The sequence below is a fragment of the Sphaerisporangium sp. NPDC049457 genome (genome assembly GCF_055586705.1).
The window spans coordinates 114,815-171,632 of record NZ_JBVJHR010000011.1; the positions used below are offsets into that span (position 1 = coordinate 114,815).

The following is a 56,818-nucleotide window of genomic DNA, read 5'->3' on the forward strand; positions in this document are numbered from 1 at the left end:
GCCGGTTCGGTGTCGATGCCGGCGCGGTCGTCGCGCATGGTCTGTTCCGTGTGCTGCAGGTGGGTGCCGGTGAACACCGGATGCCGGAACTTGGTGACGGAAGACCAAGTGGGCGTGCGGGAGGAGAACACAGTGCCCGCCGGTTGTGATGTCTCCGTATTCGGCCGATAACCAAGGGTAAGATCATGGTGTGCGGCTCAGGTACAACTTCCGGCTCTATCCGACGCCGGGCCAGTGTCAGGCGCTGGCCCGCGCGTTCGGGTGTGCGCGGGTGGTGTTCAACGACGGGCTGCGCGCACGGCAAGACGCACGCCAGAACGGCCGGCCGTACATTTCGGATGGGGAGTTGTCCAAGCGGGTCATCACGCAGGCGAAGAAGACCCCGCAACGCTGCTGGCTGGCAGAGGTCTCCGCGGTGGTGTTACAGCAGGCGCTGGCGGATCTGAACACCGCCTACCGTAACTTCTTCGCCTGCCTGACGGGCAAACGCAAGGGGGCGAAACTCGCCCCGCCGCGCTTTCGGTCACGTAAGGACAACCGGCAGGCGATCCGCTTCACCAAAAACGCCCGGTTCTGCGTCACCTCCGGCGGGAAGCTGCGCTTACCGAAGATCGGTGACGTTGCGGTCCGCTGGTCACGCGACCTGCCGGGCGAGCCGTCCAGTGTCACGGTGGTCAAGGACGCGGCCGGCAGGTACTTCGCCTCGTTCGTCGTGGAGACCTGCGATGTCCCCCTTGCGGAGACGGCCGCCGAGGTGGGGATCGATTTGGGACTGTCTCACTTCGCGGTCGCCTCCGACGGCCGCAAGGTGGGCAACCCGCGTTTCCTGCGCAGGGCCGAGCGACGCCTGCGCACGGCACAGCGGGAACTTTCCCGTAAGGACAAAGGCTCAGCGAACCGCGACAAGGCCAGGGCCAAGGTCGCCAAGGCACACGCCGCGGCGGCCGACGCGCGCCGCGACTGGGCACACAAGCTCTCCACCCAGATCATTCGCGATAACCAAGCGGTGTACGTGGAGAACCTTGCCGTGTCCGGCCTCGGCCGTACCCGCCTTGCCAAGTCCGTTCACGATGCGGGCTGGTCGCAGTTCGTGAGCATGCTGGAGTACAAGGCGGCCCGGTACGGCCGCCACTTCGCCAAGATCGACCGGTGGTTCCCCTCCTCCAAGCTCTGCTCCCAGTGCGGGGCCCTCGCCCAGTCGATGCCGTTGAACCTGCGACAGTGGACCTGCCCGTGCGGGGCGGTCCTCGACCGGGACATCAACGCCGCGATCAACATCCTGGCCGCCGGACGGGCGGACAGGCTAAACGCCTGTGGAGCGCAGGTAAGACCAGGGCCCGCCCCGGCACAGCGCGGCGAAACAGGAAGCCACAGAGGCGCCGCATGACGCGGCACGGACTGAATCCCGGCCTTCAAGCCGGCGAGCGCGTCAATGGTCGAGGACGACGACCTGGCGCAGCACCTCGCCGGACTTCAGGGCCGCGACGGCGTCGTTGAGGTCGGCGAGCCTGATGCGCGAGCTGATCATGCTCTCCAGGTCGAGCTTGCCGGCCTTCCACAGCTCGGCGAAGAACGGGAAGTCGCGGCGCACGTCACTGCCCCCGTACAGCGAGCTGAGCAGGTTCTTGCCCTCGAACAGCAGGTTGAACGCCGAGAGCGGCACCAGGTCGTCCATGGCGCCGGCCCCGACCACGATGACGTCGCCGCCCCGGCGGGTGGCCTGCCAGGCCGACATGATGGACGCCGACTTGCCGACGACCTCGAAGCCGTAGTCGAACCCGCGCCCGCCGGTCAGCTCGCCGATGGCGCCCATGAGCTCGTCAGGGGTGCAGGCGTGCGTCGCGCCGACCTTCTTGGCCAGCGCGTGCTTGGACTCCAGCGGGTCCACCGCCAGGATCGTCGCCGCCCCGGACAGGCGGGCCCCCTGGATGACCGACAGGCCCACGCCGCCGCAGCCGACCACGGCCACCGTCGAGCCGGGACGGACCTTCGCCGTGTTGATCGCCGCGCCGACGCCGGTGGTGATGCCGCAGCCGATCAGCGCCGCGACCTCGTACGGCACCTCGGGGTCCACCTTGATCGCGCCCTGCCATGGGACCACGATCTCCTCGGCCCAGGTGCCGCAGCCCGCCATGCCGAACGCGGGGCTCTCGCCGCCGTAGCGGAACCTCGCCAGCGTGAAGCTCTCCATGACGTAGGTCATGCAGAGGAAGGGCTGGCCGACCAGGCAGTTCGAGCAGGCGCCGCAGGCGGGCGTCCAGTTGATGATGACGTGGTCGCCGGGCTTGACGCTGGTGACGTGGTCCCCGACCTCCACCACCTCGCCCGCGCCCTCGTGCCCCGGGATCACCGGCAGGGGCATGGGCAGCACGCCGGTCAGCACCGACAGGTCGGAGTGGCAGACGCCGGTCGCCTTGATCTTCACCCGCACGTCCGTCGGGCCCACCGGAGTGAGGGTGAAGTCGTCGCGGATGTCGAGTTTGTCGTCGCCGACGGCGTGCAGCAGGGCGGCTCGCATGGGGGACCTCCTTGGGGTGCGGGCCTACTCCCCTTCGAGGGAGAGCGCGGCCTTGGGGCAGGATCGGACCGCGTGGCGCACGCGGTCGAGCATCTCCGGCGGGGGCTCGGGGAGCAGGACGTGCAGGTTGTCGTCGTCGTCCACTTCGAAGACCTCGGGGGCCAGTCCCATGCAGACCGCGTTGGCCTCGCAGACGTCGTAGTCGACCTTGATTTTCATCGGACCCTCCTCGCATAAGGACGCTTCAGAGCGAGATTAGGCCGTAGCGGGCGCCGAGAGCTTGCGGTGGTCCCAGGAAACGACGCGTGTCGGCTCGACGGTGTAGGCGACCCGTTTGCGGCCCGTCTGCTCGACGTACCCGCGAAGCTCGGGCGTCACGTCGGCGTCGGCCAGTCCGGTCATGCGCTTGGTGATGTCCATGCCGATGCCGAGGACGGCGTCCGGCTCGGCGATCAGGCGCGCGGTGCCGTACAGCAGGACGCCCCGCAGCTCGGCGTAGTCGTCGCCGGCCTCGACCAGGCAGCTCACCCGGGGGTCGCGTGCGATGTTGCGCGTCTTCTGCGCCTTGCCGTACGTCCAGAACGCCAGCCGGCCCTCGGACAGCGCGTAGAACATCGTCACCATGTGCGGCGTCCCGTCCGGGTTGATCGTGCCGAGCTGGAACTTCCGCGACTCCCGCAGGAACGCGTCCACCTCGTCACCGGACATCACTATGCGAGCACGCTGGTTCACCCAGGAAGTAGAACACGTTCCATTGGAGCCGACAAGAGGTCTACGGAACATTGTTCCGATCGCCCGGCGGGCGCGCTACACCTCGCCCAGCGACACCTCGCCCAGCGACACCTCGCCCAGCGACACCTCGTCCAGCGGCAGCGACCGCAGGAAGTCCTCGGCGTCGAAGATCTCCCCGGCGGTGACGACGCCGGTGGCCCGGCCGCGGCCGGTCAGGACGCGCTCGGCGGCCTCCACCACGATCGGCGCGGTGATCGCGTAGATGTCGCGGCCGCGCGCCGCCGCCCGCCGCTCCTCCTCCCCGCGCCGGACGACGACCTCGACCAGGAAGACCTGGTCGGACCGTCCGTCGGCGTCGGCCGCCCGCGGGCCCTCGGTGTCGGGATCGGCGAGGTCCTTCAGCGGGGCGGTGTTCAGGAAGGCGTCGACGCGCGCGACGTCCAGATGCCGGGAGATGGTGATCACGTCGGTGGTGGAGAACTGCCCCACGACGTCCTGGAGACCGAACGGCTCGGCGAAGGTCCAGGTCCCCTTCGGCTGCGGCTCGTCGCCGGGGACGACCGACAGGTGGTGGTCGGCGAAGACCACCCGCCGCCCGGCGCGGCGCCGGCCGGCCAGCAGGGTCCCACGGGTCGGGTGCCAGCTGTCGAGGGCCACCGCGATCGCGATCTCGTCGGCCGCCGGCCAGTCGCCCATCGCGGCCGTGGCGAGCAGGTCGCCCAGCGCGCCGTAGAACGCCATCACCGGCGCCACCACGATGCCGGCCTCCTTCACCCGAGGGTCATCCTGGTAGGCGTCGAAGGTGCTGATCGCGACCAGGGTCTCGCCGGTGACGTCCAGGTAGTGGATCCCGGCGCGCAGCGCGGCGTCGACCAGAGGAGGCGTGGTCTCGCCGAACGGCCCGGCACAGTTGATCACCGCGTCCGCGCCGGCGAGCGCGCGGTCGAGCGAGGCGGGGTCGTCGACCGAGGCGACCCTCCACTCCACGCCGGGGTGAGCGGCGGCGGCCGCTTCCAGCTTCGCCGCGTCCCGGCCGGACAGCACCGGCGTCCAGCCGCGCCGCAGCAGCTCCGCGGTCACGAACCGGGCGGTGTGCCCGTAAGCGCCGAACACCGCGATCGTCGGCTTCGCGGTTCCGAGGTCGGATCGGTCGTTGGTCTGGGTCATCGTGCGTCCTTCGGTCGTTCGGGGAGTGGTCACGATCATGCTGGGCGGCGCCGCCGGGAACTAGCGTCCATTACGTCAACCTGCGCTAGATTCGCGTCATGTGCGCCCATCGTGTCGTCATGACCGTTACGGACGGCATGCCGATCTTCGAAGCGGCCGTTGTGTGTCAGATCTTCGGCGTCGACCGGCCGCACCTTGCCGATCCGTGGTACGAGTTCTCCGCGGTACCGGTCGGGGACGCGCCGGCGCGGCTGAGCCCCGGGTTCACCCTCGCCCCGGCCGGCCAGGGGTGGGATCTCGGCGCGACGGACACCCTCGTCGTCCCGGCCTGCACCAATGTGCACGACGACCCTCCGGCGGAGCTGGTGGAGGTCGTCAGGGACGCCTACCGGCGCGGCCTGCGGATCCTGTCCATCTGTTCCGGCGCCTTCGTCCTGGCCGCCGCCGGGGTGCTCGACGGGCGCCGGGCCACCACCCACTGGCTGCACGCGGAGGAACTGAGCCGCCGCTACCCCGCCGTCCGGGTCGACCCGTCCGTGCTCTACATAGAGGACGCCAACGTGATCACCTCCGCCGGGACGGTGGCCGGCATCGACGCCTGCCTGCACGTGGTCCGGGTCGACCACGGCGCCGCGGTGGCCGCCGAGCTGGCCCGCCGCCTCGTCACCCCGCCGCACCGGGACGGCGGGCAGGCCCAATACCACCGCCCGGCCTCGCCCGTGGTCCGCGACGACTGGCTGGCCGCCCTGCTGCACTGGGCTGACGAGCACCTGCACCTGCCGCTGTCCACCGCCGACCTGGCCGCCCAGGCCAACGTCAGCGTGCGCACCGTCGAGCGCCGCTTCGCCGAGACGCTCGGGATGTCGCCGCTGCGCTGGCTGCTGCGGCAGCGGGTGCGCAGGGCCCAGCAGTACCTGGAGACCAGCGACCGGCCGATCGGCTGGATCGCCGACACCTGCGGGTTCGGCGGTCCGGCCGGCCTGCGTGCGCACTTCGCCGCCATCGTCGGGATGTCTCCCACCGCCTACCGGCGGACGTTCCACGGACGGGCCGGCACGCGGCGGATCGCGAGCTGACCGTGGCGCGCGGCCGGTTCCGGCCCGCGCTCGTGCGCGCGCCCGCGTGGCCCGCCGCGGGAACGGCGGGCCGGCGTGGCGGGGGCTATGCCGAGGCGAGGGGCTGGGCGGTTCCCGTGCGGGAGGCCCGCTCGATCGTGTCGACGAGCCGGTGCCGCCTCAGGGCGTGATCGAAGCACGGAATATTGTTCTAGGCCGATCGGCGCATATCGGGGGCACCTTTCGGGCGGTATTGGTGTTGATAGATAAGGTGCTCCAGCATTGGCCGCACACAGAGGAAGAATCATGACTCACGTGTCCATGCCGGCGGACCTGCGTCACGCGGCCGAGCGCGCGAAGGGCTTCATGCCCCCGAACGAGGGCCGTGCCCTGTTCGAGACCGCGTGCGTGTACGGATCCCTCGGCCCCATCTGCGAGATCGGCACCTACTGCGGGAAGTCGGCGATCTATCTCGGCGCCGGCGCCCGCCAGGCCGGGTCGGTCGTCTTCACCGTGGACCACCACCGCGGCTCGGAGGAGATCCAGCCCGGCTGGGCCCATCACGATCCCACTCTCATGGACCCGCGCTTCGGCAAGATGGACTCCCTGCCCTTCTTCCGCGCCGCCATCGCGTCGGCCGGGCTGGAGGAGGAGGTCATCGCCGTCGTCGGACGCTCCGAGACGGTCGCGCGCTACTGGAACACTCCGCTGGCGATGCTCTTCATCGACGGAGGCCACTCGGAGGGGCCGGTGACGAGCGACTACGAGGGCTGGTCGCCGCACGTCATGGTGGGCGGGGCACTGGTCTTCCACGACATCTATCCCGACCCCGCCGACGGCGGCCAAGCCCCGTTCCGCGTCTTCGGCCGCGCCCTGGCCACCGGCGACTTCAAGGAGGTCGCGGCCGAGGGCTCCCTGCGCGTGCTCCAGCGCATCGCCGCACCCGCGTGAGGCTCTCCCCGGGCTCTCGGCGCGCCGGGTCGCGCGTCCGGGCTCAGGCCTCGGGCGAACCGGCCGAGCCGGGCGAGTCGGCGGGGGCGGTGCCGGTGTAGGCGGCGAGAGTGTTCTGGGCGGCGGTGCGGGCCTTGGCCTCGTCCGTGCCGGACGCCACGTCGGCGTCGGCCCAGCGGTCGCTGCTGAGCGTCATGAACAGTCTGCCCTCGTCGGAGGCGGTCCAGGCCGCGGCCTCCTCGGGGGCGACGCCCTGCCCGCCGGCCATGTGGAGGGCCAGGCCGATGAGGCCCATGTCCCAGCCGATGCCGACCGCGCCGGGGCCGAACTGCTCCCAGTGGTCGTCGGCGTGGGCGATGTGCTCCAGCTCGAAGCGGGCGCGGCCGTCGGGCTCGGGGGTCAGGCGGACCTCGACCCAACTGATGTTGCCGCCGAACTCCCAGGTGGCGGCGAAGCCCTTCGGCGGGTCGCAGCGCTCGACGACGCCGCCCGCGTTGCCCTCGAACTGGTAGCGGCCGTGCAGGCGCAGCTCGCCGGAGACCGGCAGGAACCACCGGCCGATGCGCTCGGGGTCGGTGCAGGCGTCCCACAGGTCTTCGACGGTGGTGTCGTAGGTCTGGCTGACGGTCACGGTGCGGGCCTCGCCGGCCTCCAGCACGCGGGAGCCGACCTGCCGCCGCACGGCGTTGATCTGCTGGTTGACATCGATCATGGCAATTCCCCTTGCCTGAGTTGTTCGCCGGAGTCGCGGAGCCGGCGTTCGCGCTTGCCGCGGGCCAGCTCTGTCGCCAGCGCGTCCAGACGCGGAGTCCAGTAGCGCCGGAAGCGGTCGAGCCACGCGTCGATGTCGCGCAGCGGCTCCAGGTTGACCGAGTAGAGGCGGCGGGCGCCCTCGGGCCGTACCGTCGCGAACCCGCCGTCGCGCAGGACCCGCAGATGCTGCGAGACCGCCGGCTGCGAGATGCCGAACTCCTCCTGGATGACCGCGCACACCGCACCGGAGGTCTTCTCGCCGTCGGCGAGAAGCTCCAGGATCCTGCGGCGCACCGGATCGCCGAGCACATCGAACGCATGCACGAGAAAGGTTTATCAGCTTCCGCTTATATAAGGCAACTCTTCGGCGTTCGCCGCCTCTATTTCCGGCTGGAGGCGGGGGAGCAGCCGCAGGCGTCGGGGTCGATGACCGGGACGGCGAAGCGGCCGGCCTGGCGGAACAGCGAGGACGCCGGCGTGGCGCCGGACAGGGCGTCGGCGGCCAGGACGACCGCGGCGGCGGTGTAGGCCGACCGCTCGTGCGGGAACCACGCCTCGTTGACGAACTGCCAGCCGGTCCAGTACGAGCCGTCCTGGTGCCGCAGGTGCTGCATGTCGCGGTACACCGCGAGGGCACGCTCGCGGTCGCCCGCCGCGTCCAGCGCGAGCACCAGCTCGCAGGACTCCGCGCCGGTCACCCACGGCTGGTCGGACACGCACCGGGCGCCGAGCCCGGGGACGACGAAGGTGTCCCACTCCTCTTCGAGGCGCAGCCGCGCGTCGGCGCCGCGGACCGCGCCGCCGAGGATGGGGTAGTACCAGTCCATCGAGAAGCGGCTCTTGTCGGCGAACGCCTCCGGGTGGGCGGCGAGCACGTGCCCGAGCCGGTCGGCGGCGAGCTCCCAGTCGGGCTGCGGCTCGCCCAGGTGCTCGCCGAGCAGCACGCCGCAGCGGAGCCCCTGGTAGATCGACGAGCACCCGGTCAGCAGCGCGTACGGCGCGGGGACGCCGGCGGCCGAGCGCTCCCAGACGATCTCCCCGCGCGCCGTCTGCAGGCCGACGACGAAGTCCAGCGCCCTCCTGACGACCGGCCACATGGCGCGGGCGAACCCCTCGTCCCCGGTGACCAGCAGCTCGTGCCGGACGCCCACGGCGACGTACGCCGCGTGGTTGCTCTCGCCGTTCTCCTCGGCGGCGCGGCCGCGCACCATCTTCATCGGCCAGGAGCCGTCGGCGCGCTGGTGGCGCGCCAGCCAGTCGTAGCCCTTCCTGGCCTCGGCCCTGAGCCCGGCGGCGGTCATGGCCATCAGGCATTCGACGTGGTTCCACGCGTCGACGTGCCCCTCGGGCCAGGGCACGCCGCCGTCGGGTTCCTGGACGGCGGCGATGCTGCGCGCGGTCGCGAGGACCTGGTCCGCCGTGATGATCCCCGGTACCGCCGGGACGGCGCCCGTCGTGACCGCTTCGGTCATGCGGGCTTCCGGACGTAGACCACCACACTCTTGCCGATCAGGGGGTTGAGCACGGCCTCGGCGATCCGGGTGAGCGCCGGGCGCTTCATGATGTCCCACACGAGCAGCTCGTGGTAGGCCTTGGCCAGCGGATGGTCGTCGTCGTTGACGCCGACCGCGCACTTGATCCACCAGTACGGCGAGTGCAGGCCGTGGGCGTGGTGGTGCGGGCCCACGGCGAAGCCCGTCGCCTTGAGCTTGGCGGTGAGCTCCGCCAGCGTGTAGATGCGGACGTGGCCGCCGGGGGCGGTGTGGTAGTCCTCCGACAGCGCCCAGCAGACGCGCTCGGGCAGGAAGCTCGGCACGGTGACCGCCGCCAGGCCGCCCGGCTTGAGCACCCGGTGGATCTCGCGCATGGCCGTCATGTCGTCCGGGATGTGCTCCAGCACCTCGGCCGCGATCACCCGGTCGAACGAGGCGTCGGGGAACGGCATGGCGAGGGCGTCGCCGGTCACGGTCTCGGCGGTGCCCTCCGCGGGCACCTCGCCGGCCTTGTCCATGGCGGCGAACATGCTCGCCACGCCTTCCAGCTCGGCGGCGTCCTGGTCGAACGCCACCACCTCGGCGCCGCGCCGCAGCACCTCGAAGGCGTGGCGCCCGCCGCCGCAGCCGAGGTCCAGCACGCGGACCCCCGGTCCGACCGGAAGCTTCCCGAAGTCGACGGTCAGCACTTACCGCTCCCCTTTCCTGCGGGCCTCGATGGCCTCGTGGTAGGCCTCAACCGTCCGCTTGGCGACGACGTGCCAGGTGTAGCGCTCCATCACCCGGTCGTATCCGGCCCGGCCGACCCGCTCGCGCTCCTCGGGGGAGTCGTGCAGGCGGCGCAGGACGGCGGCCAGCTCCTCGGGGTCGCCGGGGGCGACCTGGACGGCGGCGTCGCCGACGACCTCGGGCAGCGCGCCCGTACGGCTGGCGACGAGGGGGGTGGCGCAGGCCATGTGCTCGACCGCCGGCAGCGAGAAGCCCTCGTAGAGCGAGGGCACCACCGAGATCTCGGAGGTGGCGATCAGCTCGCCGAGCTCCTCGTCGGAGATGCCGTGCACGAACCGCACCCGGTCGCCGAGCGCGAGCTCCTGGACGAGCTTCTCGGTGGGGCCGCCGGGCGTCGGCCTGCTGACCACCGTCAGGTTGACGTCGCGTTCCGTGGCGAGCTTGGCGACGGCGCGCAGCAAGGTCGCCACGCCCTTCATCGGCGAGTCGGCGCTGGCCACGGCGACGATGGAGCCCTTGCGCCTGGGCAGGTGCGGGCGGGGGTGGAAGTAGCGGGTGTCGACGCCGAGCGGGATGAGCCGCATGCTGCTCTGCGGCACGTTGAAGTCGCGGTGGATGTCGGCCAGGCTCGACTCGCTGACCGTGAGGATCGGCTTCAGGCGGGGCGCGACGATGCTCTGCATGCGGACGAACCCGTACCAGCGGCGCATCGACAGCTGCTTGCGCAGCGGCGCGGCCTCCAGCTCGATGCGCCGGTCCACGCTGATCGGGTGGTGGATCGTCCCGACGACCGGGAACAGCTTCTGGATGCCCAGCACGCCGTAGCCGAGCGTCTGGTTGTCCTGCACGACGTCGAAGTCGCCCTTCCGCTTCTTCAGCTCGCGCAGCGCGCGCAGGCTGAAGGTCAGCGGCTCGGGGAAGCCGGCCGTCCACATCGTGGCCACTTCGAGCACGTCGATCCAGTCGCGGTACTCGTTCAGGGCGGGGGTGCGGAAGGGGTCCTCGTCGCGGTAGAGGTCCAGGCTGGGCACCTCGGTGAGCACGACGCCCTCGTCCAGCTCCGGGTAGGGCGGGCCGGAGAAGACCTCGACGTAGTGGCCGAGCGCGACCAGTTCGCGGCTGAGGTGGCGCAGGTAGACGCCCTGGCCGCCGCAGGTGGGTTTGCTCCGGTACGACAGGAGGGCGACCCGCAGCCTGCCCGGTTCCCGCTCCCGCTGGTCGTCTGGAACCTCCACGGACACCCCTTTCGAGAGCGGTGCTCGGCGGTCGCCGCCGCCTGACACACGGCAAAGCCGATCTTAGCCGCGAAGCCTACCATCTAGGGGTGAAGCCGTACCTAAGGTGGAATTGTGCCTCAAATCACTCTCACACCTCACGAGCTGGGGCGTTAGGTTTACCGAACGCCACTCGGTAGAACGTGTTCTACGGGAGGGCCGGCCAAACGCGTCCGCATCCCATAGCGCTTGACGCACCCCTTGGCGGTACATTCGCGTCTTACAGCTCACAGTTCGGGCGAAGCCGTACAAGCGGCCAAGCCCGGAGATCAAGGAGGACCCGTTGGCCAGGCGTGCGCTGATCACTGGCATCACCGGGCAGGACGGCTCCTACCTCGCCGAGCACCTGCTCGACCAGGGATACGACGTCTGGGGCCTGGTGCGCGGCCAGGCCAACCCGAGGGTCTCGCGCGTCCGCCGGCTGCTGCAGGACGTCCAGCTCGTCCGGGGCGACCTGCTCGACCAGGGGTCGTTGATCAGCGCCGTGGAGCGGGTCCAGCCCGACGAGGTGTACAACCTGGGCGCCATCTCGTTCGTGCCGATGTCCTGGGAGCAGGCGGAGCTCACGGCCGAGGTCACCGGCATGGGAGTGCTGCGCATGCTGGAGGCGATCAGGGTGTGCTCGGGCGTCACCTCCGCCCGCGCGGCCGGCTCCGGCCAGATCAGGTTCTACCAGGCGTCGTCGTCGGAGATGTTCGGCCAGGTGCGCGAGACCCCGCAGAACGAGCGCACCCCGTTCCACCCGCGCTCGCCGTACGGGGTCGCCAAGGCGTACGGGCACTTCCTCACCCAGAACTACCGCGAGTCCTACGGCATGTTCGCCGTCTCCGGCATCCTGTTCAACCACGAGTCGCCGCGCCGCGGCGCGGAGTTCGTCACGCGCAAGGTCACGCTGGGCGCCGCGCGCATCAAACTCGGCCTGGCGTCCGAGCTGCGGCTCGGCAACCTCGAAGCCCGCCGCGACTGGGGCTACGCGGGGGACTACGTCCAGGCCATGCGGATGATGCTCCAGGCCGCGGCCCCCGAGGACTACGTCATCGGCACCGGCCGCACCCACTCGGTGCGCGAGCTGGTGATCGCCGCGTTCGAGGCGGTGCAGCTCGACTGGGAGCGGTACGTGATCGCCGACCAGACGCTGCACCGGCCCGCCGAGGTCGACCTGCTGTGCGCCGACCCCAAGAAGGCCCGCGTCCAGCTCGGCTGGGAGCCCGCGGTGGCCTTCGAGGAACTGGTCGCCATGATGGTCGAGTCAGACGTCCGGCTGCTGTCCGAGGGCGCCGACCCCGAGCAGGACTCCTCCTGGCCCTGACCGGGCCGGCCGGCCGGGTGGACGGGACGGTCCCGATACCGCCCGGCGCGCGGTCCCGGGTGGATCAGCCGATCCACGCTCCGGTGGTGAAGTTGCCGACGTTGATCGCCATGACGGGCAGCATGATGGCCATGATCAGCCAGAACAGCCAGGGCCTTCGCAGTCCGGCGTAGCCGAGCGCCAGCCATAGCGGGAACCACGTCAGCGACGCGCGGCCGATCGACAGGTAGAACGACGACAGGGTCATGAACGACAGCACCTGCGGGAGCATGTACGCCAGCTCGGGCCAGCGGCGGCGGGCCGCCAGCCAGACCGCCAGCCCGAGCAGCACCGCCGCCGCGATGATCTCCTCGTAGTACGAGGTGGTCAGCGAGGGGATGTCGTCGGACATGTTCCAGGTGTTGAGGAACGCCTCCCACGGCCAGACGGTGTGCCGGCCCCAGTACTGCGCCTGGACGCTGTTGTAGGCCAGCAGGTCGCCGGTGCGCGACCAGTGGTACAGGGTGTACAGCCCCACCGGGATCGCGGGGAGGGCCAGCCAGAGCCATTGGCGCCGGTTCTCCGGCGACCTGCGGCCGTTCTCGGCGACCAGGTACATGACCACCAGGCCGAGCGCGAGGAACAGCCCGGAGATGCGGACCGAGGCGGCGGCCGCCGCGCACAGGGCGGCGTCGTCCCAGCGCCCCTTGCGGGCCAGCAGCCACGCCGGGAACGCCAGCGCCAGGAACAGCGACTCGGAGTAGCCGGTGTAGAGGAAGGCGGCGAAGGGACTGAGGAACAGGGCGGCCACCGCGAACGTGCCGCTGCCCTTGACCGTGTGCTCGGCCAGCCTCGACAGCGCCACGGCGGCGACCGCGCTGGCCACCAGGGAGATCAGCACCGTGGCCAGGCGCCCGTCGTGCAGGATCGGCTGGAGCAGCCGCACCAGCAGCGCCATGCCGGGGAAGAACGCGGGCAGCTTGGCGCTGTCCTCCATGCCCGGCGGGCCGTCGTACCCCCACTCGGCGATGGCGATGAAGTTCTCGGCGTCCCAGCGGGTGAGCCGGTTGAGGAACGGGTCGGTGGTGCGGCCCGGCCCGGCCAGGTAGGTGTAGATCAGGAACCCCACGTGCGAGCACAGCCAGATCAGCAGTGCCCGACGGTCGGTGGCCTCGGTCACGAAGCGCGGCGGCCACCATCGTCGCCGTGCCTGCCCGGCGTCCTCGCCTTCCTCGCCCTTCTCGGCCTGCTCGCCGGTCTCGGCGCCGGTGTCCGCCCGCGCGTCGTCGGCCGTCCGCGCCTCGGAGCCGGTCTCGGACTCGGCCTCGGTGGCCGGCCGTGCCTCGGTCTCGATGGCCGTCCGGGTCGGCGCCTCGTCGGTCGCCTGCGTCCCGGCCTCGTCGGCCGGTCGCGCCTCGACCTCTGTGGCGGTCCGTGTCTGGGCCATGTCGGTCGTCTCGGACGCTGGTGCGGCACCGTTCGAAGACGCGGGCTCGGAGGCGGGCGTGACCGTGGTCGCGGCGGGCTCGCGTGGTGGGGTTCGTTCCATCACCAGGACACCCTGGTATATCAGGCAATTTCCTGACAAGCGATTGCAGGCCGCCGTAAGAGGCGTCACAAGGAACGAATCGCCTGAGCTGCGGCGACGCGGACTCGCCGTGACGGCCGTCGCCCGCCGCCGGAGCGCCCCGCGAAACTTTCACGGACCGCACGGGGGTGCCGGCACATGCGCGAACGCCCGCCTCCTCCGGCTGGGCGCGGGAGGAGGCGGGCGTTCGGACCGGTGCGGCCGAGGCCGCGCGGCGGTCAGGTCTGTACGGGTCAGACCTGTACGGGGAGGTTCTTGATGCCGTTGATGAAGTAGGACCTCAGGCGCTTGGCGTCGCCCGCCGGACGAAGATCGGGCATGCGCCGCGCGAGCACCTCGAACAGCACGCGCAGCTCCAGCTTGGCCAGGTGGTTGCCCAGGCAGAAGTGCGCGCCCCCGCCGCCGAAGCCGATGTGCGGGTTGGGGTCGCGGCCGACGTCGAAGCTCGTGGGCAGGTCGAAGACGTCCTCGTCCCGGTTGGCCGAGGAGTAGAACACCACGACCTTGTCGCCTTCCTTGATCTGCTTGCCGCGCAGCGTGGTGTCGCGGGTCGCCGTGCGCCGGAAGAGGTTGACCGGCGACACCCACCGGACGATCTCGTCGGCGGCGGTGCGGGCCAGGGACGGGTCGCGGACGAGCCGCTCCCACTGCTCGGGGTTCTCGAAGAGCGCGAGCATGCCGCCGGAGGCCGCGTTGCGGGTGGTCTCGTTGCCCGCGACGACGAGGAGCAAGACGAACAGGTCGAACTCGTCCTCGGTGAGCGCCTCGCCGTCGTCGCCCGGCTGCAGCAGCTTGGTGACGATGTCGTCGCGCGGCTCCTCGCGGCGCTTGGCCGCGAGCTGGTTGGCGTAGGCGTAGACCTCCATCGCGGCCGCCTGCCCCTCGTCGGGGGCGCCGGCGTAGTCGGGGTCGTCGCTGCCGATCATGCGGTTGGACCACTGGAAGAGCTTGTCGCGGTCTTCGACCGGCGCGCCGAGCAGCTCGCAGATCACGTACAGGGGGAGGGGCGCGGCCACATCGGTGACGAAGTCGACCTCGCCCTTGGCCGCCGCCTCGTCCACCAGGCCGTGGCAGATGTCGCGGATGTGGTCCTCAAGGACGCCGATCTGACGCGGCGTGAAGCCCCGGTTGACCAGCGAGCGCCTGCGGGTGTGCTCCGGCGGGTCCTGGTTGAGCATCATCATCCGCTGGAGCTGGAGCTGCTCCTCGGCCATCTCGTTGAACAGGGCCAGTTTCCTGCTGGAGGAGAAGATCTCGGAGTGGCGCGAGACGTGGACGACGTCCTCGTGCTTGGTGACGGCCCAGAACCCCGGCCAACCCGGTTGCTGGTCGCCCTCGTGCCAGAAGACCGGATCGTTGGCGCGCAACCACCTCAGCTGCTCGTGCGGAACGCCGGAGCGCACGTAGTGATCCTGGTCGACGAGGTTGATTTCCATATGACCGCCCGGGGGAGTGGATCAAGCGCTTGGTCGGGGATGTTTCTGAAACGTGTTCTATTACGGTAGCCGGGGCCCGTCAAGGCGGCGGCCTCACGTGTCAATACCCCCGCCGCCTCCCGGGCCACCGTATCCGGGGGCCAGGTTACGAGAAGGTGAAAGGCCTGTTGCGGTGACGGCATAGCCATCCGATGAATGGCCGGGAAGGCCGACGGACCTCTTGACGTGCGGGCATCTCCGCGTAGTGTTTCTTCTCAACACATCGGATGAATTGGGGGATGCGCGTGGAGCTGTTGCGAGTCGGGCGGCCGGGAAGGGAACGGTCCGCCGTACGGGACGACGCCGGACGCCCGCGTGACGTGCGGGGCCTGGCGGGCCGCCGGCGCCGGACGGCGGGCCGGGCATGAGCGACCTTCCGATGATCACCGCGCTGGAGACCCACGACATCCGGTTCCCGACCTCCCGGGAGCTGGACGGCTCCGACGCGATGAACCCCGACCCCGACTACTCGGCCGCCTACGTGATCCTGAGGACCGACGGCGACGTCGACGGGCACGGCTTCGCGTTCACCATCGGCCGCGGCAACGACGTGCAGACCGCCGCCATCGCGGCGCTGCGGCCGTTCGTCGTGGGCAGGCGCCCCGACGACCTCGGCGCCCTGTACAAGGAGATGGCGCACGACTCCCAGCTGCGCTGGCTGGGCCCGGAGAAGGGCGTCATGCACATGGCGATCTCCGCGGTCGTCAACGCGCTGTGGGACCTCAGGGCCAAGATCGAGGGCAAGCCGCTCTGGCGGCTGCTGGGCGAGATGTCCCCCGAGGAGATCGTCTCGCTGGTCGACTTCCGCTACATCAGCGACGCGCTCACCCCCGCCGAAGCGCTGGACATCCTGCGCCGCGCCGAGCCCGGCCGCGCAGAGCGCGCCGCCGGCCTGCGGGCCGACGGCTACCCCGCCTACACCACCTCCCCCGGCTGGCTCGGCTACGACGACGACAAGCTGCGCCGCCTGTGCCGGGAGGCGATCGCCGCGGGCTTCACCCAGATCAAGCTCAAGGTCGGCGCCGACCTCGACGACGACCTGCGGCGCATGCGCATCGCCCGCGAGGTGTGCGGCCCCGGCTTCCGCATCGCCGTCGACGCCAACCAGCGCTGGGACGTCGGTGACGCCATCACCTGGGTGGACGCGCTCAAGCGGTACGACCCGTACTGGATCGAGGAGCCGACGAGCCCCGACGACGTGCTCGGCCACGCGACCATCGCCCGCGCCGTCGCGCCGATCAAGGTGGCCACCGGCGAGCACGTGCAGAACCGCGTGGTCTTCAAGCAGATGCTCCAGGCCGGTTCGATGTCGGTCGTGCAACTCGACTCCGCCCGCGTCGGCGGCGTGAACGAGAACATCGCGATCCTGCTGCTGGCCGCCAAGTTCGGCGTGCCGGTCTGCCCGCACGCGGGAGGCGTCGGCCTGTGCGAGCTGGTGCAGCACCTGGCCATGTTCGACTACGTGGCGGTCAGCGGCAGCCTGCGCGATCGCGTGATCGAGTACGTCGACCACCTGCACGAGCACTTCGTCGACCCCGTCGTGGTCCGGAACGGCCGCTACCAGGCGCCCGTCGCGCCCGGGTTCAGCGCCGCCATGCGCCCGGAGTCGATCGACGCCTACGCCTTCCCCGGCGGGCGCGTCTGGGCGGAGCCCGACGTCAAGGAAGATCTCGGATGATCGAGGCCCGCGGGCCGGCCGCCCTGGTCGCCGGCGGCGGCCCGCGCGGCCGGTCGTGCGCGCCGTCCGGGCCCTGTGGACGGTGTTCATGATCGGTGGGATGCTGGCGAGCCGCGGAGGGGGGCATCCCCCTCGCGCTGACGCTCGTCCAGGTCACTTAGTGGAAAGGCGCAAGACTGATGCAGCGGCTCGCCATGCGCACCCGGCTGTTGCCGGGGGCCGAAGACACCTATGACAAGGAGCACGCCTCCATCCCGGCCGACCTGGAGGCCGAGATGCGCGAGGCCGGCGTGCACTCGTGGAAGATCTGGCGCGACGGTCTCGACCTGTTCCACTACATCGAGGTCGAGGACTACGCGATCCTGCAGGAGAAGATGCGCCACAGCGCGGCCAACCAGGCATGGCAGGTCCAGATGAACCGCCTGCTGGACGGCGGCGGCTTCGACCCGTCGTCCCTGGGCATGCGACTGGTCTGGGAGATGTAGCTCGCCCGTCGGCGGCCCACGTCACGACGACGGCGACCGGACCGGTCAACGCGCGGGCACGTCACCGGCGTCCCAGGGTTCCGCCGGTCCGATCTCGCCGGTGCCGGCGTGGACCCGCACGAGCCTGTCGACCCCGCGCAGGAAGGTCTCGCAGATCAGCGCCGGGTCGAACAGGCAGCCGGCGGCCATGGCGCCGTCGCGCAGCATCACGAAATGGCGGGCGGCGGGTTCGGCGCCCGCCTCCTGGACCTTGGCCAGCAGGTCCGTGACGGTGTCCAGGAACCATTGGCGGTGGGCGAGCACCGCCTTGCGCACCGGGGACTCGGGGTCGGGATACTCGGCGGCGGCGTTGAGGAACGCGCATCCCCGGAAGCCGGGGGATTGGATGCCCTGGGCGATGGACTCGCCGACGGCCCGGACGGCGGCGGCGGGGGACGGGAGTCCGGCGGTGGCGGCCTCGTCCGCCTGGCCCCGCATCATCCGGTCGACCTCGTTCAGGTAGGCGAGGACCAGGTCTTCCTTGCCTGGGAAGTGCCGGTAGAGGGTGGCCCGCGTCACCTGGGCCTCCGCGACGATGCGATCGATGCCGACCGCATGAATGCCCTCCGCGTAGAAGAGCCGGGTGGCCGTGTTGAGCAGCCGGGTTCGCGCTTCGGACGGCCGGCCTTCGGATTGGCTGCGCATGCCGCCATCCTAGTAGGTAGAACGTTCGGTCTTGACAGCTTGCGGGACATGTTGCCATGCTATCTGGGGGATAGAACGTTCTGTCTCTTAAAGGGCTCGTCCTTCAGCACCTGGTCAGCAGGCATACCAGGCGGACGCGCCGAACCGCTCTCCGTCACTCATCCACGCAAGGATCACCATGAGCACTGGCACCATCGCCGCTTCGCCCGCTGTCTTCCAGACCGCGTCCGCGCTGCGGCGGCTGTACTTCGTCCGGTTCGCGTTCGCCATCGTCTGGGCCCTCGCGATGTTCACCACCGCCTCGGAACTCGGCCCGTTCGCGGTCGCCCTGCTCGTGCTCTACCCGCTGTTCGACGTGGCCGCCGCCGTCATCGACGCCCGCGCGTCGCGCGCCACCGGGTCACCCGCCCTGCTGTACGCGAATATCGCGGTCAGCCTGGTCACCGCCATCGGCGTGGCCGTCGCCTCCGCGTCCGGCATCCCGGCGGTGCTGCGCGTGTGGGGCGCCTGGGCGGTCGTGGCCGGGGTGATCCAGCTGGTCGTGGGCGTCACCCGCCGCAAGATGGGCGGCCAGTGGCCGATGATCATCAGCGGCGGCATCTCGGTGCTCGCCGGCGCGTCGTTCATCATCGGCGCCTCGGCGGAGCACCCGACGCTTGCCAACGCGGCCGGCTACGCCATCCCCGGCGGCATCTTCTTCCTCATCTCGGCCTTCCGTCTCGGCCGCGCCGCGAAGGGAAACTGAATTCACCGCATCCGATGGCCCGCCGGCGTCCGAGTCGCCGTGGCGCACCCCCCGGATAGGAGAACCCGGCCCTTCTCATGGCAATTTATGGCACCATGCTGAATCGCGGCCGGTGAACGGTTTGCATCGCTCGGACGTGCTGCAACGCGGCGGACAATTAACGTGGCTTGCTCATTCTTAGCTACATATTGGCTCGTCTGGCTATGACGTCGGGTATATCCGCAAATGTTGGCGAAAGGTCGTTCGAACCGGGTAAGGGAGAGGCACATGATGGTGGTGCGCGCGGGAGTCATGGCGATGGTCGTGCCGTTGACGATGCTGGGCCAGGGCGCCCTGGCCGCCGGGCCGCAGGCCGAGCCGCTGGGCCGCGTCCCAGAGCCGGTCCTCGCGCTCGGCCGGTTCGCCGGCTATGGCCCCGGCCAGACGGCCGTCACCTACGACCCCAAGCTCGTCCCCTCCGGCGCGGCGGCGGCCGTCGCCTACGTCCCCACCGCCGACGGGCGCGCGAGCGTGCAACTGAGAGCGCAGGGCCTCCTGCCGAACCGCAGGTACGGCGCGCACGTGCACACCAACGCCTGCGGGCCCAAGGGCGAGGACGCCGGGCCGCACTTCCAGTACACGCAGGACCCGAAGACGCCGTCCACCGACCCCAAGTACGCCAACCCCCGCAACGAGATCTGGCTCGACTTCACCACCGACGGCCAGGGCAACGGGTTCTCCCACGCCGATCTGGAGCGCGGGTTCGCCGAGCGGCGCCCGCACTCGGTGATCATCCATGCCGATCACACCCACACCGGCGCCGGGCACGCCGGCCAGGCCGGCCCCCGGCTCGCCTGCGTCAACGTCGAGTTCTGAACCGCGCCGCCGGCCTTCGACGTGCCGGGTGACGTGGACGTCGCGGCCCTGCCGGCCCCGCCGCCGCAGAGGTGCGGCCGCCCGCCGCGTCAGCCGGCCTCGGCGCCGCGCAGGGCCGCGCCCGGCGGAGCGCCGTCGGCGTCCGAGGTGGCCGCGGGAGCGGCGGCGGCGCCCCGCGCCGGCACGCGCAGGGCCAGTGTCGTCAGGCCGATCAGCACGATCGCGCCGCCGAGCAGTTCGCCCGCGCTGGGGCGCTCGCCCAGCCACGCGCCGGCCGCCGCCATGCCGACGAGCGGCACCAGCAGGGTGAACGGCGCCACCGCCGACGCGGGGTAGCGGCGCAGCAGCGCGTTCCAGATGCCGAAGCCCACGAACGTCGCGAGCAGCACCACGTACGCCAGCGCCGCGACCGAGCCCGCATGGAACGAGGTGAACGCGCCGCGGATGCGGTCCGGCCCCTCGAACACGCCCGAGAGCGCGAGCAGAGGCAGGGGCGGCACCAGGCTCGACCACACCAGCAGCCCGAGCCCGGCGGGCGCCTCGGCCCGCCGGACGCACACGTTGGCCAGGCCCCAGGAGGCCGCGGCCCCGAGCGCGAGCAGCAGCGGCCACAACGGCGCCTGTGCGCCCCGGCCGATCGCGATCACGGCGATGCCGGCGGAGGCGACCAGGATGCCGGTGAGGCGGCGCCGGCCCGGCCGCTCGCCGAGGGCCGCCGCGGCGAAGACCACCGTGAAGATCACCTGCGCCTGCAGCACGAGCGAGCTGAGCCCGGCGGGCAGCCCGAGGTACATGGCGGTGAACAGCAGCCCGAACTGCCCGGCCCACTGGAACAGCCCCACCACGACGATCCAGCGGACCGGGATGGCCGGGCGCGGGATGAGGAAGACCGCGGGAACGGCCACCAGGGCGAAACGCACGGCCGCGAACAGCAGCGGGGGGAAGTGCTCAAGCCCGAGGTCGATGGCGACGAAGTTGACTCCCCAGACGACGGTGACGGCGATGGCGAGGAACGAGTGAAAGGGACGCACGCCTGGAGTTTCGAGGCAGCGGAGCGTTCAGTCCATCTATTTCTTCTTAACCGAACGCTGTAGCGTCTCTACACTTTCCTGATGTTCCGGAGCGCCGGTCGTCAACCGAGGGCTTTGAGCAGTTCCCGCGACAGAGGCCCGGCGGACGCGGGGTTCTGCCCGGTGTAGAGCCGGAAACCGGTCGGACGGGGCCTCAGACCCTCGGTTCCGCCTCCTCGGGCTCCGGCGAGGGCAGCGCCGGGGCGGCCGTGTACCGCCTGAGGGCCGGCACGGTGGCGGCGATCACCGCGGCCCCCGCGACGGTGGCCAGACCGCCGCCGACCGCGCTCACCGCCGGTGACAGCAGAGAGCCCACCGCGCCCGCGCGGAAGTTGCCGAGCTGCGGGCAGCCGACGCCGACCAGGTACTCGGCCGCGCCGACCCGCCCCCGGTAGCGGTCGGGCGTGGCCACCTGCACGACGGCGGTGCGGAACACCACGCTGAGCACGTCGGCGGCGCCGGCCACGAACAGCAGCGCGAGCGCGAGCCACAGGCTCTGGGCCAGGCCGAACCCGGCGACGCCCGCGCCCCAGACCGCCCCGGCGGCCAGGATGGCCCGTCCCTGCCGCGACACCCGCCCGACCCACCCCGACAACGCCGTCCCGGCGAGGCCGCCGACCGCGACGGCCGAGGTCAGCAGGCCGAGGGTCTCGGCCGAGCCGCCGAAGCGCTCGGCGTTGATCACCGGGAACAGCGCGAAGGGCATCCCGAGGACGGTGGCGTTCATGTCGGCGAGAAAGGCACCGCCGATCACCCGGTCGCGCCGGATGAACCGCAGCCCCTCGCCGATCGCCCGCAGGCCGGGCCGCGCGCCGCCGCCCTCCGGCGGCATCGCGGGCAGGCGCGCGATTCCGTACAGGGCGACCGCGAAGCTCGCCGCGTCGACGAGGTAGCACGTCCGCAGCCCCCAGGCGGCGGCGATCAGCCCCGCCAGGGCGGGGCCGACCGTCGCGCTGAAGTGGAAGGCGAACATGTTGAGCGACGCGCCGGCCGGAACCTGGTCGGCCGGCAGCAGCCGGGCGAGGAAGGTGCCGCGCGCCGGGCCGTTGACCGCGCCGAGCACGGACTGCACCGCGACCAGGCAGTACAACGGCCACACCCGCGTGAGGCCGGCGAAGGCCTGGACGGCGAACAGCGCCGACACCAGCGCCAGACAGCCGCTGGTCACCAGCACGAGCTTGCGCCGGTCGAACGCGTCGATGATCGCCCCGCCGGCCAGTCCGAGCACGATCGCCGGGACGGCGCTCGCCAGGCCCACCGCGCCGACGGCCACCGCAGAGCCGGTGAGCGTGTAGACCTGCAGGACCACCGCGAAGCTCGTCATCTGCCCCCCGACCGCGGACAGCATCGTCCCCGCCCACAGCCGGCGGAACGCGGGCGAGCGCCGCAGGGGCCGCACGTCCATGAACACCCGATTGCCCGCCATCTCCCCGTCCCCCTTCGGACACCGCGGCCCCCGGCGGGGCCTGACAGAGTGAGCCGGAGATTCTAACGACGCCCGGACGGCCCGGTGAAGCGTCTTCCGTGTGCCGCGGACCTCGCCGCAGCCGTCTCGCAGGGCTTGGCTGTGCCGTGGACCTCGCCTCAGCCGTCTCGCAGGGCACCTCGGCTGTGGTGTGGGCCTTGCCTCAGCCGGTTCGCAGGGCTTCGGCGAACGCCGCCGCGGGCGGCGGGAGGAGCCGGCCGTGCACGATCTCGGTCCGGTGGACGAGCCGCGGCGCGGCGAGCGGCACGGCATGCGGCACGGCATGTGGTACGGCGGCTCCGGGGCAGATGGCCCCCTGGCGGCAGGCGCCGTCGGGCAGCGCCGTCTCGGGGAGGATCGTCAGCCCGTGGCCGGCGGCGACGAGCGCGAGGAGGGTGGCCGCGTCGGTCCCCTCATAGTGCAAGGAGGCCCGGGGGCCGTCCGCCTCGGCCGCCGCGCGCAGGTCCGCGAGCGGCGCGGCCACCTCCGGCGCGTCTATCCACCGGGCGTCCACCAGGTCGTGCAGCCGCAGGGCGCGCCGCTCCGCCAGAGGGTGGCCGGCGGGCAGGAGCACCCGCAGCGGACCCTCGGCGACGGCGGCGGCGGCGAGCGGTCCGAGGTCGGGCAGCCTGATCGGGTCGCTCGGCGCGACCACGCCGTCCACGAGCGCCAGATGGAGTTCGCCGCTCGCGACGGCGCCGACCACGGTTTCACGGCCCGCGACGCGCAGGGTGACCGTCAGCGTGGGAGCGGTTCGCCGCAGGCGGGCCAGCGCGCCGGCGACCAGCCGTGGCACGGCCAGCGGGGTCGCGCCGACCATGAGGTGCTCCGGAGATCCGCCCGCGACCATGGCGACATCGGCCCGCGCGGCGTCCAGGCGCACCAGGATGGGGACGGCGTGCTCCAGCAGCCGCGTCCCGGCGTCGGTGAGGCTCACCGGCCGCCGATGCAGCAGCGCCGTGCCGAGGTCGCTCTCCAGCGCCGCCACGTGCTGGGAGACCGCCGACTGGGTGTACCCGAGCGTGCGGGCCGCCGCGGAGAACGACGCGCACTTGGCCACCGTGACGAACGTGCGCAGCAGATGGGGGTCCATCCCATAAGTGTTCCTGATGAAGGCATGGCCGATCATCGTTGGCGCGTGACCGGGGCGTCCGGTCACGATGTCCCCATGACGCGAACTCGGGGCCGTACGACGGCCGATCCGCCCGCTCTCGGTCCCTGCGGCGCCCGCGTCGCGCTGGTCGGCGACCGTTCGCCGCACGTGCGCGCTCACACGCGCATCCCCGGGCTGCTGGACGCCCTGCGCGAGCGGCACCACCTGACCGTCGACGCGTACTGGGTCCCGACCGGCGACGCGGAGGAGGACGGCGTCCTGGACGGGTTCGACGGCGTCTGGCTGCTGCCGGGCAGCCCGTACCGCAGCGAGGCCGGCGCGATCGCGGCCGTGCGCGCGGCGCGGGAGGCGCGGGTGCCCTTCCTCGGCACCTGCGGCGGCTTCCAGCACGCCATGCTGGAGTTCGCCCGCGACGTGTGCGGCGTGCCCGGCGCCGGTCACGCCGAGAACCTCCAAGGTGAGGCTCTGCGGGAGGCGACGCTGGACACGATGCTCATCGTGCCGCTGGCGTGTTCGCTGAAGGGCCATGAGGCCGCGGTGCGGGTGACGGCCGGCTCGCTCGCCGAGCGGCTGCTGCGGACGCGGCGGGTGGTCGAGCGCTATTACTGCTCGTACGGCCTCGACGAGCGCCATGTCGACCTGCTGCGCGAGCACGGCATGATCTTCTCAGGGCACGACGACGAGGGGCAGCCGCGCATCGCCGAACTTCCCGGCCATCCGTTCTTCTTCTGCACGCTGTTCCAGCCGGAGCTGGCGGGCGACGGCACGCGTCCCCACCCCGTCATCCGCGCCTTCGCCGCCGCCGCGACCGCGCATGCCGCCGCCGTCGCGACGTAGTCGGGCGCCGCCTGCGGCCGTGCGGCGAGCCGTCCGAGGTCGGGGGAGGGCGACGATCAGAGCGCGCGCCGGAGCCATTCCTCGACGCCGGCGACGTGGACGGTGGCCCAGGCGCGGGCGACGTCGGGCTGACGGGCCGCGATCGCGTCGTAGATCGCGGTGTGCTGCTCTCTGGTCTTGGCCGTGGCGCCCTCCTGGGTGAGGCCGCGCCAGACGCGGGCCCGCGTGGTCGGCCCGGACAGGCTCTCGATCAGCGAGCAGAGCACGGTGTTGCCCGAGCCCTTGGCGATGAGCTGGTGGAACTCCAGGTCGTTGGCGACGAGTTGCTCGATGTTCGGATCGTCGGGCATGGCTTCCAGGATCGACCGCAGCTCCTCGATCTGATCGTCCTTCATGGCGAGCGCCGCCATGCCGGTGGCGGCGGGTTCGAGGATGCGTCGCACCTGGAAGAACTCGAGCACGGTGTCGTCGCGGTGGAAGTCGACCACGAACGACAGCGCGTCGAGCAGGAGGTGGGGTTCGAGGCTGGTGACATAGGTGCCGTCGCCCTGCCGCACGTCCAGCACGTTGATCAGGGCCAGGGCGCGGACGGCCTCGCGGAGCGAGTTGCGGGACAGGCCGAGGCGTTCGGCCAGGTCGGCCTCTTTGGGCAGCCTCGCACCGGGCCCCAGCTCGCCTGAGACGATCATGCCCTTGATCTTGTCGATCGCAGCGTCCGTGACCGCCACGAAGTCACCACCTCGGATTGCGCTTCCCCAGACATCGGATGTCTATGAGTGTATGGGGTCAATGTGACGTAGTGGTGAACCGCACGGGATCGCCGGGAGCGCCAGGTTCACGGCGGACGGCGCCCTGGACCTCCAGGCTCCGAAGGTGGGCCGCCGCCTCGCTCGCCGCCAGCCCCCGCTGCATCGGCGCCAGCTCCGCCCAGGGCCTGTTCCAAGTCATCCGCTCGGCGACCTGCCAGATCGTCAGCGGCTCGGCCGCGGACGCCGCCATCAGCTCGCGCAGCCCCAGGAGCTTGTCCTCGTGGTGGGCGCGGATCTCGGCCGCGCGGGCGGCGACGCCGGAGAACGCCTGCTCGTGCGCGGGCAGCGCCTCCGCGTCGCCCAGGCCGGCCACGCGGGTGAGGGACGCGAGGAAGTCCCCCAGCGGGTCGATGTCCTGGCGATCGTATGGATAGATGCCGATGTGAGGGGTTATATCGGGAAGGACGTGGTCGCCGGTGAACAGGCGGCCGGCGTCCTCCAGGTGCAGGCACACGTGCCCGGGAGTGTGGCCGGGCGTCCACACGGTGCGCAGCGCGCGTCCGGGCAGGTCCACCAGGTCGCCGTCCCGCAGTTCGCGATCGGGCTGGGCGGGCGGGTCGGGACGTTCGAACCGCCGGACGGCGTCCGCGTCCACCCCCGCGCCCGCCCTGCGCATCATCTCCGCCTGGAAGTCGCCGTGGGAGCCGTCGGGCAGGCCGCGGATCAGCCGCACCAGGGCGGCGTCCGCCTCGTGCATGGCGATCCAGGCCCCCGACTCCTCGCGCACGCGCCCGGCGAGCCCGGCGTGGTCGGGGTGGTAGTGGGTGACGACCACCCCGCGCACCTCGCGGACGTCCACGCCGGCCGTCGCGAGCCCGTCGCGCAGCGCCGTCCAGGCGTCCTCGTGGTTCCAGCCCGCGTCGATCAGCACCGGCCCGCCGGAGGACTCCAGGGCGTACACCAGCGTGTACCCGAGCGGGCTGCCGGGGATCGGCACCGGCACGCTCCACACCCCGCCCCCCATGTCGGTGGGCCGCTGGGCGCTGAAGGGCCTCCGGCGCGTCCTCACACGCGCTCGAGAATGGTCGCGGTCGCCAGGGCGCCGCCCGCGCACATCGACACCAGGGCGGTCGCGTTGTCCGACCTCTCCAGTTCGTGCAGGGCGGTGGTGATCAGACGGGCGCCCGTCGCGCCCACCGGGTGGCCGAGCGCGATCGCCCCGCCGTTCACGTTGACGCGCTCCATGTCGGGTTCGTGCACCGCCGCCCACGACAGCACCACCGCCGCGAACGCCTCGTTCACCTCGAACCTGTGGACGTCGTTCATCGACATGCCGGACATGGCGAGGACCTTGGCGGTCGCGTCCACCGGCCCGTCCAGGTGGTAGTACGGCTCGGAGCCGACCAGCGCCTGGGCCAGGATGCGGGCGCGCGGCCGTACGCCGTGCCGGGCCGCGGCCTCCTCGCTCATCAGCAGCACCGCCGCCGCGCCGTCGGAGATCTGCGACGAGGTGCCCGCGGTGTGCAGGGCGTCCGGGCCGAGTACCGGCCGCAGGCGGGCGAGCCCTTCGACGGTCGTCTCGCGCAGTCCCTGGTCGGTGGAGACGGCGCCGGTCTCGCCGGTCGGAGTCCCGTCGTCGCCGAGGACGGGCGCAGTCACGGGCAGGATCTCGCGCTCGAACCTTCCGTCGGCCCAGGCCTTGGCCGCGAGCCGCTGGGAGCGGGCGCCGAAGTGGTCGAGCCGCTCGCGGGTGAGCCCGCGGCGCCGCGCGATGCGCTCGGCGGCGGTGAACTGGTCGGGCAGATCGATGGACCAGTCGCCGGGGCGCGGGTCGGCGGGCAGCACGTTGCTGCCGAGCGGCTGGCGGCTCATGGACTCGACGCCGCAGGCGACGCCCGCGTCGATCACCCCGGCCTGGATGAGGGCGGCGACCAGGTGCACGGCCTGCTGGGAGGAGCCGCACTGGGCGTCCACCGTCGTCACCCCGGTCTGGTACGGCAGGCCCGCGTAGAGCCAGGCGTGCCGGCCGATGTGCCCGCCCTGCTCTCCCGCCTGGGTCACGCAGCCCGCGAAGACCTGGCCGATCGCCGAGGGGTCCACGCCGGACCTCTCCACGACCCCCTTCAGGGCCGCCGCGAGCAGCGCCTGGGGTTTGACCCCCGCCAACCGGCCGTTGCGCTTGCCGATCGGGGTGCGCACGGCTTCGACGATCACGGGCCTGCTCATGCGGCCTCCTCACCGTTAGAACATCGTTCCAGTCGCGACTGTAACCGGTTCTAATTTGGCGCGGAAGCCCTCATGGGCCAAGGGGGCCCGGCGGGGCGGCGGCTGTGGTCAGGAGCCGAAGTCGGAGAACAGGCGCTCGGCCGCGATCTCGATGCGGCGCTGGATCTGCTCGTAGGTGCGCCGGCCGCGCAGCATCTCGAGGAGCTCGGTCACCCACACGCCGGCCAGCGAGCCCGCCAGGGCGAACTGCTCCTCGCTCGCCGTCTGGAGGGTGAGGCCGTTGCCCGAGACGCGCAGCAGCAGCCCGGCCATGCGGTCGCCGAACGGCACCTCGACCTGGGCCATGATGAGTGAGCGGATCAGCGCGTCGGCCAGCTCTGGCTCGCGCATCAGGCCGCGGGTGGCCCGCATGAGCACGTCGACCGCCCGGCCGGCCGCCGCCTCGGCGCTCGGCGGACGCCGTTCGATGCTGGTCTCCAGCAGGTCGATCTCTTCGCCGACGACCGCGACGACGAGATCCATCTTGGAGGGGAAGTAGCGGTAGAGGGTGCCGAGCGCCACCCCGGCGCGTTCGGCGACGGTTCTCATCTGCATCGCCTCGACGCCGCCGCGCGAGGCGAGGGCCGCCGCGGCCTGGACGATGCGCTTGCGACGCTGGTGCTGGCTGCGGGTGCGAACGCCGGAGGAGGCCCGGCCCGCCGGAGGCGGGATCGCCGCGGGGTCGCCGCCGTCGGGGACGGCGGCCGTTCCGGCATGCGAGGTGCGCATAAGAACACGTTACCGGATTATCCGCAGGTAGGGCTTGTTACTCGCCGGTCACAAGGAATGCCGTTCTTGCATGACCTTTGTGTTGCGCGCGGATGTCGGGCAAGGGTCTCGCGTAATGGCTCTGGACAGAGATTAGAATCTGTTCTAATTTGCGGCTGACCGGACTCCACGGGCTCGACCGGGCCGCACGGAAGGCGTCGTGATGGATTTCGACCTCGACGAGACGCAGGCGGAGCTGAAAGAGCTGGCCGCGGGCCTGTTCGGCCGCGAGGCGGGGCATGACCGCCTCGCCGCCCACGACAGGAGCGGCGACCCCTACGACGCCGCGCTGTGGCGTTCGGTGGCACAGGCGGGCCTGATCGGGGCCTGCCTGCCCGAGGAGGCCGGCGGCGCGGGGCTGGGCGCCGTGGCGATGGCCGTGATCGCGCGCGAGGCGGGGGCCCGGGTGGTCCCGGCCCCCCTGCAGGACGGCCTGGTCGCGTCCATGGTGATCGGCCGGTACGGCTCGGCCGCGCAGCGCGAGCGGGCGGCACGCCTGGCCGAGGGCGAGATCGTGCTGACCGCCGCCCTCCTGGAGCCGGGCCGCGACCTCGGGGCCCCGCCGCTCACCGAGGCCCGGCCGGACGGCGACGGATGGGCGCTCTCCGGGCGCAAGGCCATGGTGTCCTACGCGGCCGAGTCCGCCGCGATCGTCGTCCCCGCCGCGACGCCGCAGGGCGCCGGGCTCTTCCTCGTCGATCCTGCGGCCGCCGGCCTGCGGCCCGTGCCCACGGCCACCGGAGAACCGGCCGCGGCCCTGGAGCTGGACGGCACCCCGGCCGAGCCGCTCGGCGAGCCCGACGGAGCGGCCTTCGCCCTCCTTCGCCGGCTCGCGCTGGTGGCGCTCACCGCGAGCGCCTCCGGCGTGCTCGCGGGCGCGCTGGCGCTGACCACGGAGCACATCAAGACCCGCAAGCAGTTCGGCCGCGCGCTCGCCGAGTTCCAGGCGGTGACCATGCAGATCGCGGACGTCTACATCGCCGGGCGGGCGCTGGACGTGGCCGTCCGGTCCGGCGCCTGGCGGGTGGACCAGGGGCTGGACGAGGAGGCCGACCTGGACCTCGCCGTCGCCGCGCACACCGTCGCCGACACCGCGCTCGCCGCCCTTTACACCTGCCAGCACCTGCACGGCGGGCTCGGCCTGGACGTCACCTACCCGCTGCACCGCCACTTCGCCTGGGGCAAGCACCGGGCGCACCTGCTCGGCGGCGTGGAGGCCCGGCTCGACACGATGGGAGCCCTCGTCCGATGCTGATCGACCTGACGCCCGGGCAGAAGCGGCTCCGCGACGAGCTGCGCGAGTACTTCGCCGCCTGCCTGACCGACGAGGACCGCCGCAAGATCGCCGAGGACCCGTTCGGCGAGGCGTACATGGAGCACTGCCGCAGGCTCGGCCGCGACGGCAAGCTCGGGCTCGGCTGGCCCGAGGAGTACGGCGGGGGCGGCTACGGGCCGCTGGAGCAGCAGATCTTCGCCAACGAGATCGCCCGCGCCGAGGTGCCGTACCCGATCATCACCGTGCAGACCGTGGGCCCGACCCTGATGCAGTACGGCACGACCGAGCAGAAGGAGTTCTTCCTGCCCCGCATCCTCGCCGGGGACTGCCACTTCGCCATCGGCTACAGCGAGCCGGGCGCGGGGACCGACCTGGCCTCCCTGCGCACGACGGCGGTCAGGGACGGCGACCACTACGTCGTCAACGGGCAGAAGATCTTCACCTCCGGTGCGCACTACGCCGGGTACATCTGGCTGGCCGCCCGCACCGACCCCGAGGCCAAGAAGCACCGCGGCATCTCGATGCTGATCGTGGACACCCGTGACCCCGGGTACTCCTGGACGCCGATCGTCACCATGGACGGGCGTCACCACACCAACTCGACGTACTACTCCGACGTCCAGGTGCCGGCCGACATGCTGGTGGGCGAGGAGAACAAGGGCTGGGACCTCATCGTCAACCAGCTCAACCACGAGCGGGTCACCCTCGGCCCGGCCGGCAACCTCGCCCGCGTGTACGACCGGTTCGCCGCCTGGGCGCGGCGCACCGGCGCGATCGAGGAGCCCGCGGTGCGCCGGGCCCTCGGGCGCGTCTACGCCTACTTCCGCACCAACGAGCTGCTCAACTGGCAGGTCGCCGCGAACATGGGCCTCGGCTGGCTCGGCGCGCCCGACGCCTCGGCCACCAAGATCTACGGCTCTGAGCGCATGCAGGACGTCGGCAGGATCGTGGGGGAGACGCTGGCGCGGTTCGGCGACCTGTCCGATCCTGAGACCGCCGCGTTCGTCCAGCAGCTCGACCGGTCGGTGAAGGGGGCGATCGTGCTCACCTTCGGCGGCGGGGTGAACGAGGTCCAGCGCGAGCTGATCGCCATGCTGGGCCTCGGCCTGCCGCGGCCGCCACGGTGAGCGCGCGGCGCGGCGTCCCGGCGCGGTGACCGGCGGCCGGCCACGGTGGGCGCGTGAACGAGTCCGGCACGGTGGAGACGCTCGACACGGTTCAGGGAGAGACATGGCGACGGACGCGCTGAGCGGCGATCGCGTTATCGGAGGGCAGAGATGACGACGACGGCGGCGCCGGACCTTCACGAGCGGCTGACCGCCCTGGCGGAACGGCAGATCGCGGTGGGCGAGGTGCGCGGCGTCCCGGCCGCGGACCCCGTCAACCTGCCGATGATCCGCCACTGGGCCGCCGCGATGGGGGACGCCAACCCCGTCTACACCGACGAGGAGTTCGCCGCCGCGAGCGTGCACGGGCAGATCGTCGCGCCGCCGGCGATGGCGCAGGTGTGGACGATGCCCGGGGTCGGCCCGCGCGAGAGCGCGGCCACGCCGGTGGACGACGTGCTGCGGACGCTCGACGAGGGCGGCTTCACCGGGGTGGTGGCCACCAACTGCGAGCAGACCTACCACCGGTACGTGCGGCTGGGGGAGCGGCTGGTCCCCGCCACGCGGCTGACCGGGCTGACCGGGCCGAAGACCACGGCGCTCGGCACCGGATATTTCGTGACCTGGCAGATGGTCTGGTATTCCGACCAAGAGCCGGTGGCGGAAATGATGTTCCGGGTACTGAAGTTTCGTCCGCGGGAGGAGAAAGCCGCGCCCGAGGAGCGCAGTGCGTATCCTCTGCGACCGGCCGTCAACCGGGACACGGCGTTCTTCTGGGAGGGTGTCAGGGAAGGCGAGCTGCGGATCCAGAAATGCGGAGACTGCGGCGAGCTGCGGCACCCGCCCGGGCCCGTCTGCCCGTCGTGCCGGTCGGCGAACAGGGTGTACACCGTGGCGAGCGGGCTCGGCGAGGTCTACAGCTTCGTCGTGCACCACGACCCGCCGGTTCCGGGCATCGAGCGGCCGTTCGTGGTGGCCGTGATCGCGTTACCGGAGGGCATCCGCATTGTCGGAAATGTCGTGGAATGCCCGCCGGAAGCGGTGGGTGTCGGTATGCCGGTGCGAGTGACATACCGCGAAATGGACGACAAGCTGACGTTGCCGATGTGGGTACCCCGGGAGTCGTGATGCGCACACTGACGGAAGACGACATCGAGCGCGGAACCGCGCTCCCGCCGCTGCGCATCGAGCTGACGCCGACCACGGTCATCGCGACGGCCCTGTCCACCATGGACTTCACGCCGGTCCACCATGACGTCGAAGGGGCACAGGCCCAGGGCTCCAAGGACATCTTCCTGAACATCCTGACCACCATGGGGCTGGTCGAGCGCTACGTGACCGACTGGGCCGGGCCGGAGGCCCTGATCAAGGGCATCAACGTCAGGCTCGGCGTGCCCGCGTACGCCGGGGACACGCTCACCTTCAGCGGGACGGTCACCTCCCGCGAGGGCGGCGAGGTGACCGTCGAGGTCCGCGGCGCCGTGAGCCTGGGCGACCACGCCATCGGCACGGTCCGCTTCTGCCTGCCCCGCTGAGGCCGGCGCCACCAGAAAGGGTCACCACGTGCACTCCCTCTCCGGCCGCACGGCCGTCGCGGGCATCGGCGCCACCGAGTTCTCCAAGGAGTCCGGCCGCACGGAACTCCAGCTCGCCGCCGAGGCCGTCTTCGCCGCCCTGGACGACGCCGGGCTCTCCCCGTCCGACGTGGACGGCTTGGTGACCTTCACCCAGGACGCCAACCAGGAGATCGCCGTCGCCCGCGAGGTGGGCATCGGCGACCTGTCCTTCTTCTCCCGCGTCGAGTACGGAGGAGGCGCTGCGTGCGGCACCGTGCTCCAGGCCGCCATGGCCGTCATGACCGGCGTCGCCTCCACGGTGGTCTGCTACCGGGCCTTCAACGAGCGGTCCGGCCGCCGGTTCGGCCAGCCGAACGCCGGCCTCGGCGGCGAGCCGTCATCGCTCGGCGTGGAGATGAGCTGGCACGTGCCCTTCGGGCTGATGACCCCGGCCGCGTGGGTCGCGATGTTCGCCCGGCGGTACATGCACGCCTACGGCGCGACCTCCGAGGACTTCGGCCGCGTCGCCGTGGCCATGCGCCGGCACGCGGCGGCCAACCCGAACGCCTGGTTCTACCAGCGGCCCATCACCCTCGCGGACCACCAGGCGTCGAAGTGGATCGTCGAACCGCTGCACCTGCTCGACTGCTGCCAGGAGAGCGACGGCGCGGTGGCCCTGGTCGTCACCTCGGCCGAGCGGGCCAGGGACCTGCGGCGCTCGCCCGCCGTCGTCACGGCCGCGGCGCAGGGGGCGGGCGCCGGGCAGATGATGATGACCAGCTTCTACCGCGACGACATGACGGGCCTGCCGGAGATGGGCGTGGTGGCGCGCGGCCTGTGGGAGATGTCCGGGCTGTCGCCGCGGGACGTCCAGACGGCCATCCTGTACGACCACTTCACCCCGTTCGTGCTCACCCAGCTGGAAGAGCTGGGGTTCTGCGGCAGGGGAGAGGCGCGGGACTTCATCGCCGGGGGCGGCATCGAGATCGACGGCCACCTGCCGGTGAACCCGCACGGCGGTCAGCTCGGTGAGGCGTACATCCACGGCATGAACGGCATCGCCGAGGCCGTGCGCCAGGTGCGGGGCACCTCCGTCAACCAGGTGCCCGGCGTCCGCAACGTCCTGGTCACCGCCGGCACCGGCGTCCCCACCAGCGGCCTCATCCTCTCCACCGACTGACTTCACCGGCAATGAGGTGATCTTCGCCGACATGCCCCCATAAAGTGGGCTGGACATCGCGGTCGAACCCAGTTGGGAGCACAACGGTGATGAACGAAACCGTCGCCACGGCGTCCAAGCGATTAGTGGCACGCTATTTCCACATGTGGAACACCGGCGACGCCTCCGTCGCCCCGGCCATCCTCAGCGAAGACTGGGTCGACCACGCCCATCCCGAGGTGACCGGCCCCGCGGCCGTGCAACGCTCGGTCGAGCAGCTGAAAGCGGCGCGGCCCGACGTCAGCTTCCACATCGACCGCATCCTTGCCGACGCAGACCGGATCGCGGCCGTCGGCAGCGTTCACCAGGGATCGGATCTCGACGCCTCAGGGACGGGCATGATCTGGCTGGTTCGCATAGCGGACGGACAGATGGCCGAAATGTGGACATACCGCAGCACCGCCTGATGATCGAACGGCGCGGACGCCGGCATGGCGGGCGCCGGGTCAGGGGGTGACGATCGTGGGGACCGTGAAGAACACGAGCATCGCGATCGCGACGCACAGGACGAACCCCGCGAGCTCCCAGAGCCAGTCGTAGTGGTGCTCGCCGATCTTGATCGGCTTCAGCCTGTCATGCCGCTGCGGCCGCGTCCTTCCTCCGGATGGCCCGGCGGGCACGGCATCAGGAGCCGCGGACGCCGTGTCGGCGGTGGCAGCGTCCGTAGACGCCGCGACGGCGGGACCGGACCCCTCGGTCGCGACATCCGTGGAGCCGGCCTCGGCGCCCGCGGACGTGGTCTCGGTGTCGGTGAACGGGGCCGCGGCGCCTGTGGGCGTGGTTCCCGTGTCGATGGACGGGGCCGCGATGTTTCCGGGCGTGGCTTCGGTGTCGGTGGACGAGGTGGCGGCGCCTGTGGGCGTGGTTCGGGTGTCGGCGGACGGGGCCGCGGTGCTCGCCGACGTGGAGTCGGTGTCCGTGGACAAGGTCGCGGCGCCTGTGGGCGCGGATTCGGCGTCGAGGGACGAGGTCGCGGCGCTCGTGGACGCGGGGGCGTTGCCGGGTCCGGACGCGACTTCGGACGGCGGTGGGCTCTGCGCGGGGAAGGCGGGGGCGGTGGCCAGGGAGATCGCCGGCATCTCCACGGTCGAAGGGCCATCGCCCGCCGTGGTCGCGTCGTTGACCGAGGGCTTCACCCACGCGGGCGGGAACTCCCACACGGAGGCGGCAGGGACGGCCGATGGCGTGCCGGACGCGGTCGGCGAAGGCATCGCCGGGTCGCTCAGCGGGGACGCCGCCGGGCCGTTCAGCGGCGGTGTCGTTGAGCCGTTCAGTGGTGGCGTCGCCAAGCCGTCCGGCAGGAGCGTCACCGGGCCGTTCGGCAGGGGCTTCGCCGGGCCGTTCGGCGGGGGTGTCGTCGGGGTGTTCGTGCGTTTGAACGCACCACGCGCCGCCGCGATGAGCCTTGACAGGGCAGAGCCCCGCCGCTCACGCTCGGCAGCCCCTTGCCCGGCCTCCGCCGAGCGGGCGGGCTCCGTGGAAGAAGAACCGGTGTCTGCGCCGTACAGGCCGGACGGGTGGGCGTTCGTGCGGTTCGAGCCGAACCAGTCGACGGGCGTGCCCTGCGTGCTGCGGAAGGCGAACGGGTCGGCGGGTGTGTCATGCGGGGCGGAGGGGTGAGGGCCGTGAAGGTCGGCGGCCTGACCGGTCGCGGGCTCGCGGGTGGCGGGAGTGGTGGGTGCGGTGGGCTCGGACTCGGCGGGCCGTCGCGCGGCGACGGGAGGCGGCGTGCCGACGCTGAAGGTGCGCTGGAGCGTGGGCCACTGCCCGGTCGCCAGGGCGTCCTTGAACGGCGACCCCTTCTCACGGGGGGAGCCGCTCGGCTTCTCGCGAGAGGAGCCGGCCGGCTTCCCACGAAGCCGACCGCTCTGCTCTTCGCGAGGGGGGCCGCCCGGCTGCTCGCGAAGGGGACCGGCAGGCTGCTCATGAGAGGGGCCGGTCGGCTTTCGGGTGGGGATGGAGCGTGCCATGCTGCGGATCTTGGGCATGGGCTCGGTGGTTGCCTCGTGCTTGGACCGGCGGCCGGGCTTCGGCGGCTTCACCTCTTGGGCGGGGAAGACGCCGGTGTTGGTGACCGGGTTCGGCTCGGCGAGCGGCAGCGGCCAGCGCGGTGTGGTGGGCCAGCGCTTGTCCTGCGACCGGGCGGCGGCCTCGGCCGTGCCCGTGCTCGTCTCTTCGGGCAGCGCGCTCAGGATGCGGGCACGCAGGGACACCGGAGGCTTCCGCCAGGGCAGGCGGCCGAGGGCCTCTTCGGCCGGCGCGATGGCGAGCACGGTGTACTCGGCCGCGACCCTTGGCTTCGGCGCCGTGGCCCGGGCGGAGTCGACGGCCGCGACCAGGGACCGAGCGAAACGGTGACGGGCGCTGATCATGAGCTGCTCGGCCGTGTCGGCCGCGACGTCGAGGACCCACGCGAGCTCGACCGTGTCGAGCCCGCAGACCGCCGACAGCAGCAGGACCTCGCGCTGGTGCGGGCGTACCTCGCGCAGCACCCGCTCGACCACGGCCGTCACCGGGTCGGCGGCCGGATCGACCGAGGGGAAGGAGTAGGCGACATCGCGCCGGTAGATCTCGCGGCGGGCGAGCGCGTACAGGGCGGCGCGCGGGGGCTCGACGGCCGGGACGCCGATGAGAACGGCCGCCAGGGCGTTGGCGGCGGAGGCGGTGTCACCGAGCTGGTCGTGGCAGTACGCGAACAGCCCGGCGGCGTGACGGTCGTAGAGCTCGGCGACCAGTTCGCCCCGAGGGCGGCGGTCGATGAGCGAAGGGGTCACAGCCGGATCCTCTGGAATTCTCGAGCGTGGTCGGTGGGTTGGGAGTGGCGCCGGAGGTTAGAGGGGGGTCGGGAGCCAATCATGTCAAGGTCGCGCCGGAGGCCGCACCAATCGATGCCAGTTTGATAGATATCGCGAAAGTACCAGCAAGAAGCACCTGTCCACCGAGCCTTCCCTCTTTTCCGAAAAGCCGACAAGTCGGCATGAGGGGGGCGCTGGGAGGGATTGTCGGAGATCCCCATAGGCTGTGTCGGGATAGATCAAGTGGACCTGCGGTCGGGCCGTCACCTACCGTGGGGGCTGCCGAACGGGTGGTAGCCGTGCGCAGCCGACTCGACGTATCCGGGCCACGAGGTCCGGCCGGAGAAGCACGAGGTCGTGCGTGATCACTTTCGAAGGCGTCACCAAGCGCTACGGCGACGGAACGGTGGCCGTCGACAATCTCAGTCTCCAGGTGCCCACCGGGGCCATAACCGTCTTCGTCGGGCCGTCCGGATGTGGCAAGACGACCTCGCTACGCATGATCAACCGCATGATCGACGCGACATCGGGCCGCATTCTGCTCGACGACCAGGACGTCCGCCAGATCGACCCGCCGACCCTGCGCCGCGGCATCGGTTACGTCATCCAGCAGGCCGGCCTGTTCCCGCATCGCAAGATCGTGGACAACGTCGCGACCGTGCCGTACCTCCTCGGCTGGGACAAGAAGAAGGCGCGCGCTCGCGCGATGGAGCTGCTCGAACGCGTGGGTCTCGACACCGGGCTCGCCGGGCGCTATCCGTTCCAGCTCTCCGGCGGGCAGCAGCAGCGCGTCGGGGTGGCCAGGGCTCTGGCGGCCGACCCGCCCGTGCTGCTGATGGACGAGCCGTTCAGCGCCGTGGACCCGGTGGTGCGCACGAGCCTGCAGGACGAACTGCTGCGGCTCCAGGCCGAGCTGCACAAGACGATCGTGTTCGTCACGCACGACATCGATGAGGCCATCAAGCTGGGCGACACGGTCGCGGTGCTGCGGGTCGGCGGGCATCTCGCGCAGATCGCCGACCCGCCGACCCTGCTGGCCGAGCCCGCGGACGACTTCGTCGAGGGGTTCCTCGGCAGAGATCGCGGCATCCGGCGGTTGTCGTTCGTCCCGGCCGAGGGGGTGGCGGTGCGGCGCGAGCGGGACATTCCCGGGTGGACGGTGGTGCTCGACGCGGACGACCGTCCCTTGGGCTGGCGCGCGAACGACCCGAAAGCGAACGACCCGAAAGCGAACGACCCGAAAGCGAACGCTCCGAAGGCGAGCGGCCCGGACGCGAACGCTCCGGCCGCGGGCGGCCCGAGCGTGGAAGGTCCGGTCGCCAAGGGATCGGCGGCCAACGGCTCGGTCGCCAAGGGCTCGGGTGCGGGTGGCTCCGGGCGGGGGGCAGGAGTGGACGGGCTGCTGCCGTTCGGCGCGTTCGACCGCCGGACCGACTCCCTGCGCGCCGCGCTGGACGCCGCCCTGCTCGCGCCGTCCGGCCACGCGATCGCGGTGGACGGCGACGGGCGCTTCGAGGGCGTCGTCACCCGGGAGGCCCTGGACGAGGCGCTGGCACGTGCCAGGACGGTCTCCCATGGATGAGGGCGAGCCGCTGATCCGCTGGGCGTGGATCGGCCGCAACCTGCCGAACATCCAGCAGATGCTGGTGGACCATGTGATCATCGCGCTGGTTCCCGTGCTGCTCGGGCTGGTCATCGCGCTGCCGCTGGGCCTGGCGAGCGCGCGCTGGCGGGTGCTCTACCAGCCCACGGTGAGCCTGATGAACGTGGTCTACTCCCTGCCGTCGCTCGCGGTGTTCATCGTGCTGATCCCGCTGACCGGCTTGGCCGAGCGCGCGACGGTGATCGTCCCGCTCACCTTCTACTCTTTGGCGGTGCTGGTCCCCGCGGTGGTGGACGGCCTGGCGGCGGTGCCGGACCACGTGCGCCAGTCGGCCGTGGCCATGGGCTTCGGGCCGATGCGGCGGCTGCTCCAGGTGGAGCTGCCCATCGCGGTGCCGGTGGTGCTGGCCGGCCTCCGGGTGGCCACGGTCTCCAGCATCAGCCTGGTCAGCGTCGGCGCGCTGATCGGCCGCGGCGGGCTCGGCTACCTGTTCATCGACGGCTGGCAGCGCCAGTTCCCGACCCCGATCATCGTGGGCATCGTGCTGGTCGTGGCGCTGGCCGTGCTCGCCGACGGTCTGCTGGTGCTGACGCAGCGCCTGCTCACGCCGTGGGCTCGCGCCAGGAGGGCCGCGTGAACTGGCTGATCGACTTCTTCGGCGATCCGGCGAACTGGTCGGGTCCGGGCGGCATCCCGGCCCGGCTGCTCGAGCACGTCCAGTTCTCGCTGGTGGCCCTGCTGCTGTCGATGCTCATCGCGATCCCGCTCGGCCTGCTGATCGGCCACACCGGAAGGGGCGCCGTGCTCGTCGTCGTCACGGCGAACGCGGCCCGCGCGCTGCCCACCCTGGGGCTCGTGGTGCTGATCGTCCTGCTGGTCGGGGTCGGCACGACCTGGCCGGTGCTGGTGCCGCTGGTGGCGCTGGCGATCCCGCCGATCCTGGTGAACACCTACGAGGGCATCCGAGGCGTGGAGCACGACCTGCGCGACGCCGCGTACGGCATGGGCCTGCGCGGCGGCCAGGTTCTGATGAAGGTGCTGGTCCCGGTGGCGATGCCGCTGATCCTGCTCGGGCTGCGCGTGGCGGCGATCCAGGTGGTCGCGACGGCGACCGTCGCCGCGTACGTGGGGCTCGGCGGGCTCGGCCGCTACATCATCGACGGGCTGGCGACCAAGGACTACTCCAGCACGATCGGGGGAGCGGTCCTCGTGGCCGTGCTCGCCCTCGTCGTGCAGATCTGTTTTACGTTGCTGCAGCGTGTGGTGGTCTCACCTGGGGTGAGCCGCCGCGTGAGGCAGTAACATGTACAACCCCCCGATTTTGAAGGGATTAGCACCAATGAGGCGAATCATTACCACCGCGGCGGTCGCACTCGCCGCGGTGCTGACCTTGGGCGCGTGCGGCGGCGGAGACCCGCTCAGCGGCGACACCGGCGCGAGCGCGGCCCCCAGCGCCTCTGGCTCCTCCGCCGGCGCGGCCAAGGCCGTCGTCGGCTCGGCGAACTTCCCGGAGAACGTCCTTCTCGCCTCGATCTACTCCCAGGCGCTCCAGGCCAAGGGCGTCCAGGTGGAGGAGAAGTTCAACATCGGCAGCCGCGAGGTCATCTACGACCAGATCAAGAGCGGCGCGCTGACCGTGCTGCCCGAGTACAACGGCGGGCTGCTCGGCTTCATCGACCGCAAGAGCACCGCGGCGAGCAAGGAGGACGTCAACTCCGAACTCGCCACCAAGCTCCCCGCCGAGCTGGAGATTCTCGACTCCTCCGCGGCCGAGGACAACGACTCCCTCTCCGTCACCAAGGAGACCGCGGCCAAGTACGGCCTGACGACCATCGAGGACCTGGCCAAGGTGGCCAAGGACTTCGCGGTCGGCGGTCCGCCCGAGTTCAAGAAGCGTCGTGAGGCTCAGTTCACGGACGTCTACGGCCTGACGTTCAAGGAGTGGAAGCCCACCGGCGACACCACGGCGGACGCCATCAAGAGCGGCGCCGTCCAGGTGGGCAACGTCTTCACGACCGACCCGAAGATCCTGATCAACGGCCTGGTGCCGCTGCAGGACCCGAAGAGCGTCTTCAGCGCGCAGAACGTCACCCCGCTGGTCAACAAGGCCGGCGTGAACGACACCGTGCGCACGACGCTGAACGCCATCTCCGCCAAGCTCGACACCGCCGGGCTCGTCGACATGATGAAGCGCGTGGCCGTCGACAAGGAGGACCCGCCCGCCGTCGCCAAGGACTGGCTCACCAAGAACGGCCTCGCCTGACCGCGTGAACCGCCTCGCCTGACCGGGCGCGGCCCTCGCTTCCTGGAAGGTCCTCCCGGACGGCTCCTTGCGGAGCCTCCGCGGAGGACCTTCCGCATGAGCGCCGTCCGACAGGCCGCCGCGGTCATGGTCGCGTCATGGCTCCACGGTGGGAACGCCGCCCTCGGCGCGGGCGCGCAGGAGCCGCGCGGTGGTCTCGTCGGCGGGGAGGAACGCCTCCAGGTGCAGCTCGGCCAGGGTGACGTCGACGGCCGTCGCGAACGAGGTGATGGTGGTCAGCAGCCGCAGCTCGCCCTGCGGCGACCACAGGCGCAGCGGCACGGCGAAGCCGAGGTGGTCAGGACCCGGGTCGGCCGCCGGGACGTATCCGGCCAGCTCGGCGATGAACGCCTCCAGCCGCGGGTCGGGGCTCTTGAGGGCCACGGCCCGCATGTTCTCGATGATGTGCCGGCCCCAGGCGGCCAGGTTGCGGACGCGGGGAGCCATGCCGTCGGGGTGCAGCGCGAGCCGGAGCAGGTTGACCGGCGGGCGGAGCAGCTCCGCCGAGGCGCCCTCCGTGAGCACGCCGATGGCGCTGTTGGCCGCCACCACCTCCCCGTACGGGCGCAGCACCACCGCGGGGCAGGGAAGGTGGCCGTCCAGGACGCCGGTCAGGGCGTCGAGCACCGGACGCAGCAGCGGCTCGTCCAGGCGCGACTCGGGGAAGACCGGCGCGTAGCCGGCGGCGAGCAGCAGGGCGTTGCGCTCGCGCGGCGACAGGCCGAGCGACTCGGCCAGCCGCACCACCATGGTGCGGCCGGGCATCGAGCGGCCCCGCTCCATGTAGCTGAGGTGGCGCTGCGTCGTGCCGGCCCTGATGGCGAGTTCGAGCTGGCTCACCCTGCGGCGGTCGCGCCAGCGCCTGAGCTGCTCGCCGAACCGCGTCTCCTCCATCGTCGCGCTCACCGCTTCGTTGTATCCGAGCCCGTGGGCGTCCGGCGATACCTCACAAGGTATGACCCGGCCGCATGCCCGCGCGCGCCCGGCCCGTCGCGCACGCATGCCCGTGTTCGCCGGCCTCGCCGCGCACGCTCGCCCCTGCGCGCCGGCCCGCCGCGCGCGCTCGCCCGCAGGTGGTCGGCGTCGGACGTGGACGCGGACGTGCTGGTGGACCGGCGCGCGGTCGATCGGTGGTAGGAGTGGGGGCCATGAACGAGTTCGTGGAGGCGATGAGGCAGCTCGCCGCGGGGGTGGCGGTGGTCACCGTGCGCGAGGAGCGCGACGACATCGGGACGACCGTGACCACGTTCACCTCCCTTTCCGCCGATCCCCCCATGGTGCTGCTGAGCCTGGCCTCCGCCGGCTACCTCTGCGAGGTGCTGCTGCGCGAGGACCGGTGGGCGGTGACCCTGCTGTCCGGCGACCAGGCCGTGATGGCCAGCCGGTTCGCCACGCCGGGGCGTCCCAGCGCGCGCCTGCTCCTCGCCGGGACGCCGCACCATCGGGGCCGCCACACCGGGGCGTTCGTCATCGACGGCGGCGTGGCCGCGCTGGAGGCCGAGACCGCCCGGGTCATCCCCGGCGGCGACCACACGCTGTTCCTGGCCCAGGTGCTCCACGTCGACTACGTCACCCCCGCTCTGCCGCCTCTGGTGCGGCTGCGCGGGCGCTATCGCGCGGCGACCTGACCCGCCGCGACCCGGCCTGCGACGACCTGGTCTGCGGTGACTCGGCCTGCGGCGACCCGGCCTGCGGTGATCGGGGCTCGCGGCGGAGCGTGAAGAGCGCGACGAGGAAGGCCGCGACCAGGAGGCCGGCGCCGACGGCGAAGGCCAGGTGATAGCCGCCGGTCAGCGCCGCGGCCTGGTCCTCTCCCCGCGCGGTCAGGCCCTCGGTGCGGGAGGCCGCCAGCGTGGAGAGCAGGGCGACGCCCAGCGCCATGCCGATCTGCTGGGTGGTGTTGAACACCCCGGAGGCGAGCCCGGCGTCGTCCTCGCCGGCGTCCGACATGCCGAGGGCGGTCAGCGCCGGGATCGCCAGCCCGAAGCCCGAGGCGAGCAGCATCGCCGGGAGCAGGTCGGTGACGTAGTGCGCCCCCACGGGGACGCGGGCCAGCAGCGCGAGCACGCCGATCAGCAGGACGATGCCGGCCAGCAGGACGTCGCGCTCGCCGAACCGGGCGTACAGCCGCGGCGAGACGGCCAGCGACACCGCGCCGATCGCGGTCGCCGCGGGAAGCATCGCCAGGCCGGTCGCGGTCGCGCCGTACCCGAGCACCCTCTGCATGAAGAGCGCGGCGAGCACCTGGAAGGAGAAGAGCGCGGCGACCATCAGCATCTGGACGAGGTTCGCCCCGGCCACGTTCCGCGACCGCAGGACGCGCAGCGGCATGAGCGGGGTCCGCGCGGTGGCCTGGCGGAGGAGGAAGCCGGCGAGCAGCGCGACGGCGAGCGTCCCGAAGCCGATCGTCGGCGCCGACGTCCATCCCTGCGCCTCGACCTGGACGACGGTGTAGATGGCGAGCATGAGCCCGGAGGTGACCAGGAGCGCGCCGAGGACGTCGGCGCCGGCCGCGAGTCCGAGGCCGCGGTCGCGGGGGAGCACGGCCGCGCCGGCCGCGAGCGCGGCCAGGCCGACGGGCAGGTTGATGAAGAAGATCCAGTGCCAGGTCAGGGCGTCGGTGAGCAGGCCGCCGAGCACCGAGCCGATGGACGCGCCGGCGGCGCCGGTGAAGCTGAACACGGCGATCGCCTTGGCGCGCTCGGCGGGCTCGGCGAACAGCGTCACGAGGATGCCGAGGCCGACGGCGGCGGCCATGGCGCTGCCGGCGCCCTGCAGGAACCGGGCGACGATCAGCGTGGCGGGGTCGGCGGCCACGCCCGCGAGCACCGAGGCGGCCGTGAACACCGCCGTGCCGGCGAGGAACACGCGCCTGCGGCCGACGAGGTCGCCGAGCCGCCCGGCCAGCAGCAGCAGGCTGCCGAACGCGATCAGGTAGGCGTTGACGACCCAGCTCAGGCCGGCGGGGGAGAAGCCGAGGTCGGTCTGGATGGCGGGCATGGCCACGGTCACGATGCTGCCGTCGAGGATGGTCATCAGCGTCGCCGTGGCGATCACGCCGAGGGCGACCCATCGCGAGCGCGGCCGGGCCGGGGCAGCCTGCGGCGACGGGCGCCGGCCGGCGTTCGAGGGGGAGGTGGCGGACATAGGTGCTCTCCTGTCGGATGAGACGACAGGAGAGACCGTAGCAGATAGTTTTGTTATAGACGATCCTTGACGGATCTAACTTGCGCGCTGGCGCGCCCGCCGTACCGGCTGCGGATTGTCGGAGGGAGTGGCGAGCTCGCCGGTGACCAGGCGGTTCATGATCCGCAGGAAGACCTCGCGTTCGTCCTTGGCCAGGCCCGCGAGCGCGGACTCGTGGACGCGGTCGACGATCTCCTGACTGCGCGCGGCGACCCGCGCCCCCTCTTCGGTGACCGCGATGATGCGGGCCCGGCGGTCCTTGCCGGACGGGCGGCGCTCGGCGAGGCCGGCCTTCTCCAGGGCGTCCACGGTCACCACCATCGTGGTCTTGTCCATGTCGCCGATCTCGGCCAGCTCGATCTGCGTGCGCTCCTCCTCCAGCGCGTGCACCAGCACACAGTGCATGCGCGCCGTCAGCCCGATCTCGGCGAGCGCCGCCGCCATGCGCGTGCGCAACACATGGCTGCTGTGGTCCAGGAGGAACGACAGGTCAGGTGCGGTGCGTGCGGGCGCCATGGCGGTCATTCCCCCAGCATAACTATTCGTTTCGTGATGGATTATCCGGAAGCGGATCCGCCGCTCGGCTAACGGATCGTCCACGACCCGGGGAGCATGAGGGGGCCGTACGCGGGCAGGCCGAGGTCGGCGGCCAGCCGGGCGAGCGGTCCCCAGGCGCACCTGGCCGAGCGCCGCCGCGCGGTCCTCGCTGGACTCCGGCGGGCGCAGCCGCTCCAGAGGGTGCATGCGCGGATAGACCCGTACGGTGGCGTCCTTGGGCAGGCCCGTCCTGCTGCGGGCGATCGCCAGCGCGTCCTCCAGGCCGCCCAGCTCGTCCACCAGGCCTCTGGCGAACGCGTCCGCGCCCGTCCAGACGCGGCCGCGCGCCAGTTCGTGGGCCCGGTCGCGGTCGAAGCCCCTGCCCTCGGCGACCTTGCCCACGAAGTCGTCGTAGATGCGGTCGAGCCAGGCGTTGACCCGCTCCCACTGCGGCTCGGAGAAGGCGCGGCTCGGCGAGAACATGCCCGAGTTGGCGCCCACGTCCACCGACTCGGAGGTGATGCCGATGCGGCCGAGCAGCTCGCCGACGGCGGGCTTGCCGCCGAACACGCCGATGGAGCCGGTCAGCGTGCCCGGCTGGGCGACGATCACGTCGGCGGCCATCGCGACGAAGTAGCCGCCCGACGCGGCCAGGTCGCCCATCGAGATGATCACCGGCTTGCCGGCCTTGCGCGTGAGCACGACCTCGCGCCAGACGACGTCCGAGGCGACGTAGGACCCGCCCGGGCTGTCGACGCGGAACACGACCGCCTTGACGTTGTCGTCGCGGCGGGCCGCCCGGAACGCGGCCGCGATCGTGTCGGAGCCCATGGAGCCGCCGCCGCCGAGAGGGCTGCGCCCGCTGCGGCCCAGGCGGATCTGGCCGTGGCCGTGGATCAGCGCGACGACCCGCTCGCCCGGGTGCGGGAGCTTCTTGGCGATGGCGCCCTTGGCGTACCGCGAGACGTACAGCAGCAGGTCGCCCTCGCCGCGGACCTCGTCGTACACCTCGTCGCGGTAGGCGAGGCGGTCGACCAGGCCGGCCTCGACCGCCTCGGCGCCGATGAACGGGCCCCGGTCGATGAGCTCGCGGACCCGCTCGGGGGCCAGGCCGCGTCCCTCGGCGATGCCGGAGACGACCTGCTCGACGACCGACTCGGCGATGCGCGCGGTGGACTCGCGGTGCGCCTCGGTCATGTGGTCCTGGGTGAACATGTTCGGGGCGGTCTTGTACTCGTGCCGCTGGCCGATCTGGTAGTCGACGCCGATCTTCGCCAGCGCGTTCTTGACGAAGCGCTGCTCCAGCGAGACGCCGGTCAGGCCGACGTCGCCGGACGGCTGGAGGTAGACCCTCTCGAAGGCGCTGGCCAGGTAGTAGGGCACGGTGCCCGCGCCGAACTCGCCGAAGGTCTCGGCGTAGGCCACGGTCAGCTTGCCCGCGGCCCGGAGCTGGACGACGGCCGTGCGCAGCTCCTGGACCATGGCGAGCCCGATGGGCCGTCCGCCGATCTTGACGATGAGCCCCTTGACGCGTGGATCCCTGCGGGCGCGGCGCAGCCCCGACAGCACATCGGCCAGGCGGGTCTTGCGCATGGACAGCAGGGCGCCGAGCGGGTCGGAGGGCGGCCCCTCGGTCAGGCCCTCGGTGAGGTCGAGTTCGAGCACGAGGGGGGCCGTGCGCCGCTGCCGGAGCCTGTCGACGGTGTCCATGATCGACTTTGTCGCGTCCATAGCGACACCCTAGGCGACGTTTCCGGTGAACAGGCGCACGCTTTCCCTCCGGTTCACACCGGCGGCAGGTCCTCGGCGTCCGCTTCGGTGACGGCGCTCGCGGGCTCCGCAGGCTCCGCGGGCTCGCGCTTCGGGGCGGCGTGGCGCAGGTACAGCGCGCCCAGCGGCGGCACGCGCAGACGCGTGGAGTAGGGCAGCCCGTGCCAGGGCTCCTCGACGGCCTCGACGGACCCGAAGTTGCCCACCCCGCTGCCGAAGTAGTGGTAGGCGTCGGTGTTGATCACCTCTTCCCAGCGTCCGGGGGCGGGCAGGCCGATGGCGTAGTTCTCGTGCGGCGCCCCGGAGAAGTTCACCACGCAGGCCAGCATCGAGCCGTCGGCGCCGTGGCGCACGAAGGAGAAGACGTTGCCGGGGGCGTCGTCGGCGTCGATCCACTGGAAGCCGGACGGGGTGTGGTCCTGCGAGTGCAGCGCCGGCGTCTCGGCGTACAGGTGGTTGAGGTCGCGCACCAGCCGCTGGACGCCCTGGTGCGGCTCGAAGTCCAGCAGCCACCAGTCCAGGCCGCGCTCCTCGGACCACTCGGAGCCCTGGCCGAACTCGCTGCCCATGAACAGCAGCTTCTTGCCGGGATGGGCCCACATGAAGGCGAACAGGGCCCGCAGGTTCGCGAACCGCTGCCACTCGTCACCGGGCATCTTGCCCAGCAGCGACCCCTTGCCGTGCACCACCTCGTCGTGCGACAGCGGCAGCACGTAGTTCTCGGCGTAGGCGTACATCAGCGAGAACGTCATCTGGTGGTGGTGGTACTGCCGGAACACCGGCTCGTGGTGCAGGTAGGCCAGGGTGTCGTGCATCCAGCCCATGTTCCACTTGAACCCGAAGCCGAGCCCGCCGAGGTGCACGGGACGGGAGACGCCGGGCCACGCGGTGGACTCCTCGGCGATGGTGACGATGCCGGGCGCCTCGCGGTAGGCCACCGCGTTCATCTCCTTGAGGAACTCCACGGCGTCGAGGTTCTCGCGTCCGCCGTAGATGTTCGGCGTCCACTCGCCCTCGGGGCGTGAGTAGTCCAGGTACAGCATCGAGGCGACCGCGTCCACGCGCAGGCCGTCGATGTGGAACTCCTTGAGCCAGTAGACGGCGTTGGCGACCAGGAAGTTGCGCACCTCGCGGCGGCCGAAGTCGAAGATGAACGTGCCCCACTCGGGGTGGGTGCCGCGCCTGGGGTCCGAGTGCTCGTACAGGGGAGTGCCGTCGAACCGGGCGAGCGCCCACTCGTCCATGGGGAAGTGGGCGGGCACCCAGTCGAGCAGCACGCCGATGCCGGCCTGGTGCAGCCGGTCGACCAGGTGGCGGAACTCGTCCGGGCCGCCGAACCGCGAGGTGGGCGCGTAGTAGGAGGTGACCTGGTAGCCCCACGAGCCGCCGAAGGGATGCTCGGCGACCGGCAGCAGCTCGACGTGCGTGAAGCCCATCTCGCGCACGTACTCCACCAGCTCGGTCGCGAGCTGCTGGTAGCTCAGGCCGGGACGCCAGGAGGCCAGATGCACCTCGTAGGTGCTCATCGGCGCCGCGAGCGCGTCGCGCTGGGCGCGCCGGCGCATCCAGTCGTCGTCCTCCCAGGCGTAGGAGGACGACTCGACGATGGACGCGGTGGCCGGCGGCCGTTCCGTGCGCCGTGCCATCGGGTCGGCCTTCGACCGCCACACCGAGTCGGCGCCCAGGATGGAGAACTTGTAGTGCTCGCCCGCGCCGACGCCGGGGATGAACAGCTCCCACACCCCCGACCGGCCCAGGGACCGCATCGGGTGCGCCGCGCCGTTCCAGTGGTTGAACCCGCCCTCCACGCGGACGCCGCGCGCGTTGGGCGCCCAGACGGCGAAGGCGGTGCCGTCCTCGTCGTCGTGCCGCATGACACGGGCGCCGAGCACCTCCCACAGGCGCTCGTGCCGGCCCTCGCCGATCAGGTGCAGGTCGACCTCGCCCAGGGTGGGCCAGTGGCGGTAGGGGTCGCCGCCTTCGTACGGCTGCCCGTCGGCGTAGGTGACGCGGAGCCGGTAGGACGGGATCTTGTCCACCCCCGGCAGCGTCACGGCGAACACCCCGTGCGCCTCGTGGCGCATCTCGTGCGCGGAGTCCTCCAAGACCAGCTCGACCTTCTCGGCCAGCGGCTTGAGCGCTCGTACCGTGAGGCCCTCGGGGGAGAGATGCGCGCCCAGGATCGCGTGCGGATCGTGGTGCGCGCCACCGGCCAGCCGGTTCAAGTCAAGATCCGCGTTCATCAGATCGCTCACCGCTCCTCGGCACCGTGACTGCTGTTCATGAGCTAACCCTGCCCCAGATCGTCCCGCCAACCCATGATGTCGGGTGGATCGCACCATGCTTATGGCAATCGCACCGTTTTCGACGATGCTTATGGCAATCGCGAGGTTTTCGGCGCTGCCGGAACGGCCGCGTCACCACCTCAGCACGCGGACGCCGCCGGAGTCCATGTCGACGACGATGCGCCCGATATCCAGTTCGTCGCCGTTGGGGAACCACACGAACAGTTGCAGGCAGCGGCGCGTCTCGCACCCGAACCGGCGGAAGATCAGCGACCTCACCCGCAGATCCGCGGCCGACGAGAAGGGACGGTGCGCCGCCTTGGCGTAAGCCCTGCGGACGATCGAGGCGAGCGGCGGGTCGGCGAGGAGGAACTCCGTCGCGCGCGCCTGCTCGGCGCGGGTCGGGGCCGGCGGATGGCCGCCGTCGCGCGGGTCGCCGGAGGAGGGGAGCCCCAGACGGGACATGGCGCCGGCCTCGCCGCGACGGGCGCGGGCGGCCTCGCGGCTCCGCGCGCTCACCTCGTCGCCGGGGTCACCCTGATCGCCGTGGTCACTGTGATCCTCGCGGTCCTCGCCGCCCTGGTGCTCCTCTTGCCCCGGGCCGGCCCGCCCGGGCCACCCCGGCGGGGACGGACCGTCGAGCCCGGTGTCGGCCGGGCGGGGACGGCGCGGCCCGCTGCCGCCCGTCCACACCGCCAGTGCCGCCACGCCCGTGGTGAGCACCACGGCGAGGGCGCCGCCCACGATGGTGATCGCGAGCCGCCTTCGCCTCATCAGCCCACTCTCTGACTCTGTGTCGACATGTGGTAACAGATGGTATCCGAGGTGTGGTGCGAGGCGTCGTCAACGGCGCCGAGGGTCACCGCCGTCCCGGCCGGTCGCGTCCCGGGACTGGACCGCCCGTCCCTGCCGGCCTCGTTCCCGGCCGGCCGGGGAGTCAGTCGTCGGGGTCGGTGAAGGCGGCGAGCGGGATGGGCAGCCAGGACGGGCGGTTGCGGGCCTCGTAGACCACCTCGTAGGCGGCCTTGCTCAGCTCCAGCGCCCGCAGCAGCACCGCGTCGTCGCCGTGGATGCGCCCGCCGCCCGCCGAGTATCCGGCGATGAACGCCGCCCGGTTGCGCTGGGCCCACTCGACGGCCCGGGGGTGCAGCTCGGCGGCGTCGGGATGGTCGGCCAGCAGGTGGCGCGCCGCGTAGTCGAACGAGCGGAGCATGCCGGCGACGTCCCTGAGCGGGGAGTCAAGGGCGCGGCGGTCCTGCAGCGGCTGCCCCGGCTCGCCCTCGAAGTCGAGCAGGACCCACTCGCTGGGTGTGCGCATGACCTGGCCCAGGTGGTAGTCGCCGTGCACCCGCTGCACGGTGATCGGCCGCCCGGTGTCGGCCAGCCGGTCGAACGCCTCGTGGGCGACCCCGGCGTGGGCGGCGAGCTCGGGCACCTCGGAGATGGCGTTCTCCAGGCGCCGCCTGAACCCCTCGACCATCCGCTTGACCTCGGGCGCCTCGACCGTGCTCGTCGGGAAGGCGGCGGCCAGTTCCTTGTGCAGGTGGGCGGTGGCCATGCCGAGGCGGTTGGACTCGGCGGCGAAGTCGCCCCCGGCCTCCGCGGCGGCGGTGCCGGGCAGTGACCCGTACAGGTCGCGCACGCTGGTGAGGGCCAGCGCCCATCCGTCGCTCGCGGTGGGCAGGAACTCCTGGGTGAAGGCGAGCGTGGTGTTCTGGCCGCCGATGTCGGCCTCGATCCACCCGTACGGTTTGGCGATGTGCGGCGAGCCGCGCTCGGCGAGGGCGGTCACCACTTCCAGCTCCGGGTTCACGCCGGGGACGATCTTGCGGAACAGCTTGCAGATGTAGGCGTCACCGTAGACGAGCGAGGTGTTGGACTGCTCGGCGCCCAGGACCAGGCTGCGCGGCGAGGGGTCGATCTCGACGTCCGGCATGTGGCGAAAGCGCAGCGGGCCGATGTCGGCGCCGGAGGCGATGGACGACAGCAGCACGCCGGTGACGTCGGAGTCGTGCACCGCGTCGTAGGCGTGGCCGTCGGCGGTCTCGCCGATGGCGGCGTGCCTGAGCCGCTGGGGCAGCACGGGACGGAAGCCCACCAGAAGCTGGTAGCGATCGGTGCGCGTGTCCTGACGTACGGTGATGACGAAGTGGCGCACCTGCACCTGCTCGCGGGCCTGCGGCCTGCGGTCCGTGGTCCCGCGGGACCCCGCCACATCGCTGTGGAAGGATTCGGCAGGACCACGAAGGGGCAACGGAGTGGCGGCCTCGACGGCCAGGTCGCTGATCGCGCGGCCCTTGCCGGCGAACCACCGCTGATGGGTGATCCAGCCGGCAAGAAGCTCTTCGAGAGTAGGTCTCACGTCTCCTCGGCTGCTGCGCTCGTTGGCGGAAGGGTGAACCAGTAGAACCCATGCCCGGGAAGCGTCAAAAGATACGGAAGTTCGCCAATTGGTGGAAATGGCACCCCTCCGGTGCACTCCACGGGCGTGACCCCCTCGAACCGGCGCAGATCCAGCTCGACGGGCTGGGGGAAGCGGGACAGGTTGTTGACGCACAGCACCCGGTCGTCGCCGAGCTCGCGGACGAAGGCGAGGACGCTGGGGTTGGAGGAGTTGAGCTCGGTGAACTCGCCGAGACCGAAGACGTGGTGGCGCTTGCGGATCTCGATCATCTTCTTGGTGAAGTGAAGGAGCGAGCCGGGGTTCTTCTGCTGGGCCTCGACGTTGAGCGCCTGGTACCCGTAGATCGGATCCATGATCACGGGAAGGTAGAGGCGGCCGGGGTCGCAGTCGGAGAAGCCCGCGTTGCGGTCGGGGGTCCACTGCATGGGGGTGCGGACGCCGTCACGGTCGCCCAGCCAGATGTTGTCGCCCATGCCGATCTCGTCGCCGTAGTACAGCACGGGGCTGCCCGGCAGGCTCATCAGCAGGGCGGTGAACAGCTCGATCTGGTTGCGGTCGTTCTCCAGCAGCGGGGCCAGGCGGCGGCGGATGCCGACGTTGGCCCGCATCCGGGGGTCCTTGGCGTACTCGGTGTACATGTAGTCGCGCTCTTCGTCGGTCACCATCTCGAGCGTGAGCTCGTCGTGGTTGCGCAGGAAGATGCCCCACTGGCAGTTCTCGGGGATCTTGGGGGTCTGCGCCATGATCTCGGAGATGGGGTAGCGCGTCTCGCGGCGGACGGCCATGAAGATGCGCGGCATCAGGGGGAAGTGGAAGGCCATGTGGCACTCGTCGCCGCCGGTCACCGGGTCGCCGAAGTACTCGACGACGTCGGCCGGCCACTGGTTGGCCTCGGCGAGCAGCACGCGGTCGGGGTAGAGCGCGTCCACTTCCTTCCTGATGCGCTTCAGGTAGGCGTGGGTCTGCGGGAGGTTCTCGCAGTTGGTGCCCTCCTGCTCGAACAGGTAGGGCACGGCGTCCAGGCGGAAGCCGTCGATGCCGAGGTCCAGCCAGAAGTTCAGGACCTCCACCATGGCGTCCTGAACCGCGGGGTTCTCGTAGTTGAGGTCCGGCTGGTGGTGGAAGAACCGGTGCCAGTAGTACTGCCCGCGCACCGGGTCGAAGGTCCAGTTGGAGGTCTCGGTGTCGATGAAGATGATGCGGGCGTCGCTGTAGCTCTCGTTGTCGTCCGACCAGACGTAGAAGTCGCCGAACGGGCCGGTGGGATCGTGCCGGGACGCCTGGAACCACGGGTGCTGGTCGCTGGTGTGGTTCATGACGAGGTCGGCGATGACGCGCATGCCGCGCTTGTGCGCCTCGTCCACGAGCTTGATGAAGTCCCCCAGATCACCGAAGTCAGGGAGGATCTTCATGAAGTCGGAGATATCGTACCCGCCGTCTTTCAGGGGGGATTCGTAGAGTGGCAGCAGCCACAGACAGTCGACGCCGAGCCACTGGAGGTAATCCAGCTTGCTGATCAGGCCGCGGATGTCACCGGTGCCGTCGCCGTTGCTGTCCGCGAAACCCCGGATGAGGACCTCGTAGAAGACGGCGCGCTTGTACCAATGAGGGTCGCGCGGCTTTTCGTGTGTGAAGGTGTTCGGGACGGGCTGAGGCGTCAAGCTCACCTGTGGACTCCCCGCTGTGCTGATGCGCGCTTTCCGCCGCCTTCGCCAGGGCCTGCTACGGCTGACTGGCCGGCGTCGCTCGCAGTGTGAGGACGTGGGCTGGGTTGGTATGCGGATCGAGACGCACGTAGTTGGCATGCCGCCAGTGGTACGACTCGCCCGAGAGCTCATCGTCCACGACGAATTCGGCGTCCCAATCGAGGCCGAGGGCCGGCATGTCCAGCCAGACCGTCGCCTCATGGGTGTTGTGTGGATCGAGGTTGACCACGACCAGGACCACATCTCCTACGGCGTGCCTTCGTGTGGACGCGTCATAGGCGCCGGGCAGCCGCTTCGAGAAGCAGATCATGTCCGGGTGGTCGATGTTGTGAAACCGTAGGTTACGCAGTTCCTGAACCGCCGGGTGTGCTCTTCTGAACAAATTGAGGGTTGTGAGGAAGGGAGCCAGGCTCCGGCCCTCGTGCTCGGCGGCGGCCCAGTCACGCGGCCTCAGCTCGAATTTCTCGCTGTTGAGATATTCTTCGCTGCCCGGTCGCACCGAGACGTTCTCCGCGAGCTCGTAGCCCGCGTAGACCCCCCACGTCGGTGACGCCAGCGCCGCCAGGACGGCCCTGATCTTGAACGCCGGAACGCCCCCGTTCTGCAGGTACTCGTGCAGGATATCCGGAGTGTTGACGAAGAAGTTCGGGCGCAGGAAGTGCGACGTCTCGTGCGACAGCTCCGCCAGGTAGCTCTCGAGGTCGGTCTTGGAGTTCTTCCACGTGTAGTAGGTGTACGACTGGTGGAAGCCGATCTTGGCCAGCGTCTGGAGCATCGCGGGACGGGTGAACGCCTCCGACAGGAACAGCACGTCGGGGTCGGTCGCGTTGATCTCGGCCGTCAGCCGCTCCCAGAACCCCACCGGCTTGGTGTGCGGGTTGTCCACGCGGAAGATGCGCACGCCGTGGGACATCCAGTGGCGTACGACCCGCAGGACCTCGGCGTAGATGCCCTCGGGGTCCTTGTCGAAGTTCAGCGGGTAGATGTCCTGATACTTCTTCGGCGGGTTCTCGGCGTAGGCGATCGAGCCGTCCGCCCTGATCGTGAACCAGTCGGGGTGCTCCTTGACCCAGGGGTGGTCGGGGGAGCACTGCAGGGCGAGGTCGAGCGCGACCTCCAGGCCCAGCTCGCGGGCCCGGGCCACGAACCCGTCGAAGTCCTCCAGCGTGCCGAGGTCGGGATGGACCGCGTCGTGGCCGCCGTCCTCCGAGCCGATCGCCCAGGGCGAGCCCACGTCGTACGGCTCGGGGTGCAGGGTGTTGTTGCGGCCCTTGCGGAACGTCTCGCCGATCGGGTGGATCGGCGGCAGGTACACCACGTCGAAGCCCATGCCCGCGACGGCGGGCAGCCGCTCGGCGGCGGTACGGAAGTTCCCCGACCTCGGGACGCCGGCCTCGTCGACGACCGCGCCCTCGGACCGGGGGAACAGCTCGTACCACGACCCGTACAGCGCGCGCCTGCGGTGCACCCGCACCCGCAGCCTCGGCCCCCGGGTCACCAGGTCGCGCAGCGGGTGGGCGGCCAGCACGCTCGCCGTCTCGGGAAGCTGCGCCACCGCCAGCCTCGCCCGCGGGTCCAGATCGTCGTCGCGCAGCTGCTCGGCCACGTGCTGCAGGGTCATGCGATGGACGCACTTGTCGCAGCCGGCCTGGCGCACGCCCTTGGCGGCGCGTTCGAACAGCCGCGCCCCCTCCTCGCACATGAGGTCGACGTCGATGCCGCGAGGGATCTTGATGGCGGCGTCGTGGAGCCAGGTGGCGATCGGATCGCTCCAGGCCTCGACGCGGAACTGCCACTCGCCCTCGGTCGGCAGCGTCACCTCCACGGCCCAGCGGTCGGTGCCGGGGGCGACCTCGCGCATGGGCAACGGCCGGCCCCGCGAGCCTTGCGGGTCGGTCAGCACGACCCCCGCCGCCACCGCGTCATGTCCCTCGCGGAACACGGTGGCGCTGATCTCGAAGGTCTCGCCGGCCGCCGCCTTCGCGGGCCACTGCCCGCAGTCGACGACAGGTTGGATGTCCTGAATTGGGATTCGTCCGATCATCGCGTCTCAAGGTAGCGGCGACGCACCGGTCGTCGCCGGGATTGTGAGGGCAGGGTGATCTTCACTTTCGAATAGTGACCGGTCCGAGCCGGAGTGTGGGCGGACATTTGTCGGCGGGCATGGTCGGCCGCGCCCCAGGTGACAGGCGTCGTCCCGGGGCTCGGAGGCTGCGTGAGGCTCTTACATGGGACTGCCCCCATAGTCGCTCTTCAAGCCTGCCTGAGGGAAGTCGGGGGATACTTGGGGTGGCTTGTGTCCCTTACCCTCGACACAGCCCACCTGCGGTCATAGGCCGCACATGATCAATTTGACATCACTGTAATGACTCGGACTTCGTGAGGTTTGAGCTGCTTGGGTAGCGGTGAGAGCAGAAACGCATGAGATCTGGTAGGCGCACAAGAGTGTTCCGGTCGCGCGTCGTGGCGCTGAGTAACTAGGGTCTGGCCCCGTGAGAGCAATCCGCAGGTTCACCGTCCGTACCGTCCTTCCCGTGGAGCTCGCCGCGCTCGGCGAGCTCGTCCACAATCTGCGCTGGTCATGGCATCCCGAGACCATGGACCTGTTCGCAGAGGTGGATCCCGACACGTGGCAACGGGTAGGGCACGACCCCGTCGCGCTGCTGGGCGCGGTGGAGGCTGACCGGCTGGCCGAGCTGGCCCGTGATCGCAGGTTTCTCCGCAAGCTGGCCGACGCCGCCGACGACTTGCGCGAGTACATGACCGCGCCGCGGTGGTACCAGACACTGCCCGGCGCGCCCGCGGCCATCGGCTATTTCTCGCCCGAGTACGGCATCGCCGCCGCGCTCCCGCAGTACTCGGGAGGTCTCGGCATCCTCGCCGGCGACCACCTGAAGGCCGCGAGCGACCTCGGCGTGCCCATCCTCGGCGTCGGGCTGCTCTACCGGCACGGCTACTTCAGCCAGTCGCTGTCGGCCGAGGGCTTGCAGCAGGAGCACTACCCGAGCCTCGATCCCGGCGGCCTGCCGCTCAGCCTGCTCAAGGAGGAGGACGGCACGCCGTCCCGCGTCGCCATCCCGCTGCCCGAGGGCCGCGCGCTGCACGCGCAGATCTGGGTCGCGCAGGTGGGCCGCGTCCCGCTGCTGCTGCTCGACTCCGACGTGGCCGAGAACGACAACGCCGCGCGCGACGTCACCGACCGGCTCTACGGCGGCGGCACCGACCACCGGCTCATGCAGGAGCTTCTGCTCGGCATCGGCGGTGTGCGGGCGCTGCGCGCGTACTGCCGCGTCACCGGCCACCCCGAGCCGGAGGTCTTCCACACCAACGAGGGCCACGCCGGCTTCCTCGGCCTTGAGCGCATCCGCGAGCTCACCGAGCACCGCCTGTCGTTCGACGAGGCGCTGGAGGCCGTCCGGGCCGGCACCGTCTTCACCACGCACACCCCGGTGCCCGCCGGCATCGACCGCTTCCCCGCCGAGATGATCGGCAAGCAGTTCGGCGGCGAGAACGCCTGGCCGACCGTGCCCGTCGAGCGCATCCTGGCCCTCGGCGCCGAGCCCGACGGGCCTGAGGGCGGCGAGGCGATCTTCAACATGGCCGTCATGGGCATGCGGCTGGCCCAGCGGGTCAACGGCGTCTCCGAGCTGCACGGCGCCGTCAGCCGCGAGATGTTCCAGGGGCTGTGGCCGGGCTTCGACCTGGACGACATCCCCATCGGCTCGATCACCAACGGCGTGCACGCCCCCACGTGGGTCGCGCGCGAGGTCATGGAGCTGGCCGGCAAGGAGCTGCCGTCGCTGATCGAGATCGCCCAGGGCTGGGAGGGCGTGCAGAAGCTCTCCGACGAGGACATCTGGGCCATCCGCGGCAGGCTGCGCCGCACGCTCGTCGAGGGCGCCCGCGCGCGGCTGCGCGCCTCCTGGCGCGCTCGCGGCGCCTCCACCGTCGAGCTGGGCTGGATCGACGAGGCTCTGGACCCCGACGTGCTGACCTTCGGCTTCGCCCGCCGGGTGCCGTCCTACAAGCGGCTCACGCTCATGCTCAAGGACCCCGACCGGCTCAAGCAGCTGCTCCTCGACCCTGACAAGCCGGTCCAGATCGTGATCGCCGGCAAGGCCCACCCGGCCGACGAGGGCGGCAAGAAGCTCATCCAGCAGATCGTGAGGTTCGCCGACCGCGAGGACGTGCGCCACCGCATCGTCTTCCTGCCCGACTACGACATGGCCCTCGGGCAGCTCATGGTCCAGGGCTGCGACGTGTGGATGAACAACCCGCTGCGCCCGCTTGAGGCGTGCGGCACCTCCGGCATGAAGGCCGCGCTCAACGGCGGCCTGAACCTGTCCATCAAGGACGGCTGGTGGGACGAGTGGTTCGACGGCGACAACGGCTGGGCGATCCCCACCGCCGACGGCGTCGAGGACCCCGACCGCCGGGACGAGATCGAGGCCGGCGCGCTGTACGACCTCATCGAGCGCGAGGTCGCCGACCGGTTCTACGACCGCGCCGGCGGCACGCACCCGCGGCGCTGGCTCGACATGGTCAAGCACACCTTCACCTCCCTCGGCCCGAAGGTCCTGGCCGGGCGCATGCTGCGCGACTACGTCGTCGGCCTGTACACCCCGGCGGCCAAGTCGGCTCGCGAGCTGTCCACGGCCGACCACACCAAGGCCCGCGAGTTCGCCGCCTGGAAGCTGCGGGTCACCCGCGCATGGCCGGGCGTGCGGGTCGAGCACATCGAGACCTCCGGCATCGGGGACACCCCCGAGCTGGGCGCGTCGATGGAGGTGCGCGCCACCGTCGCGCTGGGCGAGCTGTCGCCCGGCGACGTCAGCGTGGAGGCCGCGTACGGCAAGGTCGGCGGGCACGACCAGCTGCTCGGGCCGTCGTACGTCACCCTCGCCGCCGAGTCGGTGAGCGACGACGGCAAGGCCGCCTACACCGGCGTGGTCCCCCTCGACCGCACCGGCGCCTTCGGGTACACCGTCCGAGTCGTCCCGGCCCACCCCCTGATGTCCTCTCCCGCCGAACTCGGCCTCATCGCCGTTCCGGAGGAGCCCGCGGGCATGACCAGCGGCACCCTCCGCTGACGTCCCGCTCCACCCCGGCACCGGGCACGGCCACCCTGGCCGGCCCGGTGTCGTCGTTCCGGGACCTTCTCGCGTCACCCCCCGGTTCGGAAATATCCGGCCTTGCTGCTAAGTTCCGATTAGTCGCTAAGCATTCCTTAGTACCTAAGGTCCGCGGACGCCCCCTCGGGGCCGGCGTCCGGGCGGTGAGGAGATGGACATGGCCAAGCTGGAGATCATCGTGGCGAGCACGCGGCCGAACCGCG

Annotated in this window: 51 protein-coding genes and 1 pseudogene (2 of these 52 cut by a window edge); 22 read left to right on the forward strand and 30 right to left on the reverse strand. The window is 71.3% G+C overall.

Annotated elements, in window-relative coordinates; genetic code table 11:
• Positions 1-108: the 5' portion of a transposase gene (locus tag ACZ6QO_RS18650; RefSeq protein ID WP_465852162.1), read on the reverse strand. Its footprint begins 339 nt before the window's first position; only the first 108 of its 447 coding nucleotides appear in the window; its start codon is at positions 106-108; its stop codon lies off the left edge, out of view.
• 82 nt (positions 109-190) lie between these two features.
• On the opposite strand from ACZ6QO_RS18650, the gene ACZ6QO_RS18655 reads away from it, so the two are divergent.
• A complete protein-coding gene (locus ACZ6QO_RS18655; protein WP_465852164.1) occupies positions 191-1,387 on the forward strand; it encodes an RNA-guided endonuclease InsQ/TnpB family protein in 1,197 nt (398 codons plus the stop codon).
• Between the two features lie 42 nt (positions 1,388-1,429).
• Here ACZ6QO_RS18655 and ACZ6QO_RS18660 read toward each other — a convergent pair whose 3' ends face one another.
• The 4 genes from ACZ6QO_RS18660 to ACZ6QO_RS18675 form a co-directional block, all read right to left on the reverse strand.
• Complete coding sequence (locus ACZ6QO_RS18660) at positions 1,430-2,518, reverse strand: Zn-dependent alcohol dehydrogenase (RefSeq protein WP_465852166.1); 1,089 nt, start codon at positions 2,516-2,518, stop codon at positions 1,430-1,432.
• Positions 2,519-2,542: 24 nt separating this feature from the next.
• Entirely contained in the window at positions 2,543-2,737 is a 195-nt protein-coding gene (locus tag ACZ6QO_RS18665) for a ferredoxin (RefSeq protein ID WP_465852168.1), read from the reverse strand.
• Positions 2,738-2,773: 36 nt separating this feature from the next.
• The gene (locus ACZ6QO_RS18670) at positions 2,774-3,250 is read right to left on the reverse strand and encodes a pyridoxamine 5'-phosphate oxidase family protein (protein WP_465852170.1); all 477 of its coding nucleotides are present in this window, start codon (positions 3,248-3,250) and stop codon (positions 2,774-2,776) included.
• 75 nt (positions 3,251-3,325) lie between these two features.
• Positions 3,326-4,417, reverse strand: coding sequence for a saccharopine dehydrogenase family protein (locus ACZ6QO_RS18675; RefSeq protein WP_465852171.1), 1,092 nt, complete (start codon positions 4,415-4,417; stop codon positions 3,326-3,328).
• 119 nt (positions 4,418-4,536) lie between these two features.
• On the opposite strand from ACZ6QO_RS18675, the gene ACZ6QO_RS18680 reads away from it, so the two are divergent.
• Together ACZ6QO_RS18680 and ACZ6QO_RS18685 are read left to right on the forward strand one after the other, a co-directional pair.
• Positions 4,537-5,493, forward strand: a complete 957-nt coding sequence (locus ACZ6QO_RS18680; protein ID WP_465852173.1) for a helix-turn-helix domain-containing protein — start codon at positions 4,537-4,539, stop codon at positions 5,491-5,493.
• A gap of 285 nt (positions 5,494-5,778) precedes the next feature.
• A complete protein-coding gene (locus tag ACZ6QO_RS18685; RefSeq protein ID WP_465852175.1) occupies positions 5,779-6,423 on the forward strand; it encodes a class I SAM-dependent methyltransferase in 645 nt (214 codons plus the stop codon).
• A 43-nt stretch (positions 6,424-6,466) separates the two neighbouring features.
• On the opposite strand, the gene ACZ6QO_RS18690 is transcribed toward ACZ6QO_RS18685, so the two are convergent.
• Genes ACZ6QO_RS18690 through ACZ6QO_RS18710 form a run of 5 tightly spaced genes read right to left on the reverse strand, consistent with a single transcriptional unit; the run spans position 6,467 to position 10,633 of the window.
• Positions 6,467-7,135: an SRPBCC family protein gene (locus ACZ6QO_RS18690; RefSeq protein ID WP_465852177.1), complete on the reverse strand. Its 669-nt coding sequence runs from the start codon at positions 7,133-7,135 to the stop codon at positions 6,467-6,469.
• On the reverse strand, positions 7,132-7,500 hold the full coding sequence (locus tag ACZ6QO_RS18695; protein WP_465852179.1) for an ArsR/SmtB family transcription factor: 369 nt from the start codon (positions 7,498-7,500) through the stop codon (positions 7,132-7,134). Before ACZ6QO_RS18695 ends, ACZ6QO_RS18690 begins: the two co-directional genes overlap by 4 nt.
• Positions 7,501-7,556: 56 nt before the next feature.
• A complete protein-coding gene (locus ACZ6QO_RS18700; protein WP_465852180.1) occupies positions 7,557-8,648 on the reverse strand; it encodes a prenyltransferase in 1,092 nt (363 codons plus the stop codon).
• Complete coding sequence (locus ACZ6QO_RS18705; RefSeq protein WP_465852181.1) at positions 8,645-9,358, reverse strand: class I SAM-dependent methyltransferase; 714 nt, start codon at positions 9,356-9,358, stop codon at positions 8,645-8,647. Before ACZ6QO_RS18705 ends, ACZ6QO_RS18700 begins: the two co-directional genes overlap by 4 nt.
• Entirely contained in the window at positions 9,359-10,633 is a 1,275-nt protein-coding gene (locus ACZ6QO_RS18710; RefSeq protein ID WP_465852182.1) for a glycosyltransferase family 4 protein, read from the reverse strand.
• 322 nt (positions 10,634-10,955) lie between these two features.
• Here ACZ6QO_RS18710 and ACZ6QO_RS18715 point away from each other — a divergent pair, with 322 nt between their 5' ends.
• A complete protein-coding gene (locus ACZ6QO_RS18715; RefSeq protein WP_465852183.1) occupies positions 10,956-11,981 on the forward strand; it encodes a GDP-mannose 4,6-dehydratase in 1,026 nt (341 codons plus the stop codon).
• Positions 11,982-12,045: 64 nt separating this feature from the next.
• On the opposite strand, the gene ACZ6QO_RS18720 is transcribed toward ACZ6QO_RS18715, so the two are convergent.
• Positions 12,046-13,407 (reverse strand): mannosyltransferase family protein, encoded by a 1,362-nt coding sequence (locus tag ACZ6QO_RS18720; RefSeq protein WP_465852185.1) that lies wholly within the window; start codon positions 13,405-13,407, stop codon positions 12,046-12,048.
• Positions 13,408-13,781: 374 nt separating this feature from the next.
• Positions 13,782-14,984, reverse strand: coding sequence for a cytochrome P450 (locus ACZ6QO_RS18725; RefSeq protein WP_465852187.1), 1,203 nt, complete (start codon positions 14,982-14,984; stop codon positions 13,782-13,784).
• A gap of 403 nt (positions 14,985-15,387) precedes the next feature.
• Here ACZ6QO_RS18725 and ACZ6QO_RS18730 point away from each other — a divergent pair, with 403 nt between their 5' ends.
• Complete coding sequence (locus tag ACZ6QO_RS18730) at positions 15,388-16,701, forward strand: L-fuconate dehydratase (RefSeq protein WP_465852188.1); 1,314 nt, start codon at positions 15,388-15,390, stop codon at positions 16,699-16,701.
• 179 nt (positions 16,702-16,880) lie between these two features.
• Positions 16,881-17,186 (forward strand): L-rhamnose mutarotase, encoded by a 306-nt coding sequence (locus ACZ6QO_RS18735; RefSeq protein ID WP_465852190.1) that lies wholly within the window; start codon positions 16,881-16,883, stop codon positions 17,184-17,186.
• 45 nt (positions 17,187-17,231) lie between these two features.
• On the opposite strand, the gene ACZ6QO_RS18740 is transcribed toward ACZ6QO_RS18735, so the two are convergent.
• A complete protein-coding gene (locus ACZ6QO_RS18740; protein WP_465852192.1) occupies positions 17,232-17,870 on the reverse strand; it encodes a TetR/AcrR family transcriptional regulator in 639 nt (212 codons plus the stop codon).
• A 178-nt stretch (positions 17,871-18,048) separates the two neighbouring features.
• Here ACZ6QO_RS18740 and ACZ6QO_RS18745 point away from each other — a divergent pair, with 178 nt between their 5' ends.
• Entirely contained in the window at positions 18,049-18,615 is a 567-nt protein-coding gene (locus ACZ6QO_RS18745; RefSeq protein ID WP_465852193.1) for a hypothetical protein, read from the forward strand.
• Positions 18,616-18,882: 267 nt separating this feature from the next.
• Positions 18,883-19,470: a superoxide dismutase family protein gene (locus ACZ6QO_RS18750; RefSeq protein WP_465852195.1), complete on the forward strand. Its 588-nt coding sequence runs from the start codon at positions 18,883-18,885 to the stop codon at positions 19,468-19,470.
• Positions 19,471-19,559: 89 nt separating this feature from the next.
• Here the strand turns inward: ACZ6QO_RS18750 and ACZ6QO_RS18755 are convergent, their stop codons facing one another.
• The 3 genes from ACZ6QO_RS18755 to ACZ6QO_RS18765 form a co-directional block, all read right to left on the reverse strand.
• Positions 19,560-20,501: an EamA family transporter gene (locus ACZ6QO_RS18755; RefSeq protein ID WP_465852197.1), complete on the reverse strand. Its 942-nt coding sequence runs from the start codon at positions 20,499-20,501 to the stop codon at positions 19,560-19,562.
• 193 nt (positions 20,502-20,694) lie between these two features.
• Positions 20,695-21,966 (reverse strand): MFS transporter, encoded by a 1,272-nt coding sequence (locus ACZ6QO_RS18760; RefSeq protein WP_465852198.1) that lies wholly within the window; start codon positions 21,964-21,966, stop codon positions 20,695-20,697.
• A gap of 202 nt (positions 21,967-22,168) precedes the next feature.
• On the reverse strand, positions 22,169-23,098 hold the full coding sequence (locus ACZ6QO_RS18765; RefSeq protein ID WP_465852200.1) for a LysR family transcriptional regulator: 930 nt from the start codon (positions 23,096-23,098) through the stop codon (positions 22,169-22,171).
• A gap of 75 nt (positions 23,099-23,173) precedes the next feature.
• Here ACZ6QO_RS18765 and ACZ6QO_RS18770 point away from each other — a divergent pair, with 75 nt between their 5' ends.
• On the forward strand, positions 23,174-23,956 hold the full coding sequence (locus ACZ6QO_RS18770; RefSeq protein WP_465852202.1) for a CTP synthase C-terminal region-related (seleno)protein: 783 nt from the start codon (positions 23,174-23,176) through the stop codon (positions 23,954-23,956).
• 56 nt (positions 23,957-24,012) lie between these two features.
• On the opposite strand, the gene ACZ6QO_RS18775 is transcribed toward ACZ6QO_RS18770, so the two are convergent.
• From ACZ6QO_RS18775 to ACZ6QO_RS18790, 4 genes are all read right to left on the reverse strand, one after another.
• The gene (locus tag ACZ6QO_RS18775) at positions 24,013-24,684 is read right to left on the reverse strand and encodes a FadR/GntR family transcriptional regulator (protein ID WP_465852203.1); all 672 of its coding nucleotides are present in this window, start codon (positions 24,682-24,684) and stop codon (positions 24,013-24,015) included.
• 58 nt (positions 24,685-24,742) lie between these two features.
• Entirely contained in the window at positions 24,743-25,729 is a 987-nt protein-coding gene (locus tag ACZ6QO_RS18780; RefSeq protein ID WP_465852433.1) for an MBL fold metallo-hydrolase, read from the reverse strand.
• Positions 25,730-25,770: 41 nt separating this feature from the next.
• Positions 25,771-26,931 (reverse strand): steroid 3-ketoacyl-CoA thiolase, encoded by a 1,161-nt coding sequence (locus tag ACZ6QO_RS18785; RefSeq protein ID WP_465852205.1) that lies wholly within the window; start codon positions 26,929-26,931, stop codon positions 25,771-25,773.
• A gap of 108 nt (positions 26,932-27,039) precedes the next feature.
• On the reverse strand, positions 27,040-27,699 hold the full coding sequence (locus ACZ6QO_RS18790) for a TetR family transcriptional regulator (RefSeq protein WP_465852206.1): 660 nt from the start codon (positions 27,697-27,699) through the stop codon (positions 27,040-27,042).
• A 202-nt stretch (positions 27,700-27,901) separates the two neighbouring features.
• Between ACZ6QO_RS18790 and ACZ6QO_RS18795 the strand changes: the two genes are divergently transcribed.
• From ACZ6QO_RS18795 to ACZ6QO_RS18820, 6 genes are all read left to right on the forward strand, one after another.
• Complete coding sequence (locus ACZ6QO_RS18795) at positions 27,902-28,993, forward strand: acyl-CoA dehydrogenase family protein (RefSeq protein ID WP_465852208.1); 1,092 nt, start codon at positions 27,902-27,904, stop codon at positions 28,991-28,993.
• Complete coding sequence (locus ACZ6QO_RS18800; RefSeq protein WP_465852210.1) at positions 28,987-30,141, forward strand: acyl-CoA dehydrogenase family protein; 1,155 nt, start codon at positions 28,987-28,989, stop codon at positions 30,139-30,141. Before ACZ6QO_RS18795 ends, ACZ6QO_RS18800 begins: the two co-directional genes overlap by 7 nt.
• A 150-nt stretch (positions 30,142-30,291) precedes the next feature.
• Positions 30,292-31,248 (forward strand): bifunctional MaoC family dehydratase N-terminal/OB-fold nucleic acid binding domain-containing protein, encoded by a 957-nt coding sequence (locus tag ACZ6QO_RS18805; protein ID WP_465852211.1) that lies wholly within the window; start codon positions 30,292-30,294, stop codon positions 31,246-31,248.
• A complete protein-coding gene (locus tag ACZ6QO_RS18810) occupies positions 31,248-31,655 on the forward strand; it encodes a MaoC family dehydratase (RefSeq protein ID WP_465852212.1) in 408 nt (135 codons plus the stop codon). Before ACZ6QO_RS18805 ends, ACZ6QO_RS18810 begins: the two co-directional genes overlap by 1 nt.
• A gap of 28 nt (positions 31,656-31,683) precedes the next feature.
• Positions 31,684-32,856 (forward strand): lipid-transfer protein, encoded by a 1,173-nt coding sequence (locus ACZ6QO_RS18815; RefSeq protein WP_465852213.1) that lies wholly within the window; start codon positions 31,684-31,686, stop codon positions 32,854-32,856.
• An 89-nt stretch (positions 32,857-32,945) separates the two neighbouring features.
• Positions 32,946-33,302, forward strand: a complete 357-nt coding sequence (locus ACZ6QO_RS18820; RefSeq protein ID WP_465852214.1) for an ester cyclase — start codon at positions 32,946-32,948, stop codon at positions 33,300-33,302.
• Positions 33,303-33,341: 39 nt separating this feature from the next.
• On the opposite strand, the gene ACZ6QO_RS18825 is transcribed toward ACZ6QO_RS18820, so the two are convergent.
• The gene (locus ACZ6QO_RS18825; protein WP_465852216.1) at positions 33,342-35,669 is read right to left on the reverse strand and encodes a hypothetical protein; all 2,328 of its coding nucleotides are present in this window, start codon (positions 35,667-35,669) and stop codon (positions 33,342-33,344) included.
• 382 nt (positions 35,670-36,051) lie between these two features.
• On the opposite strand from ACZ6QO_RS18825, the gene ACZ6QO_RS18830 reads away from it, so the two are divergent.
• From ACZ6QO_RS18830 to ACZ6QO_RS18845, 4 genes are read left to right on the forward strand one after another with little or no spacing between them, the layout of a single operon-like run.
• Entirely contained in the window at positions 36,052-37,272 is a 1,221-nt protein-coding gene (locus ACZ6QO_RS18830) for an ABC transporter ATP-binding protein (protein ID WP_465852217.1), read from the forward strand.
• A complete protein-coding gene (locus tag ACZ6QO_RS18835) occupies positions 37,265-37,930 on the forward strand; it encodes an ABC transporter permease (RefSeq protein WP_465852219.1) in 666 nt (221 codons plus the stop codon). The genes ACZ6QO_RS18830 and ACZ6QO_RS18835 overlap by 8 nt, the downstream gene beginning before the upstream one ends.
• Positions 37,927-38,595 (forward strand): ABC transporter permease, encoded by a 669-nt coding sequence (locus ACZ6QO_RS18840; protein ID WP_465852221.1) that lies wholly within the window; start codon positions 37,927-37,929, stop codon positions 38,593-38,595. Before ACZ6QO_RS18835 ends, ACZ6QO_RS18840 begins: the two co-directional genes overlap by 4 nt.
• A 37-nt stretch (positions 38,596-38,632) precedes the next feature.
• A complete protein-coding gene (locus ACZ6QO_RS18845) occupies positions 38,633-39,556 on the forward strand; it encodes an ABC transporter substrate-binding protein (RefSeq protein ID WP_465852222.1) in 924 nt (307 codons plus the stop codon).
• 135 nt (positions 39,557-39,691) lie between these two features.
• On the opposite strand, the gene ACZ6QO_RS18850 is transcribed toward ACZ6QO_RS18845, so the two are convergent.
• On the reverse strand, positions 39,692-40,501 hold the full coding sequence (locus tag ACZ6QO_RS18850) for a helix-turn-helix domain-containing protein (RefSeq protein WP_465852223.1): 810 nt from the start codon (positions 40,499-40,501) through the stop codon (positions 39,692-39,694).
• Positions 40,502-40,743: 242 nt separating this feature from the next.
• On the opposite strand from ACZ6QO_RS18850, the gene ACZ6QO_RS18855 reads away from it, so the two are divergent.
• Positions 40,744-41,223, forward strand: a complete 480-nt coding sequence (locus ACZ6QO_RS18855; RefSeq protein ID WP_465852225.1) for a flavin reductase family protein — start codon at positions 40,744-40,746, stop codon at positions 41,221-41,223.
• Here ACZ6QO_RS18855 and ACZ6QO_RS18860 read toward each other — a convergent pair.
• The 8 genes and pseudogenes from ACZ6QO_RS18860 to ACZ6QO_RS18895 all read right to left on the reverse strand — a co-directional run bounded on the left by ACZ6QO_RS18860 (position 41,165) and on the right by ACZ6QO_RS18895 (position 53,527).
• Complete coding sequence (locus ACZ6QO_RS18860; protein ID WP_465852226.1) at positions 41,165-42,742, reverse strand: MFS transporter; 1,578 nt, start codon at positions 42,740-42,742, stop codon at positions 41,165-41,167. The genes ACZ6QO_RS18855 and ACZ6QO_RS18860 overlap by 59 nt on opposite strands.
• Before the next feature lie 75 nt (positions 42,743-42,817).
• Entirely contained in the window at positions 42,818-43,306 is a 489-nt protein-coding gene (locus ACZ6QO_RS18865; protein ID WP_465852228.1) for a MarR family winged helix-turn-helix transcriptional regulator, read from the reverse strand.
• A 59-nt stretch (positions 43,307-43,365) separates the two neighbouring features.
• Positions 43,366-45,049, reverse strand: a pseudogene (locus tag ACZ6QO_RS18870) (S49 family peptidase).
• A gap of 53 nt (positions 45,050-45,102) precedes the next feature.
• Positions 45,103-47,331 carry a 1,4-alpha-glucan branching protein GlgB gene (glgB, locus tag ACZ6QO_RS18875; RefSeq protein ID WP_465852435.1) on the reverse strand — a complete coding sequence of 743 codons (2,229 nt, stop codon included), beginning with the start codon at positions 47,329-47,331 and terminating at the stop codon, positions 45,103-45,105.
• Positions 47,332-47,505: 174 nt separating this feature from the next.
• On the reverse strand, positions 47,506-48,147 hold the full coding sequence (locus tag ACZ6QO_RS18880) for a hypothetical protein (protein WP_465852230.1): 642 nt from the start codon (positions 48,145-48,147) through the stop codon (positions 47,506-47,508).
• 163 nt (positions 48,148-48,310) lie between these two features.
• Positions 48,311-49,735 carry a maltokinase N-terminal cap-like domain-containing protein gene (locus tag ACZ6QO_RS18885; RefSeq protein ID WP_465852232.1) on the reverse strand — a complete coding sequence of 475 codons (1,425 nt, stop codon included), beginning with the start codon at positions 49,733-49,735 and terminating at the stop codon, positions 48,311-48,313.
• A complete protein-coding gene (treS, locus tag ACZ6QO_RS18890) occupies positions 49,732-51,444 on the reverse strand; it encodes a maltose alpha-D-glucosyltransferase (protein ID WP_465852234.1) in 1,713 nt (570 codons plus the stop codon). Before treS ends, ACZ6QO_RS18885 begins: the two co-directional genes overlap by 4 nt.
• Positions 51,445-51,499: 55 nt before the next feature.
• Positions 51,500-53,527, reverse strand: coding sequence for an alpha-1,4-glucan--maltose-1-phosphate maltosyltransferase (locus ACZ6QO_RS18895; protein ID WP_465852236.1), 2,028 nt, complete (start codon positions 53,525-53,527; stop codon positions 51,500-51,502).
• Positions 53,528-53,975: 448 nt separating this feature from the next.
• Between ACZ6QO_RS18895 and glgP the strand changes: the two genes are divergently transcribed.
• Positions 53,976-56,573, forward strand: a complete 2,598-nt coding sequence (glgP, locus tag ACZ6QO_RS18900) for an alpha-glucan family phosphorylase (protein WP_465852238.1) — start codon at positions 53,976-53,978, stop codon at positions 56,571-56,573.
• 199 nt (positions 56,574-56,772) lie between these two features.
• On the forward strand, positions 56,773-56,818 hold the start of the coding sequence (locus tag ACZ6QO_RS18905) for an NADPH-dependent FMN reductase (RefSeq protein WP_465852240.1). Its footprint extends 533 nt past the window's final position; 46 of the gene's 579 nt are visible here — the first part of the coding sequence; its start codon is at positions 56,773-56,775; its stop codon lies off the right edge, out of view.

Coding starts and splice junctions, on each gene's coding strand:
- ACZ6QO_RS18660 (WP_465852166.1), bottom strand. CDS start 2,518: ATGCGAGCCGCCCTGCTGCACGCCGTCGGCGACGACAAACTCGACATC.
- ACZ6QO_RS18665 (WP_465852168.1), bottom strand. CDS start 2,737: ATGAAAATCAAGGTCGACTACGACGTCTGCGAGGCCAACGCGGTCTGC.
- ACZ6QO_RS18675 (WP_465852171.1), bottom strand. CDS start 4,417: ATGACCCAGACCAACGACCGATCCGACCTCGGAACCGCGAAGCCGACG.
- ACZ6QO_RS18680 (WP_465852173.1), top strand. CDS start 4,537: ATGACCGTTACGGACGGCATGCCGATCTTCGAAGCGGCCGTTGTGTGT.
- ACZ6QO_RS18685 (WP_465852175.1), top strand. CDS start 5,779: ATGACTCACGTGTCCATGCCGGCGGACCTGCGTCACGCGGCCGAGCGC.
- ACZ6QO_RS18690 (WP_465852177.1), bottom strand. CDS start 7,135: ATGATCGATGTCAACCAGCAGATCAACGCCGTGCGGCGGCAGGTCGGC.
- ACZ6QO_RS18700 (WP_465852180.1), bottom strand. CDS start 8,648: ATGACCGAAGCGGTCACGACGGGCGCCGTCCCGGCGGTACCGGGGATC.
- ACZ6QO_RS18720 (WP_465852185.1), bottom strand. CDS start 13,407: ATGGCCCAGACACGGACCGCCACAGAGGTCGAGGCGCGACCGGCCGAC.
- ACZ6QO_RS18725 (WP_465852187.1), bottom strand. CDS start 14,984: ATGGAAATCAACCTCGTCGACCAGGATCACTACGTGCGCTCCGGCGTT.
- ACZ6QO_RS18730 (WP_465852188.1), top strand. CDS start 15,388: ATGAGCGACCTTCCGATGATCACCGCGCTGGAGACCCACGACATCCGG.
- ACZ6QO_RS18735 (WP_465852190.1), top strand. CDS start 16,881: ATGCAGCGGCTCGCCATGCGCACCCGGCTGTTGCCGGGGGCCGAAGAC.
- ACZ6QO_RS18740 (WP_465852192.1), bottom strand. CDS start 17,870: ATGCGCAGCCAATCCGAAGGCCGGCCGTCCGAAGCGCGAACCCGGCTG.
- ACZ6QO_RS18745 (WP_465852193.1), top strand. CDS start 18,049: ATGAGCACTGGCACCATCGCCGCTTCGCCCGCTGTCTTCCAGACCGCG.
- ACZ6QO_RS18750 (WP_465852195.1), top strand. CDS start 18,883: ATGATGGTGGTGCGCGCGGGAGTCATGGCGATGGTCGTGCCGTTGACG.
- ACZ6QO_RS18760 (WP_465852198.1), bottom strand. CDS start 21,966: ATGGCGGGCAATCGGGTGTTCATGGACGTGCGGCCCCTGCGGCGCTCG.
- ACZ6QO_RS18765 (WP_465852200.1), bottom strand. CDS start 23,098: ATGGACCCCCATCTGCTGCGCACGTTCGTCACGGTGGCCAAGTGCGCG.
- ACZ6QO_RS18770 (WP_465852202.1), top strand. CDS start 23,174: ATGACGCGAACTCGGGGCCGTACGACGGCCGATCCGCCCGCTCTCGGT.
- ACZ6QO_RS18780 (WP_465852433.1), bottom strand. CDS start 25,729: ATGGGGGGCGGGGTGTGGAGCGTGCCGGTGCCGATCCCCGGCAGCCCG.
- ACZ6QO_RS18785 (WP_465852205.1), bottom strand. CDS start 26,931: ATGAGCAGGCCCGTGATCGTCGAAGCCGTGCGCACCCCGATCGGCAAG.
- ACZ6QO_RS18790 (WP_465852206.1), bottom strand. CDS start 27,699: ATGCGCACCTCGCATGCCGGAACGGCCGCCGTCCCCGACGGCGGCGAC.
- ACZ6QO_RS18795 (WP_465852208.1), top strand. CDS start 27,902: ATGGATTTCGACCTCGACGAGACGCAGGCGGAGCTGAAAGAGCTGGCC.
- ACZ6QO_RS18800 (WP_465852210.1), top strand. CDS start 28,987: ATGCTGATCGACCTGACGCCCGGGCAGAAGCGGCTCCGCGACGAGCTG.
- ACZ6QO_RS18805 (WP_465852211.1), top strand. CDS start 30,292: ATGACGACGACGGCGGCGCCGGACCTTCACGAGCGGCTGACCGCCCTG.
- ACZ6QO_RS18810 (WP_465852212.1), top strand. CDS start 31,248: ATGCGCACACTGACGGAAGACGACATCGAGCGCGGAACCGCGCTCCCG.
- ACZ6QO_RS18820 (WP_465852214.1), top strand. CDS start 32,946: ATGAACGAAACCGTCGCCACGGCGTCCAAGCGATTAGTGGCACGCTAT.
- ACZ6QO_RS18835 (WP_465852219.1), top strand. CDS start 37,265: ATGGATGAGGGCGAGCCGCTGATCCGCTGGGCGTGGATCGGCCGCAAC.
- ACZ6QO_RS18845 (WP_465852222.1), top strand. CDS start 38,633: ATGAGGCGAATCATTACCACCGCGGCGGTCGCACTCGCCGCGGTGCTG.
- ACZ6QO_RS18855 (WP_465852225.1), top strand. CDS start 40,744: ATGAACGAGTTCGTGGAGGCGATGAGGCAGCTCGCCGCGGGGGTGGCG.
- ACZ6QO_RS18860 (WP_465852226.1), bottom strand. CDS start 42,742: ATGTCCGCCACCTCCCCCTCGAACGCCGGCCGGCGCCCGTCGCCGCAG.
- ACZ6QO_RS18865 (WP_465852228.1), bottom strand. CDS start 43,306: ATGACCGCCATGGCGCCCGCACGCACCGCACCTGACCTGTCGTTCCTC.
- glgB (WP_465852435.1), bottom strand. CDS start 47,331: ATGAACGCGGATCTTGACTTGAACCGGCTGGCCGGTGGCGCGCACCAC.
- ACZ6QO_RS18880 (WP_465852230.1), bottom strand. CDS start 48,147: ATGAGGCGAAGGCGGCTCGCGATCACCATCGTGGGCGGCGCCCTCGCC.
- ACZ6QO_RS18895 (WP_465852236.1), bottom strand. CDS start 53,527: ATGATCGGACGAATCCCAATTCAGGACATCCAACCTGTCGTCGACTGC.